At 62.0% G+C, this 57,144-nt stretch carries 52 protein-coding genes, 1 other RNA gene and 1 pseudogene (2 of these 54 cut by a window edge); 36 read left to right on the top strand and 18 right to left on the bottom strand.

The genetic code is table 11. The features are described 5' to 3' along the window. From AC05QJ_RS11170 to AC05QJ_RS11160, 3 genes are all read left to right on the top strand, one after another. Positions 1-264 carry the 3' end of a TlpA family protein disulfide reductase gene (locus AC05QJ_RS11170; protein ID WP_476746914.1) on the top strand. It extends 582 nt beyond the left edge of the window, so only the last 264 of its 846 coding nucleotides appear in the window; the start codon falls outside the window, past its left edge; it ends in the stop codon at positions 262-264. Further along, the gene (gene dsbG, locus AC05QJ_RS11165; RefSeq protein ID WP_476746913.1) at positions 261-1,019 is read left to right on the top strand and encodes a thiol:disulfide interchange protein DsbG; all 759 of its coding nucleotides are present in this window, start codon (positions 261-263) and stop codon (positions 1,017-1,019) included. Before AC05QJ_RS11170 ends, dsbG begins: the two co-directional genes overlap by 4 nt. Before the next feature lie 388 nt (positions 1,020-1,407). Beyond that, a complete protein-coding gene (locus AC05QJ_RS11160) occupies positions 1,408-1,953 on the top strand; it encodes an RNA polymerase factor sigma-70 (RefSeq protein ID WP_476746912.1) in 546 nt (181 codons plus the stop codon). Between the two features lie 27 nt (positions 1,954-1,980). Here the strand turns inward: AC05QJ_RS11160 and AC05QJ_RS11155 are convergent, their stop codons facing one another. Next, positions 1,981-2,784: a substrate-binding periplasmic protein gene (locus AC05QJ_RS11155; RefSeq protein WP_476746911.1), complete on the bottom strand. Its 804-nt coding sequence runs from the start codon at positions 2,782-2,784 to the stop codon at positions 1,981-1,983. 171 nt (positions 2,785-2,955) lie between these two features. Between AC05QJ_RS11155 and AC05QJ_RS11150 the strand changes: the two genes are divergently transcribed. Beyond that, the gene (locus tag AC05QJ_RS11150) at positions 2,956-3,507 is read left to right on the top strand and encodes a 3'-5' exonuclease (RefSeq protein ID WP_476746910.1); all 552 of its coding nucleotides are present in this window, start codon (positions 2,956-2,958) and stop codon (positions 3,505-3,507) included. A 74-nt stretch (positions 3,508-3,581) separates the two neighbouring features. Beyond that, complete coding sequence (gene ppnP, locus AC05QJ_RS11145) at positions 3,582-3,866, top strand: pyrimidine/purine nucleoside phosphorylase (protein WP_075802536.1); 285 nt, start codon at positions 3,582-3,584, stop codon at positions 3,864-3,866. Positions 3,867-4,062: 196 nt separating this feature from the next. On the opposite strand, the gene AC05QJ_RS11140 is transcribed toward ppnP, so the two are convergent. Then, on the bottom strand, positions 4,063-4,752 hold the full coding sequence (locus tag AC05QJ_RS11140; protein ID WP_476746909.1) for an alpha/beta family hydrolase: 690 nt from the start codon (positions 4,750-4,752) through the stop codon (positions 4,063-4,065). 49 nt (positions 4,753-4,801) lie between these two features. Between AC05QJ_RS11140 and ccoN (AC05QJ_RS11135) the strand changes: the two genes are divergently transcribed. From ccoN (AC05QJ_RS11135) to hemN, 14 genes and pseudogenes are all read left to right on the top strand, one after another. Then, positions 4,802-6,226, top strand: a complete 1,425-nt coding sequence (gene ccoN / locus AC05QJ_RS11135) for a cytochrome-c oxidase, cbb3-type subunit I (RefSeq protein WP_476746908.1) — start codon at positions 4,802-4,804, stop codon at positions 6,224-6,226. Between the two features lie 10 nt (positions 6,227-6,236). Next, positions 6,237-6,845 (top strand): cytochrome-c oxidase, cbb3-type subunit II, encoded by a 609-nt coding sequence (ccoO, locus tag AC05QJ_RS11130; protein ID WP_476746907.1) that lies wholly within the window; start codon positions 6,237-6,239, stop codon positions 6,843-6,845. 5 nt (positions 6,846-6,850) lie between these two features. Then, positions 6,851-7,048 (top strand): cbb3-type cytochrome oxidase subunit 3, encoded by a 198-nt coding sequence (locus AC05QJ_RS11125; RefSeq protein WP_476746906.1) that lies wholly within the window; start codon positions 6,851-6,853, stop codon positions 7,046-7,048. Further along, positions 7,045-7,980 carry a cytochrome-c oxidase, cbb3-type subunit III gene (ccoP, locus tag AC05QJ_RS11120; RefSeq protein WP_476746905.1) on the top strand — a complete coding sequence of 312 codons (936 nt, stop codon included), beginning with the start codon at positions 7,045-7,047 and terminating at the stop codon, positions 7,978-7,980. Before AC05QJ_RS11125 ends, ccoP (AC05QJ_RS11120) begins: the two co-directional genes overlap by 4 nt. A 492-nt stretch (positions 7,981-8,472) precedes the next feature. Continuing rightward, positions 8,473-9,915, top strand: a complete 1,443-nt coding sequence (ccoN, locus tag AC05QJ_RS11115) for a cytochrome-c oxidase, cbb3-type subunit I (RefSeq protein ID WP_476746904.1) — start codon at positions 8,473-8,475, stop codon at positions 9,913-9,915. Beyond that, positions 9,915-10,523 (top strand): cytochrome-c oxidase, cbb3-type subunit II, encoded by a 609-nt coding sequence (gene ccoO / locus AC05QJ_RS11110; protein WP_476746903.1) that lies wholly within the window; start codon positions 9,915-9,917, stop codon positions 10,521-10,523. Before ccoN (AC05QJ_RS11115) ends, ccoO (AC05QJ_RS11110) begins: the two co-directional genes overlap by 1 nt. Positions 10,524-10,528: 5 nt before the next feature. Further along, entirely contained in the window at positions 10,529-10,726 is a 198-nt protein-coding gene (locus AC05QJ_RS11105) for a cbb3-type cytochrome oxidase subunit 3 (protein WP_458978250.1), read from the top strand. Then, positions 10,723-11,703 (top strand): cytochrome-c oxidase, cbb3-type subunit III, encoded by a 981-nt coding sequence (gene ccoP / locus AC05QJ_RS11100; protein WP_476746902.1) that lies wholly within the window; start codon positions 10,723-10,725, stop codon positions 11,701-11,703. Before AC05QJ_RS11105 ends, ccoP (AC05QJ_RS11100) begins: the two co-directional genes overlap by 4 nt. Before the next feature lie 368 nt (positions 11,704-12,071). Beyond that, complete coding sequence (gene ccoG, locus AC05QJ_RS11095; protein WP_476746901.1) at positions 12,072-13,490, top strand: cytochrome c oxidase accessory protein CcoG; 1,419 nt, start codon at positions 12,072-12,074, stop codon at positions 13,488-13,490. A gap of 12 nt (positions 13,491-13,502) precedes the next feature. Next, positions 13,503-14,039, top strand: a complete 537-nt coding sequence (locus AC05QJ_RS11090) for a FixH family protein (protein WP_476746900.1) — start codon at positions 13,503-13,505, stop codon at positions 14,037-14,039. Between the two features lie 50 nt (positions 14,040-14,089). Next, positions 14,090-16,574: pseudogene (locus AC05QJ_RS11085) on the top strand (heavy metal translocating P-type ATPase). Then, entirely contained in the window at positions 16,556-16,771 is a 216-nt protein-coding gene (gene ccoS, locus AC05QJ_RS11080; protein ID WP_476746899.1) for a cbb3-type cytochrome oxidase assembly protein CcoS, read from the top strand. Before AC05QJ_RS11085 ends, ccoS begins: the two are co-directional and overlap by 19 nt. After that, complete coding sequence (locus AC05QJ_RS11075; protein WP_476746898.1) at positions 16,764-17,447, top strand: sulfite exporter TauE/SafE family protein; 684 nt, start codon at positions 16,764-16,766, stop codon at positions 17,445-17,447. Before ccoS ends, AC05QJ_RS11075 begins: the two co-directional genes overlap by 8 nt. Before the next feature lie 83 nt (positions 17,448-17,530). Next, positions 17,531-18,913: an oxygen-independent coproporphyrinogen III oxidase gene (gene hemN / locus AC05QJ_RS11070; protein WP_476746897.1), complete on the top strand. Its 1,383-nt coding sequence runs from the start codon at positions 17,531-17,533 to the stop codon at positions 18,911-18,913. On the opposite strand, the gene AC05QJ_RS11065 is transcribed toward hemN, so the two are convergent. Then, the gene (locus AC05QJ_RS11065) at positions 18,910-19,368 is read right to left on the bottom strand and encodes a hypothetical protein (protein ID WP_476746896.1); all 459 of its coding nucleotides are present in this window, start codon (positions 19,366-19,368) and stop codon (positions 18,910-18,912) included. The two genes, hemN and AC05QJ_RS11065, sit on opposite strands and share 4 nt — an antisense overlap. A gap of 157 nt (positions 19,369-19,525) precedes the next feature. On the opposite strand from AC05QJ_RS11065, the gene fnrA reads away from it, so the two are divergent. Beyond that, positions 19,526-20,260 carry a Crp/Fnr family transcriptional regulator FnrA gene (gene fnrA, locus AC05QJ_RS11060; RefSeq protein WP_476746895.1) on the top strand — a complete coding sequence of 245 codons (735 nt, stop codon included), beginning with the start codon at positions 19,526-19,528 and terminating at the stop codon, positions 20,258-20,260. A gap of 54 nt (positions 20,261-20,314) precedes the next feature. Further along, complete coding sequence (locus AC05QJ_RS11055) at positions 20,315-20,863, top strand: adenine phosphoribosyltransferase (protein WP_476746894.1); 549 nt, start codon at positions 20,315-20,317, stop codon at positions 20,861-20,863. Between the two features lie 133 nt (positions 20,864-20,996). Here the strand turns inward: AC05QJ_RS11055 and recR are convergent, their stop codons facing one another. The 4 genes from recR to AC05QJ_RS11035 all read right to left on the bottom strand — a co-directional run bounded on the left by recR (position 20,997) and on the right by AC05QJ_RS11035 (position 25,393). Beyond that, positions 20,997-21,599, bottom strand: coding sequence for a recombination mediator RecR (gene recR, locus AC05QJ_RS11050; RefSeq protein ID WP_476746893.1), 603 nt, complete (start codon positions 21,597-21,599; stop codon positions 20,997-20,999). Between the two features lie 93 nt (positions 21,600-21,692). Then, complete coding sequence (locus AC05QJ_RS11045) at positions 21,693-22,019, bottom strand: YbaB/EbfC family nucleoid-associated protein (RefSeq protein ID WP_075802553.1); 327 nt, start codon at positions 22,017-22,019, stop codon at positions 21,693-21,695. Between the two features lie 65 nt (positions 22,020-22,084). Then, positions 22,085-24,163, bottom strand: coding sequence for a DNA polymerase III subunit gamma/tau (gene dnaX, locus AC05QJ_RS11040; protein ID WP_476746892.1), 2,079 nt, complete (start codon positions 24,161-24,163; stop codon positions 22,085-22,087). 324 nt (positions 24,164-24,487) lie between these two features. Next, entirely contained in the window at positions 24,488-25,393 is a 906-nt protein-coding gene (locus AC05QJ_RS11035) for a tetratricopeptide repeat protein (protein ID WP_476746891.1), read from the bottom strand. 438 nt (positions 25,394-25,831) lie between these two features. On the opposite strand from AC05QJ_RS11035, the gene AC05QJ_RS11030 reads away from it, so the two are divergent. Continuing rightward, a complete protein-coding gene (locus tag AC05QJ_RS11030; protein ID WP_476746890.1) occupies positions 25,832-26,053 on the top strand; it encodes a hypothetical protein in 222 nt (73 codons plus the stop codon). Positions 26,054-26,122: 69 nt separating this feature from the next. Here the strand turns inward: AC05QJ_RS11030 and AC05QJ_RS11025 are convergent, their stop codons facing one another. After that, positions 26,123-27,136 carry a hypothetical protein gene (locus AC05QJ_RS11025; RefSeq protein ID WP_476746889.1) on the bottom strand — a complete coding sequence of 338 codons (1,014 nt, stop codon included), beginning with the start codon at positions 27,134-27,136 and terminating at the stop codon, positions 26,123-26,125. Between the two features lie 475 nt (positions 27,137-27,611). On the opposite strand from AC05QJ_RS11025, the gene AC05QJ_RS11020 reads away from it, so the two are divergent. Continuing rightward, a complete protein-coding gene (locus AC05QJ_RS11020) occupies positions 27,612-28,094 on the top strand; it encodes an Hcp family type VI secretion system effector (RefSeq protein WP_476746888.1) in 483 nt (160 codons plus the stop codon). Continuing rightward, positions 28,091-28,807, top strand: a complete 717-nt coding sequence (locus AC05QJ_RS11015; RefSeq protein WP_476746887.1) for a DUF4225 domain-containing protein — start codon at positions 28,091-28,093, stop codon at positions 28,805-28,807. Before AC05QJ_RS11020 ends, AC05QJ_RS11015 begins: the two co-directional genes overlap by 4 nt. Positions 28,808-28,833: 26 nt before the next feature. Here the strand turns inward: AC05QJ_RS11015 and AC05QJ_RS11010 are convergent, their stop codons facing one another. From AC05QJ_RS11010 to AC05QJ_RS10980, 7 genes are all read right to left on the bottom strand, one after another. Next, positions 28,834-29,055 (bottom strand): hypothetical protein, encoded by a 222-nt coding sequence (locus AC05QJ_RS11010; RefSeq protein ID WP_476746886.1) that lies wholly within the window; start codon positions 29,053-29,055, stop codon positions 28,834-28,836. 707 nt (positions 29,056-29,762) lie between these two features. Further along, positions 29,763-30,572, bottom strand: a complete 810-nt coding sequence (locus AC05QJ_RS11005) for a hypothetical protein (RefSeq protein WP_476746885.1) — start codon at positions 30,570-30,572, stop codon at positions 29,763-29,765. A gap of 455 nt (positions 30,573-31,027) precedes the next feature. Beyond that, positions 31,028-31,124: signal recognition particle sRNA small type (gene ffs / locus AC05QJ_RS11000), an RNA gene on the bottom strand. Between the two features lie 269 nt (positions 31,125-31,393). Next, on the bottom strand, positions 31,394-33,751 hold the full coding sequence (ligA, locus tag AC05QJ_RS10995; protein WP_476746884.1) for an NAD-dependent DNA ligase LigA: 2,358 nt from the start codon (positions 33,749-33,751) through the stop codon (positions 31,394-31,396). Positions 33,752-33,820: 69 nt separating this feature from the next. Then, on the bottom strand, positions 33,821-34,687 hold the full coding sequence (gene zipA, locus AC05QJ_RS10990; RefSeq protein WP_476746883.1) for a cell division protein ZipA: 867 nt from the start codon (positions 34,685-34,687) through the stop codon (positions 33,821-33,823). A gap of 201 nt (positions 34,688-34,888) precedes the next feature. Then, on the bottom strand, positions 34,889-38,377 hold the full coding sequence (smc, locus tag AC05QJ_RS10985; protein WP_476746882.1) for a chromosome segregation protein SMC: 3,489 nt from the start codon (positions 38,375-38,377) through the stop codon (positions 34,889-34,891). Between the two features lie 2 nt (positions 38,378-38,379). Further along, the gene (locus tag AC05QJ_RS10980; protein ID WP_476746881.1) at positions 38,380-39,039 is read right to left on the bottom strand and encodes a GntR family transcriptional regulator; all 660 of its coding nucleotides are present in this window, start codon (positions 39,037-39,039) and stop codon (positions 38,380-38,382) included. A gap of 389 nt (positions 39,040-39,428) precedes the next feature. On the opposite strand from AC05QJ_RS10980, the gene xdhA reads away from it, so the two are divergent. The 4 genes from xdhA (at position 39,429) to guaD (ending at position 45,585) form a co-directional block, all read left to right on the top strand. Then, entirely contained in the window at positions 39,429-40,883 is a 1,455-nt protein-coding gene (gene xdhA / locus AC05QJ_RS10975) for a xanthine dehydrogenase small subunit (protein WP_476746880.1), read from the top strand. After that, positions 40,876-43,272, top strand: a complete 2,397-nt coding sequence (gene xdhB / locus AC05QJ_RS10970) for a xanthine dehydrogenase molybdopterin binding subunit (RefSeq protein WP_476746879.1) — start codon at positions 40,876-40,878, stop codon at positions 43,270-43,272. The genes xdhA and xdhB overlap by 8 nt, the downstream gene beginning before the upstream one ends. Before the next feature lie 152 nt (positions 43,273-43,424). Then, a complete protein-coding gene (xdhC, locus tag AC05QJ_RS10965; RefSeq protein WP_476746878.1) occupies positions 43,425-44,270 on the top strand; it encodes a xanthine dehydrogenase accessory protein XdhC in 846 nt (281 codons plus the stop codon). Positions 44,271-44,280: 10 nt separating this feature from the next. Then, a complete protein-coding gene (gene guaD, locus AC05QJ_RS10960) occupies positions 44,281-45,585 on the top strand; it encodes a guanine deaminase (RefSeq protein WP_476746877.1) in 1,305 nt (434 codons plus the stop codon). A 183-nt stretch (positions 45,586-45,768) separates the two neighbouring features. Here guaD and AC05QJ_RS10955 read toward each other — a convergent pair whose 3' ends face one another. Next, positions 45,769-46,539 (bottom strand): GntR family transcriptional regulator, encoded by a 771-nt coding sequence (locus AC05QJ_RS10955; RefSeq protein ID WP_476746876.1) that lies wholly within the window; start codon positions 46,537-46,539, stop codon positions 45,769-45,771. 473 nt (positions 46,540-47,012) lie between these two features. On the opposite strand from AC05QJ_RS10955, the gene AC05QJ_RS10950 reads away from it, so the two are divergent. Beyond that, on the top strand, positions 47,013-48,248 hold the full coding sequence (locus AC05QJ_RS10950; protein ID WP_476747911.1) for an NCS2 family permease: 1,236 nt from the start codon (positions 47,013-47,015) through the stop codon (positions 48,246-48,248). Between the two features lie 344 nt (positions 48,249-48,592). On the opposite strand, the gene uraH is transcribed toward AC05QJ_RS10950, so the two are convergent. Continuing rightward, positions 48,593-48,946, bottom strand: a complete 354-nt coding sequence (uraH, locus tag AC05QJ_RS10945) for a hydroxyisourate hydrolase (RefSeq protein WP_476746875.1) — start codon at positions 48,944-48,946, stop codon at positions 48,593-48,595. 389 nt (positions 48,947-49,335) lie between these two features. Between uraH and puuE the strand changes: the two genes are divergently transcribed. From puuE to AC05QJ_RS10910, 7 genes are all read left to right on the top strand, one after another. Beyond that, the gene (puuE, locus tag AC05QJ_RS10940) at positions 49,336-50,265 is read left to right on the top strand and encodes an allantoinase PuuE (protein WP_476746874.1); all 930 of its coding nucleotides are present in this window, start codon (positions 49,336-49,338) and stop codon (positions 50,263-50,265) included. Then, complete coding sequence (gene uraD, locus AC05QJ_RS10935) at positions 50,262-50,777, top strand: 2-oxo-4-hydroxy-4-carboxy-5-ureidoimidazoline decarboxylase (RefSeq protein WP_476746873.1); 516 nt, start codon at positions 50,262-50,264, stop codon at positions 50,775-50,777. Before puuE ends, uraD begins: the two co-directional genes overlap by 4 nt. Before the next feature lie 69 nt (positions 50,778-50,846). After that, a complete protein-coding gene (locus tag AC05QJ_RS10930) occupies positions 50,847-51,350 on the top strand; it encodes an ureidoglycolate lyase (protein ID WP_476746872.1) in 504 nt (167 codons plus the stop codon). Positions 51,351-51,397: 47 nt separating this feature from the next. Next, complete coding sequence (locus AC05QJ_RS10925) at positions 51,398-52,765, top strand: urate hydroxylase PuuD (protein WP_476746871.1); 1,368 nt, start codon at positions 51,398-51,400, stop codon at positions 52,763-52,765. A 250-nt stretch (positions 52,766-53,015) separates the two neighbouring features. Continuing rightward, the gene (locus AC05QJ_RS10920) at positions 53,016-54,371 is read left to right on the top strand and encodes a nucleobase:cation symporter-2 family protein (RefSeq protein WP_476746870.1); all 1,356 of its coding nucleotides are present in this window, start codon (positions 53,016-53,018) and stop codon (positions 54,369-54,371) included. 136 nt (positions 54,372-54,507) lie between these two features. Next, complete coding sequence (locus AC05QJ_RS10915; protein WP_476746869.1) at positions 54,508-55,296, top strand: outer membrane protein OmpK; 789 nt, start codon at positions 54,508-54,510, stop codon at positions 55,294-55,296. Positions 55,297-55,645: 349 nt separating this feature from the next. Beyond that, positions 55,646-56,431, top strand: a complete 786-nt coding sequence (locus AC05QJ_RS10910; protein ID WP_476746868.1) for an outer membrane protein OmpK — start codon at positions 55,646-55,648, stop codon at positions 56,429-56,431. A gap of 45 nt (positions 56,432-56,476) precedes the next feature. Here AC05QJ_RS10910 and AC05QJ_RS10905 read toward each other — a convergent pair whose 3' ends face one another. Then, positions 56,477-57,144: the end of an RHS repeat-associated core domain-containing protein gene (locus AC05QJ_RS10905; protein WP_476746867.1), read on the bottom strand. The gene runs 2,188 nt beyond the window's last position; only the last 668 of its 2,856 coding nucleotides appear in the window; its start codon lies off the right edge, out of view; the stop codon is at positions 56,477-56,479.

The following is a 57,144-nucleotide window of genomic DNA, read 5'->3' as shown; positions in this document are numbered from 1 at the left end:
CAGGGCGAGACGCCGCAGATCGTCACCAACTTCCTCGCCACCACAGGCCTGAACCTGTCCCACGTGCTGTTCGATGCCAGCGGCCAACTGGCGACCCAGGTCGGCTCCATGGCACTGCCCACCACACTGTTCTACGACGCCGACGGACGCCTGGTAGGCAGCCATCTGGGCGAACTGTCCCGCGCCAGCCTGCACCATGCCCTGCAATCCTTCGAAGCGCAGGCGCCGCGTACGCCCCTTTCGCAAACAAGGACCACACCATGAAAACCGCCCTGTCCCTGAGCCTGATCCTCGGCTCGCTCGCCAGCCCGTTGCTGCACGCCGAAGCGCTGCCCGAGGCCGTGCGGCAGATCGAAGCCAAGGGGGCGAAAGTCGTTGGCAGCTTCGATGCACCCAACGGCCTGAAGGGCTATGCCGCACAGTTCCAGAACCGTGGCGTGGCCATCTACCTGACGCCGGACGGCAAGCACGCGCTGGTCGGCAGCCTGTTCGACGAGCAAGGCCAAGACCTGAGCGAGAAACCGCTGGAACAACTGGTCTATGCGCCGATGGCCAGGGAAGTCTGGGCGAAGATGGAAACATCCAGCTGGATCGCCGACGGCAAGGCCGATGCGCCACGCATCGTCTACCTGTTCAGCGACCCCAACTGCCCGTACTGCAACCTGTTCTGGGAACAGGCACGGCCCTGGGTCGACTCTGGCAAAGTGCAATTGCGCCACATCATGGTGGGCATCATTCGCGAGGACAGCCCTGCCAAGTCGGCAGCGCTGCTGGCGAGCAAGGATCCGCGACAGGCCCTGCACGACCATGAAAGCGCCGGCAAGGCCAGCACGCTCAAGGCCCTGGAAAAAATCCCGGCGGACGTACAGGCCAGACTGGACGCCAACCTGGCACTGATGGAAGAGCTTGGCCTGTCCGCCACACCGGCCATCTTCTACCTCGACCAGCAACAGCGCCTGCAGCAACAGCAAGGCGCGCCACGTCCGGAAATGCTTGGCAAGATCCTCGGCAAACGCTGACCCCTCCTCCCATCCGGAGTGTTCGAGACGCACTCCGGTGTTCCCCTTGGCCGCCGTCATGGCGGCCTTTTTTTGCCCGCGCTGACGTTGTGAAAGCAAGCACGGTTTCGTCATTTGGCTGTGGGATAAGGGTCAGGGAAACCCACTGCCCGCAGACCGGTAAACCTTGCCCGGATACCTCGAACGCTCTGCTTCAAGGGCTGCCAAGGCGGGGCCGGCGGGAATGCCTTCCACCGCGAAAGTTATCTGTCGACTTAGAACGAAAACATATATCGACTTATTAACTTTCGCAATTGACAATAATTATCATTAATACTAGTTTGTCGCACGTCGCAGCGAACAGCCCCTCCGGAATGTTCGCTATCCACTTAGAGAAAAGGTGATTTCCATGGCGGAACAGCTATCCACAGGTAAGTGCGATTCACCGTTACTCCAAGCGTTCGTCGACAATCGCAGCATCCTGGTCAAGATCGCCGCCCGCATCACGGGTTGCCGCTCGCGGGCCGAGGATGTAGTACAGGACGCTTTTTTCCGGCTCAACTCCGCGCCACAGATCACCTCCTCGTTCAAGGCGCAACTGAGCTACCTGTTCCAGATCGTGCGCAACCTGGCTATCGACCATTACCGCAAGCAGGCAATGGAGATGAAATACTCGGGTACCGAAGAAGAAGGCTTGAACGTCGTGGTGCAAGGTGCGTCGCCGGAGGCCGCGCATATCAATTTCGCCACCCTCGAACACATTGCCGATGCCCTGACCGAGCTACCAGCGCGCACGCGCTACGCCTTCGAGATGTACCGCCTGCATGGTGTGCCGCAAAAGGACATCGCCAAGGAACTGGGCGTCTCCCCGACCCTGGTCAACTTCATGATCCGCGATGCCCTGGTGCATTGCCGCAAGGTCTCCAGTGCGCGGGGCGCCGGCGTGCCTCAATAAATCCGGCAACAGGTGACCGGACTGCGCTCAATGCGCGTGCGGATGAATCACCTGGATGCGGTACGGCTGGAAAATCCTCAGCAGTTCACCATTGTTGCGCAGTAGCTCCAGCAACGCGGCGAACTGCGCGCCATTGATCTTTGCCTGCGGGCGCAGCAGTGCGTAGTGGTGATAGACCTGGTCGACACGCTCGGAAGCGAGCAATTCGTCGGCGCTGTCCGGGTTGCGTACCAGGTAATCGCTCAGGTATGAACGCGTGACCAGGGCGATATCGGCCCGATCACGCTGGACCATCTGCAGGTTGCTGTCGTGGGAGTAGGTGAGCGTGGCGTTGTAGGCGCTGGCCAGGTAGCGCGGGTCGGCGTTGAAACGGGCAAAGGCGTAGTGATAGCCGCTGAACAGAGCCAGGCGCTTGCCTTTCAGGTCATCGAAATAACGCTGGTCACGGTTCTCGACCCGATGAGCGACAAAGATCTCGGCATCCTCCAGGCCCATGTCGACGCTGTCGTGGGCGATGCTCTGCCAGCCCCAGTCGGGGTTCTCGAAGATCGCCATGTCCACGCGCCCCTGCTCGAAATCGCGAAACCGGCGTGGAATCGAAGTAGGCACGAGCACAAAGTGGAAACCCTGCTGCGCCTGGTTCAGTGCCTCGACCAGTTGCGGCAACAGGCCGGTGTCGGCGCCTTGCTCCGGGCGTACGGTGTAAGGCGGGAAGTGCGCGGCGCCGATCCTGATTTCGACAGCGTCGAGCGCGAGGGCCGCGTCAGCCTGCCAGGTCAGGGCCAGACAGGTGAAGAAAGACAATACCCGCGGTATTGGCGCTGGAATCAAGGCGACACACTCTCAAGGTTTCTGACCCGGTGCTGAGTAAGCTAGGCGTTTTCCCGAGGTAGTACAACCCGCCGCATGCGCCATTTTCGAGCACTTGGGCAAATTGCCAGGGGATACCGCCAACCTTCAGGTTTGGCTACGCTTGGCGCACATCTTGTCAGGGAATCAATTATGGGCCATTGGTTGGTGATCGACCTGGAAGCCACCACCGACGACGGTGGCTGGCCGATCACGGATATGGAAGTCATCGAAATCGGCGCCAGCCTGGTCAATCGCGAGGGCCGGGAAGTGGATCATTTCCAGCGCTTCGTCCGGCCGCGTCGACGCCCGCAGCTCACGACCTTTTGCCGGGAGCTGACCCATATCAGCCAGGCCAGTGTCGACAGCGCGGCACCGTTCAATGAGGTCTGGGCACAGTTCGAGCGCTGGCTCGGCCATTACCAGCCGCGCCTGGAGGGCTGGACCAGTTGGGGCGACTACGATCGCAAGCAACTGCTGCAGGAATGGCAGGGCTATGGCATCGACAGCCTGCTGTCGCGCATCCCCCACCTCAACCTCAAGCAGCGCTTCGCCAAGGCCCGTCAGTTGCAGCGCCCGATGGGCCTGAACAGCGCGCTGCAACTGGCCGGGCTGCAGTTTTCCGGCCAACAGCACCGCGCGCTGGAAGACGCCCGCAATACCGCGCGGCTGCTGCCACTGACACTCCCGGTCCAGGGCACCTGAAAGCGGATGACGGGACCAACGGGCTTGGGCATACTGGCCGGCCTTTTTGGTCCCTTTCTTTTCAGGAGTCGCCCATGTTCAAAGTCAACGAGTACTTCGACGGCACGGTCAAATCGATCGCCTTCACCGGCGCCGAAGGTCCGGCCACTGTCGGCGTGATGGCCCCGGGCGAATACGAATTCGGCACTGCCCAGCGTGAAATCATGCACGTGGTCTCCGGCGCCCTGACCGTCAAGCTGCCCGACAGCGACAACTGGGAAACCTTCTCTGCCGGCAGCCAGTTCAACGTACCGGCCAATGCCAAATTCCAGTTGAAGGTGGCGGTGGATACCGCTTACCTGTGCGAGTACCGCGACTGAAAATCAGGTCGTGGCTGGTCAGCTCCCATCGCCTGATACAAGGCATCGTGGGAGCGGCTTTAGCCGCGATTGGGCGCAAAGCGCCCACCCAACCGACATCTCAGGTGTGTCAGGCTGACCCGGAGTCCAGGTTTTACGACGGCGTTGCCGTCGATCGCGGCTGAAGCCGTTCCCACAGAAAATGCAGTTCCTCTGCTCATCTCAGGAAACCAGACACCCGCGCCGCCGCCGTCTCCATGTGATCTTCATGAGTAAACCCTGAAGCCTTCAACGGCTTGAGGTCATGGTCCCCCGCCTCCAGCCAGCACAGTTCGATCGCCGGCGACAGTTCATACCCCTCCACCGCTTCCCGATTGCCCAGCGCATCCCGCTCGCCCTGAACGATCAGCGTCGGCGTCTTCAATCCGGCCAGATGCGCCACCCGCGGTTTCTCCGGTTTGCCCGCGGCATAGAACGGATAGCCCAGGCACACCAGCGCGTCGGCCCCCAGTTCGTCTGCCAGCAGGCTGGCCATGCGCCCGCCCATGGACTTGCCGCCGATGGCCAGCGGCCCAGCGACCAATGGTCGCACCTGCGCATACACCTCACGCCAGCAATCGAGCAGAACCGCCTGGGGATTTGGCGGCCTTTTGCCACCACCACTGCGCCGCTGCGCCATGTAGGGGAACTCGAAACGCAATACGCCGAGCCCATGCCCTGCAAGCCTTTGCGCCATTTCTTCCATGAACCCGCTGTCCATCGGCGCCCCTGCGCCGTGGGCCAGGATCAAGGTGGCGCCAACCCCGCCATCCCTCTGATTTTGCGGGGCATTCCATAGCCACCCCCGCATTTTCAGGCACTGCGCCCATTGATCCCCGTCAATACCGGCGATCTGCCCATTAATCATGCTTGCCTCGCTGTTTAGCCTGCCTATAACCGTGGATGGGAACCCATACATGAACACAACCAGCAGTACCGCCTACAACTACAGGGTGGTCCGCCAATTCGCCATTATGACGGTGGTGTGGGGAATCGTCGGGATGGGGCTCGGCGTTTTCATCGCCGCGCAACTCGTCTGGCCTTCCCTCAACTTCGACCTTCCCTGGACCAGCTTCGGGCGCCTGCGCCCCCTGCATACCAACGCGGTGATCTTCGCCTTCGGTGGTTGCGCGCTGTTCGCCAGCTCCTACTACTCCGTGCAGCGCACCTGCCAGACCCAACTGTTCGCGCCCGCGCTCGCGGCGTTCACCTTCTGGGGCTGGCAACTGGTGATCCTGCTGGCCGCCATCACCCTGCCGCTGGGTTATACCAGCTCCAAGGAATACGCCGAGCTGGAATGGCCGATCGATATCCTGATCACCATCGTCTGGGTCGCGTACGCCGTGGTGTTCTTCGGCACGCTGATCAAGCGCACCACCAAGCACATCTACGTGGGCAACTGGTTCTTCGGTGCGTTCATCATCACCGTGGCCATCCTGCACATCGTCAACAACATGGAACTGCCGGTCAGCCTGACCAAGTCCTACTCGCTGTACAGCGGCGCCACCGACGCCATGGTGCAGTGGTGGTACGGCCACAACGCCGTGGGCTTCTTCCTGACCGCCGGCTTCCTGGGGATGATGTACTACTTCGTGCCGAAGCAGGCTGAACGTCCGGTGTATTCCTATCGCCTGTCGATCGTGCACTTCTGGGCGCTGATCACCCTGTACATCTGGGCAGGTCCGCACCACCTGCACTACACCGCGCTGCCGGACTGGGCGCAATCGCTGGGCATGATCATGTCCCTGGTACTGCTGGCACCCAGCTGGGGCGGCATGATCAACGGCATGATGACCCTCTCGGGCGCCTGGCATAAGCTGCGCAGCGACCCGATCCTGCGCTTCCTGGTGGTTTCGCTGGCGTTCTACGGCATGTCGACCTTCGAAGGTCCGATGATGGCCATCAAGACCGTCAACGCCCTGTCCCACTACACCGACTGGACCATTGGCCACGTACACGCCGGCGCCCTCGGCTGGGTGGCGATGATTTCCATCGGCGCGCTGTACCACATGATCCCGAAAGTCTTCGGCAAGACCCAGATGCACAGCATCGGGCTGATCAACGCGCACTTCTGGCTCGCCACCATCGGCACCGTGCTCTACATCGCCTCGATGTGGGTCAACGGTATCGCCCAGGGCCTGATGTGGCGCGCAGTCAACGCCGACGGCACCCTCACCTACTCCTTCGTCGAAACCCTGGTGGCCAGCCACCCAGGCTTCATCGTGCGGTTCGTCGGTGGTGCGATCTTCCTGACCGGCATGCTGCTGATGGCCTGGAACACCTGGCGCACCGTGCGTGCCCCGGCTCCGGCAACCGCAGACGCTTCCGCGCAGCTGGCCTGAGGACTAGGACATGAAACACGAAGCTATTGAAAAGAACGTCTTCCTGCTGGTGCTGCTGATGGTCTTTGCCGTGAGCATCGGCGGCCTGACCCAGATCGTCCCGCTGTTCTTCCAGGACGTCACCAACAAGCCGGTCGAAGGCATGAAGCCCTACACCGCGCTGCAACTGGAAGGCCGCGACATCTACATCCGCGAAGGCTGCGTCGGCTGCCACTCGCAGATGATCCGTCCGTTCCGCGCCGAGACCGAGCGCTACGGCCACTACTCGGTGGCCGGCGAGAGCGTCTGGGACCACCCGTTCCTGTGGGGTTCCAAGCGTACCGGTCCTGATCTGGCCCGCGTTGGCGGCCGCTACTCCGACGACTGGCACCGTGCGCACCTGTACAACCCGCGCAACGTCGTGCCCGAGTCGAAGATGCCGTCGTACCCATGGCTCGTCGCCCAACAGGTCGATACCAGCCATACCGAGGCCAAGATCAAAGCGATGCGCAGCCTCGGCGTGCCGTACACCGACGACGACATCAGCGGTGCCGTCGCCTCGGTCAAGGGCAAGACCGAAATGGACGCGCTGGTCGCCTACCTGCAGGTGCTCGGCACCGCGATCAAGAACAAGAGGTAAGCGCCATGGACTTCACCCTGGATATCGGCCAGTTGCGCGGCCTCGGCACCCTGGTGGTGGCGATCGCCTTCATCGGCCTGTCGCTCTGGGTTTTCAACCGTCGCCGTGACCGTGAATTCGCCGAAGCGAGCCTGCTGCCCTTCGCCGACGAGCGCCTGCCAGGCGCCGAAAAAGAAAACGCCATGAGGAGTAATCGGCAATGACCACGTTCTGGAGTACGTACATCAGCGTACTGACCATCGGCAGCCTGATCGGCCTGACCTGGTTGCTGCTGTCCACCCGCAAGGGCGAGACACCCGGCAGCACCGACCAGACCATGGGCCACGCCTTCGATGGCATCGAGGAATACGACAATCCGCTGCCGCGCTGGTGGTTCTGGCTGTTCGTCGGCACCCTGGTGTTCGCCGCCGGCTACCTGGTGCTCTACCCGGGCCTGGGCAACTGGAAAGGCATCCTGCCCGGCTATGAAAATGGCTGGACCGGCGCCAACGAATGGCAGAAGGAAATGGAACGGGCCGACGCCAAGTACGGACCGATCTTCGCCAAGTTCGCCGCCATGCCGGTGGAAGAAGTGGCCAAGGATCCGCAGGCACTGAAGATGGGTGGCCGCCTGTTCGCCTCCAACTGCTCGGTGTGCCACGGTTCCGACGCCAAGGGTTCCTACGGCTTCCCCAACCTGACCGACAAGGACTGGCGCTGGGGCGGCGAACCGGAAACCATCAAGACCTCGATCATGCTCGGCCGTCACGGCGTGATGCCGGCCTGGTCGGACGTGATCGGCGAGCAGGGCGTGGCGGATGTCGCCGCGTTCGTCCTGACCAACCTCGACGGTCGCAGCCTGCCGGAAGGCACCAAGGCCGACGTCGCCAATGGCCAGAAGATCTTTGCCGCCAACTGCGTGGCTTGCCACGGTCCGGAAGGCAAGGGCACTCCAGCCATGGGCGCACCGAACCTGACTCACCCGCAGGCCTTCATCTACGGTTCGAGCTTCGCCCAACTGCAGCAGACCATCCGTTACGGCCGCCAGGGCCAGATGCCTGCCCAGCAGGACATTCAAGGCAACGACAAGGTCCACCTGCTCGCCGCTTATGTCTATAGCCTTTCGCAGGAAGGCGACAAGACTTCTGCACAGTAAGACTTCAGTCCATCTGAGCATTGACTGAAACCGCCGCATCCAAACAGATGCGGCGGTGTTTCCCGCCCCTTGCGACAGAGTGTCGCACCCCCTCCCCGCCCTTCCTTGCACCCCCTCCGAACGGGACTAAGCTTGTTGCCACATGTGGCAGGAAGCGATGTCGCACATGCACCGCTGTCGGCTCAACTCATGTCATGGTGCCAGCGCAAAGGCTGGCAGTTGCCCGCTTTCCCCGTGTTTCCAGACGAATCGGGGACGCTGGCTCGCAACGATTCAAAGCCTTGTTGAGCGTGCATTCCACGCCAAAAATGGTGCACATAAATAAAGAATAATTGTGTACAATTTGCGCGGTAGAAGTTTCGGAAAGGCCTTGGAACCGGCCTTGGCGGGGTGTGGGGCGAGTCCCCTTGCGTTGCAATACCCACACTGCCTGTAGATACTTGCGCCGATTTTCTACCTACAAAAACACCTAAAAACCGTGGAACCTTGGAAATGAGCACAGCAATCAGTCCGACTGCTTATAACTATAAGGTCGTCCGCCAGTTCGCCATCATGACGGTGGTCTGGGGGATCCTTGGCATGGGCCTCGGTGTCTTCATCGCCTCGCAACTGGTCTGGCCGCAACTCAACCTTGACCTGCCGTGGACGAGCTTTGGACGCCTGCGCCCCTTGCACACCAACCTGGTGATCTTCGCCTTCGGCGGTTGTGCACTGTTCGCCACCTCCTACTACGTCGTGCAGCGTACCTGCCAGACGCGACTGATCTCCGACAGCCTCGCCGCCTTCACCTTCTGGGGTTGGCAAGCGGTCATCATCGGCGCCCTGATCACCCTGCCCATGGGTTACACCACCACCAAGGAATACGCCGAGCTGGAGTGGCCGATCGCCATTTTGCTGGCCATTGTGTGGGTGACCTACGCCGTGGTGTTCTTCGGCACCATCGTCAAGCGCAAGACCAAGCACATCTACGTCGGCAACTGGTTCTACGGTGCCTTCATCCTGGTCACCGCCATGCTGCACATCGTCAACCACATCTCGCTGCCGGTGAGCCTGTTCAAGTCGTACTCGGCCTATGCCGGCGCCACCGACGCGATGATCCAGTGGTGGTACGGCCACAACGCCGTGGGCTTCTTCCTCACCACCGGCTTCCTCGGGATGATGTACTACTTCGTGCCGAAGCAGGCCGAGCGCCCGATCTACTCCTATCGCCTGTCGATCGTGCACTTCTGGGCACTGATCACCCTGTACATCTGGGCAGGTCCCCACCACCTGCACTACACCGCGCTGCCGGACTGGGCGCAGTCGCTGGGCATGGTCATGTCGATCATCCTGCTGGCACCGAGCTGGGGCGGCATGATCAACGGCATGATGACCCTCTCGGGCGCCTGGCATAAGCTGCGCACCGACCCGATCCTGCGCTTCCTGGTGGTTTCGCTGGCGTTCTACGGCATGTCGACCTTCGAAGGTCCGATGATGGCGATCAAGACCGTCAACTCGCTGTCCCACTACACCGACTGGACCATCGGCCACGTACACGCCGGTGCCCTGGGCTGGGTAGCGATGATCTCCATCGGCGCCGTGTACCACATGATCCCGAAACTCTACGGTCGTGCGCAGATGCACAGCGTCGGCCTGATCAACGCGCACTTCTGGCTCGCCACCATCGGCACCGTGCTCTACATCGCCTCGATGTGGGTCAACGGCATCACCCAGGGCCTGATGTGGCGTGCGATCAACGACGACGGCACCCTCACCTACTCCTTCGTCGAAGCGCTGCAAGCCAGCCACCCCGGCTACATCGTCCGCGCCCTGGGCGGTGCCTTCTTCGCCTCCGGCATGCTGCTGATGGCCTGGAACGTCCTGCGCACCGTTCGCGCCTCGAAACCGGCCGAAGCTGCGGCCGCTGAACAGATCGTCGTCGTGGGGGCTCACTGATGAAGCATGAAGTAGTCGAGAAGAATATTGGCCTGCTGGCCTTCTTCATGGTGATCGCCGTGAGCATCGGCGGCCTGACCCAGATCGTCCCGCTGTTCTTCCAGGACGTCACCAACAAGCCGGTCGAAGGCATGAAGCCACGCACCGCGCTGGAACTGGAAGGCCGTGACGTCTACATCCGCGAAGGCTGCGTGGGCTGCCACTCGCAGATGATCCGTCCGTTCCGTGCCGAAACCGAGCGCTACGGCCACTACTCGGTGGCTGGCGAAAGCGTCTGGGACCACCCGTTCCTCTGGGGCTCCAAGCGTACCGGCCCGGACCTGGCCCGTGTCGGCGGTCGCTACTCCGACGACTGGCACCGCGCGCACCTGTACAACCCGCGCAACGTTGTACCCGAGTCGAAGATGCCGGCCTACCCATGGCTGGTTGAGCACAAGCTCGATGGCAAGGAAACCGCCAAGAAGATGGAAGTCCTGCGCACCCTGGGCACGCCGTACACCGACGAAGACATCGCCGGTGCCCGCGACGCGGTCAAGGGCAAGACTGAAATGGACGCCCTGGTCGCGTACCTCCAGGGCCTCGGCACCATCATCAAAAGCAAACGGTGACTGCGATGGATATCGGGATGATTCGTGGCCTGGGCACCGTCGTGGTGATGGTGGCCTTCGTGGGCCTGGCGTTGTGGGTGTTCAGCGCTCGGCGCAAGTCCGAGTTCGACGAAGCGACCATGCTGCCTTTTGCGGATGATCCCGAAGCCAGCAAGCACGTCGAGCAAGCGCAAGCGAAAGCGTCTAGGAGTAACAACGAATGACTACCTTCTGGAGTCTGTACGTCACCGTTCTGAGTCTGGGCACCATCTTCGCCCTGACCTGGCTGCTGCTGTCCACCCGCAAGGGCCAGCGCAGCGAAACCACCGAAGAAACCGTGGGCCACTCCTTCGATGGCATCGAGGAGTATGACAACCCGCTGCCGAAGTGGTGGTTCATGCTGTTCGTCGGCACCATCATCTTTGCCCTGGGCTACCTGGCGCTGTACCCAGGCCTGGGCAACTGGAAAGGCATCCTGCCCGGCTACCAGTACCTGGATACCGAGAAGGAGACGCCATTCGCCAACGGCCAGGCCGGCTGGACCGGCGTTCACGAGTGGGAAAAGGAGATGCAGCGGGCCGACGCGAAATTCGGGCCGATCTTCGCCAAATTCGCAGCCATGCCCATTGAAGAAGTGGCCAAGGACCCGCAGGCATTGAAAATGGGCGGTCGCCTGTTTGCCTCCAACTGCTCGGTCTGCCACGGCTCCGACGCCAAGGGTTCCTACGGCTTCCCCAACCTGACCGACAAGGACTGGCGCTGGGGCGGCGAGCCGGCCACCATCAAGCAGACCATCATGGCCGGTCGTCACGGCGTGATGCCGGCGTGGGCCGAGGTGATCGGCGAGCAGGGCGTGGCGGATGTTGCCGCGTTCGTCCTGACCAACCTCGACGGTCGCACCCTGCCCGAAGGCACCAAGGCTGATCCGGCCAACGGCCAGAAGATCTTCGCTGCCAACTGCGTGGCCTGCCACGGTCCGGAAGGCAAGGGCACCCCGGCCATGGGCGCGCCGAACCTGACGCACCCGCAGGCGTTCATCTACGGTTCGAGCTTCGCCCAGTTGCAGCAGACCATCCGTTACGGCCGTCAGGGCCAGATGCCTGCGCAAGAGCAGATCCAGGGCAACGACAAGGTCCACCTGCTGGCGGCCTATGTCTGGAGCCTGTCGCAGAAAGATGAAAAGCCGGCCGAGGCGCAGTAAGGCCCGGCGGTAGAAAAGGCCCCGTCAGTGCAGACTGGTGGGGCCTTTTTTCTTGGCTGGGGATGCAGGGGTGTTCTTTCAGGGCCTCATCGCCGGCAACGCCGGCTCCCACAATGTCCGGCGATGTAGTCGATACCTGTGGGAGCCGGCGTTGCCGGCGATAAGGCCCTGAAGAACACCCTCCCATGACCTGGATCAATTGACAGCGCCAATACACCATTGTTGGCTCCAACCCAACGCGACCCAGTGTCGCACCCGCGCCCCAGACTGCCAGTACAGGCGTATCATGCGGGCCAGAGCAGCAACACTTCTGACTGCGGTCGGCATGCACTGGCCGCGGCGTTTTTCCACTGCCGTGGGACTGAATGATGAGCAAGCAGATTCCGGTACAAGACATCACCCCGCCTGCCAAGCACAAGAAAGACGAGAGCGTGGACCTCTACGCCGCCCGGGAAAAGATCTACACCCGCGCCTTCACCGGCCTGTTCCGCAACCTGCGCATGGCTGGCGGCGCCTTCCTCTTCCTCCTGTATTTCGGCACCGTGTGGCTCAACTGGGGCGGTCACCAGGCCGTCTGGTGGAACCTGCCGGAGCGCAAGTTCTACATCTTTGGTGCAACCATCTGGCCGCAGGATTTCATCCTCCTGTCCGGCATCCTTATCGTCGCGGCCTTCGGCCTGTTCTTCATCACCGTATTCGCCGGCCGCGTCTGGTGTGGCTACACCTGCCCGCAGAGCGTGTGGACCTGGATCTTCATGTGGTGCGAAAAAGTCACCGAAGGCGACCGCAACCAGCGCATGAAGCTCGACAAGGCGCCCATGAGCGGCAACAAGTTCCTGCGCAAGGCCGCCAAGCACAGCCTGTGGCTGCTGATCGGGTTTATCACCGGCATGACCTTCGTCGGCTATTTCTCGCCGATCCGTGACCTGATGATCGACTTCTTCACCGGCCAGGCCGATGGCTGGTCCTATTTCTGGGTCGGTTTCTTCACCCTTGCCACCTACGGCAACGCCGGCTGGCTGCGCGAGCAGGTGTGCGTGTACATGTGCCCGTACGCCCGCTTCCAGAGCGTGATGTTCGACAAGGACACCCTGATCGTCTCCTACGACCCGCGTCGCGGCGAGAACCGCGGCCCGCGCAAAAAAGATGTGGACTACAAGGCCAAGGGCCTCGGCGACTGCATCGACTGCACCATGTGCGTCCAGGTCTGCCCCACCGGCATCGACATCCGCGACGGCCTGCAGATCGAATGTATCGGCTGTGCCGCCTGCATCGACGCCTGCGACAGCATCATGGACAAGATGAACTACCCGCGTGGCCTGATCAGCTACACCACCGAACACAACCTGTCCGGACAGAAGACCCACCTGCTGCGGCCACGGCTGATCGGCTACTTCGTGGTCCTGCTGGTGATGATCGGCGCGCTCGCCAGCGCCTTCCTGATGCGCTCGCTGGTAGGCTTCGACGTCAGCAAGGACCGCGTGCTGTACCGCGAGAACGCCCAGGGCTGGATCGAGAACGTATACAGCCTGAAAGTCATGAACAAGGACCAGCGCGACCACGTCTACGTTCTCGAAGCCAAGGGCCTGCCGAATCTGCGCCTGGAAGGCGCCAGGGAGATCCGCGTGGCTGCAGGCGATATCGTCAGCCTGCCGGTGCAGCTGTCGGTCTCGCCGGAGTTGCTGCCGTCCACCACCAACGAAGTCATCTTCATTCTCCGGGACGCCGACGACAGCGCTTCCGAAGTCGAAGCCAAGAGCCGTTTCATCGGCCCGCAAATCCGCTAAGAGAGTATGCCCATGCCTGCAACGAACACCGTTCACAGTGTCTGGTACAAGAACCTCTGGCCATGGATCATCATCGGCATCCTCGCCACCTCGGTGACCTTGAGCCTGACCATGGTCAGCATCGCGGTGAACAACCCGGACAACCTGGTCAACGACAACTACTACGAGGCAGGCAAGGGCATCAACCGCTCGCTGGACCGCGAGATGCTGGGCCAGACCCTCAAGCTCAAAGCCAGCGTGCACCTGGACGAAATCACCGGTGAGGTGGAGTTGCGCCTGAGCGGCGACAGCCAGCCGCAGACTCTGGAACTGAACTTGATCTCGCCGACCCAGCCGGAGAAGGATCGCAAGATCGCCCTCACCCTCACTGGCGAAGGCCGCTATGTCGGCCAGTTGCCGGATCGCGTGGAAGGCCGGCGCTTCGTCGAGCTGCTGGGCACCGAGCAAGGCCAGACCTGGCGCCTGTTCGAGGAGGAAGAGGTGGCCCACGACGTGACCTTGCTGCTCGGGGATGAAGCACTGAAAGGCGCCGAGCACCTGGACAAGTAACGGGGTGCCGTTGCCAATGGCCCCACCGAAAGACCTGCGATAAGACAGTCATGACCAGCCCCACGCCTTGCTACCACTGCGCCCTGCCCGTCCCTGCCGGCAGCTCGTTCACCGCTGTCGTCCTGGGCGAGCCGCGGTCATTCTGCTGCCCGGGCTGCCAGGCGGTGGCCGAGGCCATCGTCGCCGGCAAGCTTGAGCACTACTACCAGCACCGCAGCGAAGCCAGCGCCAACCCCGACGCCCTGCCCCGCCAACTGGTGGACGAGCTGGCCCTGTACGACCGCGACGACGTCCAGCAATCCTTCGTCCGCCATGCGGGCGAGCTGGCCGAGACCACCCTGCTGATCGAAGGCATCAGTTGCGCCGCCTGCGGCTGGCTGATCGAAAAACACCTGCGTGCCCTGCCCGGTGTCGCCGAGGCCCGCCTCAACCTGTCCAACCATCGCCTGCTGGTGAGCTGGGCCGACAGCCAGTTACCCCTGTCACACCTGCTGGCCGAACTGCGCCAGATCGGTTACGCCGCCCACCCCTACCAGGCCGACCGCGCCGCCGAGCAACTGGCCAGCGAAAACCGCACCGCCCTGCGTCAACTGGGCGTCGCCGGACTGTTGTGGTTCCAGGCGATGATGGCGACCATGGCCACCTGGCCCGAATTCAATATCGACCTCAGCCCGGAGATGCACACCATCCTGCGCTGGGTGGCGATGTTTCTCACCACGCCGATCGTGTTCTACAGTTGCGCCCCCTTCTTCCGCGGTGCCGCCCGCGACCTGCGTACCCGCCACCTGACCATGGACGTCTCGGTGTCGCTGGCCATCGGCCTGGCCTATGCCGCCGGAATCTGGACCGCGATCACCGGCAGCGGAGAACTGTATTTCGACGCCGTGGGCATGTTCGCCCTGTTCCTGCTCGCCGGCCGCTACCTCGAACGCCGCGCCCGCGAGCGCACCGCAGCCGCCACCGCACAACTGGTCAACCTGCTGCCGGCTTCGTGCCTGCGCCTGGATGAGGCCGGCAACAGCGAGCGCATCCTGCTGCGGGAACTGGCGATCGGCGACCGCATCCAGGTCCAGCCCGGCGCCGTGCTGCCTGCGGACGGGTGCATCGTCGATGGCCAGTCGAGCATCGACGAGTCGCTGCTCACCGGAGAATACCTGCCCCACCCGCGCCAGACCGGCGACCGGGTAACCGCCGGCACGCTGAACGTGGAAAGTACGTTGGTGGTTCAGGTCCAGGCCCTCGGCCAGGACACCCGCCTCTCGGCCATCGTCCGCCTGCTGGAGCGGGCCCAGTCGGAAAAACCGCGTCTGGCGGAAATTGCCGACCGCGCCTCGCAGTGGTTCCTGCTGTTCAGCCTGGTCGCCGCCCTGGCCATCGGCCTGCTGTGGTGGCAGATCGACGCCGACCGGGCGTTCTGGATCGTTCTCGCCATGCTGGTCGCCACCTGCCCCTGCGCCCTGTCGCTGGCCACGCCGACCGCCCTGACCGCCGCCACAGGCACCCTGCACGGCCTCGGCCTGCTGCTCACCCGCGGTCATGTGCTGGAAGGCCTGAACCAGATCGACACGGTGATCTTCGACAAGACCGGCACCCTCACCGAAGGTCGCCTGACGTTGCGCGCCATTCGCCCGCTGGCGACGCTGGACGCCGACCATTGCCTGCGCCTGGCCGCCGCCCTGGAAAACCGCTCCGAACACCCCATCGCCCGCGCCTTCGGCCGCACCGTGGCAGTGGCCGATGCCGTGCAGAGCACGCCGGGCCTGGGGCTGGAGGGGCAAGTGGAATCCCGCCGGCTGCGCATCGGCCAGGCGGCGTTCGTGTGTGAAATGAGCGGCGCGGCCGTTCCGCCCATGCCCGACGAAGCCGGCCAGTGGCTGCTGCTGGGTGACGAACAGGGGCCGCTGGCCTGGTTCGTCCTCGACGACCGTCTGCGTCACGACGCTGCCGACCTGCTGGACGCCTGCCGTGCCCGCGGCTGGAAAACCCTGCTGCTGTCCGGCGACAGCTCGCCGATGGTGGCCAGCGTCGCCGCCGAACTGAAGATCGACCAGGCCGTCGGCGGCCTGCGCCCGGACGACAAGCTGCAACGGCTCAAGGCCCTGCAGGCCGAGGGCCGCAAGGTGCTGATGCTGGGCGACGGGGTCAACGACGTACCGGTGCTGGCCGCCGCCGATATCAGCATCGCCATGGGCTCGGCCACCGACCTGGCCAAGACCAGCGCCGACGCGGTGCTGCTGTCCAACCGCCTCGATACCCTTGTGCAGGCTTTCGGCCTGGCCCGGCGCACGCGGCGGATCATCATCGAGAACCTGTTCTGGGCCGCGCTGTACAATGGCCTCATGTTGCCGTTCGCGGCCCTCGGCTGGATCACACCGGTGTGGGCGGCGGTCGGCATGTCGGTCAGCTCGCTGATCGTGGTCCTCAACGCCCTGCGCCTGACCCGCGTGCGCGGCGCCACGACCGCGCAGCGTGCGGCCAGCGCCCACCAGCCCGCGACGGCCTGACCAGGAGATCCCATGCCCGCCCTCTACGTGATGATTCCCGCTGCACTGGTCCTGGTCGGCATCGCTATCTACATCTTCTTCTGGGCGGTGGACAGCGGCCAGTACGAAGACCTCGACGGCCCGGCCCACAGCATCCTCTTCGACGACCAGGACCCGAAGCACCAGGCCGCCGTGAAAGGCCAGGACAGCAGCGAAGACGACCAGCCAGAGCCGCCGGCCCGTGGTTGAACTGCTGCCCCTGCTGAGCTCGGCACTGATCCTCGGCCTGCTCGGCGGCGGCCACTGCCTGGGGATGTGCGGCGGCCTGATGGGCGCCCTGACCCTGGCCATTCCCCCGGAGCAACGCGGGCGACGCCTGCGCCTGCTGCTGGCCTACAACCTCGGCCGCGTCCTCAGCTACGCCAGTGCCGGCCTGCTGCTGGGCCTCGCCGGCTGGGCCCTGGCCGGCAGCCCGCTGGCCACCGGCATGCGCGTGGTGGCGGCACTGCTGCTGATCTGCATGGGGCTGTACCTGGCCGGCTGGTGGAGCGGCCTGACCCGCATCGAACGCCTTGGCCGCGGCCTGTGGCGGCACATCCAGCCCGTCGCCACGCGACTGCTGCCCGTCTCCAGCGTGCCGCGGGCCCTGTTGCTGGGTGCGCTGTGGGGCTGGCTGCCGTGCGGACTGGTCTACAGCACGTTGCTGTGGGCGGCGAGCCAGGGCAGCGCATTGAACAGCGCCCTGCTGATGCTGGCCTTCGGTGTCGGCACCTGGCCGGTCCTGCTGGCCACGGGCCTCGCCGCCGAACGCAGCAATGCCCTGCTGCGACGCAAGGGCGTGCGGGTCGCCGGTGGGCTGCTGGTGATCCTGTTCGGCCTCTGGACCCTGCCCGGCCCGCACCAGCACTGGCTGATGGGCCACTGAAGGCGCCCTTGATGCAAATCAACACTGATGTACGTGTGGCTCCCTAGACTCCGGACACTGCCGCAATTCCTGGGACTGCCACCATGCACGACGCCCTCCAATGGGACTCTGACCTGATTCGCCGTTACGATCTGGCCGGCCCGCGCTACACCTCCTATCCGACCGCCGTGCAACTGCACAGCGAAGTCGGTTCCTTCGACCTCCTGCACGCCCTGCGCGACAGCCGCCGCGCGGCGCGTCCGCTGTCCCTCTACGTCCACGTGCCGTTTTGCGCCAACATCTGCTACTACTGCGCCTGCAACAAGGTCATCACCAAGGACCGCGCCCGCGCGCAGCCCTACCTGCAACGGCTGGAGCAGGAAATCCAGTTGATCGCCTGCCACCTCGACCCCGGCCAGACCGTGGAACAACTGCACCTGGGCGGCGGCACCCCGACCTTTCTCAGCCACGTCGAGCTGCGCCAGCTGATGGCCCACCTGCGCAAGCACTTCAACCTGCTGGATGATGATTCCGGCGACTACGGCATCGAGATCGACCCCCGCGAAGCGGACTGGTCGACCATGGGCCTGCTGCGGGAACTGGGCTTCAACCGGGTCAGCCTCGGCGTCCAGGACCTGGACCCGGCGGTGCAGCGAGCGATCAACCGCCTGCAGACCCTGGAGCAGACCCGCACCATCATCGAGGCGGCGCGCACCCTGCAATTCCGCTCGATCAACCTCGACCTGATCTATGGCCTGCCCAAGCAGACGCCGGACGCCTTCGCCCGTACCGTGGAAGAAGTGATCAAGCTGCAACCCGACCGCCTTTCGGTGTTCAACTACGCCCACCTGCCAGAGCGCTTCATGCCGCAGCGGCGCATCGACAGCAACGACCTGCCGGCCCCGGCGCAGAAACTGGAAATGCTGCACAACACCATCGAACAACTGACCCGGGCCGGCTACCGCTACATCGGCATGGACCACTTCGCCCTGCCCGACGACGAATTGGCCATCGCCCAGGAAGAATCCACCCTGCAGCGCAACTTCCAGGGCTACACCACCCACGGCCATTGCGACCTGATCGGCCTGGGCGTCTCGGCCATCAGCCAGATCGGCGATCTCTATTGCCAGAACAGCAGCGACCTCAACGAATACCAGACCGCCCTGGACGGCGCGCAACTGGCCACCCGTCGCGGACTCATCTGCAACCAGGACGACCGTCTGCGTCGCGCCGTTATCCAGGACCTGATCTGTCATTTCGAGCTGGAGTTCGAGCGGATCGAACAGGCCTTCACCATCGATTTCCGCGGCTACTTCAAGGACCTGTGGCCCGCACTGGAAGGCATGGCCAGGGACGGCCTGATCGAACTGCGCAATGACGGCATCAGCATGCTGCCGGCGGGTCGCCTGCTGGTGCGCTCGGTGTGCATGGTCTTCGATGCGTACCTGGACCTGAACAACCGCCAGCGGTTTTCCCGGGTGATTTAAGCGGCGAGAAGTTTCATCGCCTTGCCGACCTGGTCCGGACTCAGGTTGGCCTGGCTCATGGCCTTGATCAGGCCGAAGTTGACGGTGTTCAACGCGGCGGACAAGGCACTGACCCGGGCCTGCAGGGCAGCAGTCTTTTTCTGCATCTGCACCGGATCGAGGGAGCGATCACGCATTAGCGCCTGAAGCTGACGGTTGGCCTCGGCAAGCTCCTTTTGCAGCTTGCGGATCATCTTGAGCAACTGACGAATGGACTCCGGCAAGCCGCTCTCGTCGATATCGCTGTCGCCCTGCTGCCTGGCGGCGACTTCGAGGCCCTTGAGCGACAGGTGCACCCTGACCCCTTCGGACGCCACCGGAGTGGTCTGCGCGGCCTCTTCGGGCTGATCGGCACGGGCACTGGAGGCACTGGCAAGAACGGCCTGGCGAGCATTATTGATATCGACGGTCAACATGGCCTGGCCTTCCCGGAAAAAGGATTCATGGCAGTACATCGGCGGCAAAGCCGCGAACTTGAGCGAAAGGCGCACCAAAAAAGAGCAAGCTGGCCTCAGGTAGCCCGGCTGAGTTACCCTTGTGTTCTATGTGTGCTTTCCCACAAGGATTGATGAAATGTCCGAGCCAGTTAAACTGCGCCCTCATAACCAGGCCCATTGCAAGGACTGCAGCCTGGCGCCCCTGTGCCTGCCTCTGTCGCTGAATCTTGAAGACATGGATGCACTGGATGAAATCGTCAAGCGGGGTCGTCCGCTGAAAAAAGGCGAGTTTCTGTTTCGGCAGGGTGACAACTTCGGTTCGGTCTACGCAGTACGCTCCGGCGCCCTGAAAACCTTCAGCCTGAGCGACGGTGGCGAGGAGCAGATCACCGGCTTCCACTTGCCGAGCGAGCTGGTCGGACTCTCCGGCATGGACACCGAAACCTACCCGGTCTCGGCCCAGGCGCAGGAAACCACCTCGGTGTGTGAGATCCCCTTCGAACGGCTTGATGAACTGTCGGTGCAACTGCCGCAACTGCGTCGTCAGTTGATGCGGGTGATGAGCCGGGAAATCCGCGACGACCAGCAAATGATGCTGCTGCTGTCGAAAAAGACCGCCGACGAGCGGATCGCCACCTTCCTGGTCAACCTCTCCGCGCGCTTCCGCGCCCGAGGTTACTCGGCCAACCAGTTCCGCCTGAGCATGTCGCGCAACGAAATCGGTAACTATTTGGGCCTCGCGGTAGAAACCGTGTCGCGGGTGTTCACCCGCTTCCAGCAGAACGGCCTGATCGAAGCCGAAGGCAAGGAAGTGCGGATCCTCGATCCGATCCAGCTCTGTGCGCTGGCCGGTGGTGCACTGGAAGCCTGACCCGGGTTAAACGGGTATACTGAGCGGCGTTTTGCCTTTCAGGATACCCGCTCCATGCCAAGCGAAAGCTTCGACCTCAAATCCCTGATCCGCCCGGTAGTGGACTTCCCCAAGCCCGGCGTGATCTTCCGTGACATCACCCCGCTGTTCCAGTCGCCGCGTGGCCTGCGCTATGTCGCCGACCAGTTCATCGAGCGCTACGTCGAGGCCGAGTTCAGCCATATCGGCGCCATGGATGCCCGCGGCTTTCTGATCGGCTCGATCATCGCCCACCAGTTGAACAAGCCACTGATCCTGTTCCGCAAGCAGGGCAAGCTGCCCGCCGACGTGATCGCCGAGGGCTACCAGACCGAGTACGGCCAGGCCTTCCTGGAAGTGCACGCCGACAGCCTGTGCGAAGGCGACCAGGTACTGATTTTCGATGACCTCATCGCCACCGGCGGCACCCTGCTGGCAGCAGCCAACCTGGTGCGGCGCATGGGCGCGGCGGTGTTCGAGGCGGCGGCGATCATCGACCTGCCGGAACTGGGCGGCTCGCAGAAACTGCAGGACGCCGGGATTCCAACCTTCTGCCTGACCGAGTTTTCGCTCAGCGAATACTGATCGGCTTTCAGGCCTCATCGCCGGCCACGCCGGCTCCCACAGGTTTCGCGTCGGACCTGGATCTTGTGATCGATGCAAAACCTTGTGGGAGCCGGCGTTGCCGGCGATAGGGCCCTCGGCAACACCACAAGACTCAAAGCGAAATCGGCTTGCGCCCCGCAAACGAGTGAGCCAGCGTCCCGCCGTCCACCAGCTCCAGCTCCCCGCCCAGCGGCACCCCATGGGCAATCCGCGATGCCACCAGCCCCTTGTCCGCCAGCAACTGCGCGATGTAATGCGCGGTCGCCTCGCCTTCCACCGTCGGGTTGGTTGCCAGAATCACCTCGGTGAAACTGCCCTGCTCCTCGATCCGCGCCATCAGTTGCGGAATCCCGATCGCCTCCGGCCCCAGGCCATCGAGCGGCGACAAATGCCCCTTGAGCACGAAGTAACGCCCGCGATAACCGGTCTGCTCCACCGCATACACGTCCATCGGCCCCTCCACCACGCACAACAGCGTGTCGTCACGTCGCGGGTCAGCGCATTGCGGGCAGAGTTCCTGCTCGGTGAGGGTGCGGCACTGGCGGCAATGCCCGACGCCTTCCATGGCCTGGCTCAAGGCCTGGGCCAGACGCACACCACCGCTGCGGTCGCGTTCGAGCAACTGCAAGGCCATGCGCTGGGCGGTTTTCTGACCCACGCCCGGCAGGGTGCGCAGGGCATCGATCAACTGGCGAATCAGGGGGCTGAAGCTCATGGTAAGAGGCCTGGCAGATCACGAATGGGGAGAAACGACGATGGGAGCGACAGCCTCACGGCCGTGCTCCCACCGGGTAGAACGAATGCCCGCTTAGAACGGCATTTTGAAACCAGGCGGCAACTGCATGCCGGCGGTCATGCCGCCCATTTTTTCCTGGCTGCTCTGCTCGACCTTGCGCACGGCATCATTGACGGCGGCGGCGATCAGGTCTTCCAGCACTTCCTTGTCTTCCTGCATCAGGCTGTCGTCCAGGCTGATGCGCTTGACGTCATGACGGCCGGTCATGACCACGCTGACCAGACCGGCGCCGGATTGACCGGTCACTTCGGCGTTGGCCAGTTCTTCCTGCATCTTGGCCATCTTTTCCTGCATCTGCTGTGCCTGCTTCATCAGGCCGGCCATGCCACCTTTCATCATGGGAATCACCTCGGTATCAAGTTACTTGGCACGTCGCCCACGGGGCGCGACGCTGGGGTATCCGGTTATTCGCCCTGGCTGACCAGGACGTCGACAGGTTCAATAGTATCGTGGCGCACGGTAGCACCGAACTTCTGGATCATCTGCTGGATGAACGGATCGTTCTCGATCGACTCCTCCGCCTCGCGCTGGCGGTCGGCCCGCTTGCGCGCCGCCGCCTGGGCCGGGGTTTCCTGCTCGGGCCGGATCAGCTCGATGGTCAGCGTCAGGGTGCGGCCCAGGTGCTGGTTGAGGGCATCGTTCAGCCGGCGTTGCTGGGTGGCGTTGAACAGCGCGCTGTGGCCCGGATCCAGGTGCAGCAGCCAATGGTCACCCTCGGCAGCGATCAACGTACAGTTGGCGGCAATGTTAGCGGTCATGCCGGAGATCGGCAGGCTCGGGAACATTTCCAGCCATTGCAGGGCCAACCCGGTGGCCGGAGCGGCGGCAGGCTCGGGCTCGGCTTCGGCCTTGGGCGTCAGCTCGGCAGCGTGCTCGGTAGCCAGCTCGTCCAGATAGCTGAAGCCGGCAGGATCGACCTCGCCGTCGTAGTAATCATCATCCGGCGGCGGTTCGTCATCGCGGTCCATGCCCGCCGGGGCGAAGGCGTGTTCGTCCAGCGGAGGCGGTTCGTCGCGCCGGTCGCTGGACGCGGCCACGACCGGAGCAGGCTCGGGCTCAGGCACGGCCTCAGGTTCCGGTGTCGGTTGCGACGCAGGCTCGACTGGCGGCGGCAAGTCTTCCCATGGCGGGTTGATGGCCTCCACCACAGGTTTCGGTTCAGGTTGAGCTTCGACCACGGGCTCTGCCTCAGGTACAGCCTCAGGCTCGGCGACGGGAGCCGGAGCCGGAGCCGGAGCCGGAGCCGGAGCCGGAGCCGGAGCCGGAGCCGGAGCCGCGACAGGCTCGGGCGCGGGTGCGGCGAGCGCAACCGGGGCCTGGGCCACCGGTGCCGGGGAATCAGTCGTGGCCTGGCTGATCCCCACTGGCTTTAGCGTCGTACCCGGTGCATCGCCGCTGTCGGCCGGACGGAACGCCAGCATGCGCAACAGCACCATCTCGAAGCCACCGCGCGGATCCGGCGCCAGCGGCAAGTCGCGGCGACCGATCAGGCCCATCTGGTAGTAGAACTGCACGTCTTCGGCCGGCAGTGCCTGGGCCAGCGCCAGCACCTTCTCGCGATCGCCCTGGCCGTTGTCCACCGCCTCCGGCAGGGCCTGGGCAATGGCGACACGGTGCAGCACGTTGAGCATTTCCGACAGCACGCCGTTCCAGTCCGGCCCCTGCTCGGCCAGATGCCGCACCGCTTCGAGCAGCGCCCGGGCATCGCCTTCGAGCAGCGCCTGCAACACCCCGTAGACCTGACCATGATCCAGCGTACCGAGCATCGCCCGCACATCGGCGGCGAGCACCTTGCCTTCACCGAAGGCAATGGCCTGGTCGGTCAGGCTCATGGCGTCGCGCATCGAGCCATCGGCGGCACGACCCAGCAGCCACAGCGCATCGTCCTCGAACGGCACGTTCTCGACGCCCAGCACATGGCTCAGGTGCTCGACCACACGCTCGGGGGTCATGTTCTTCAGGGAAAACTGCAGGCAGCGCGACAGGATGGTCGCAGGAAGCTTCTGCGGATCGGTGGTGGCGAGGATGAACTTGACGTAGGGCGGCGGCTCTTCCAGCGTCTTGAGCAAGGCGTTGAAGGAGTGGCTGGACAGCATGTGCACTTCGTCGATCAGGTAGACCTTGAAGCGCCCGCGGCTTGGCGCGTACTGCACGTTGTCGAGCAGTTCGCGGGTGTCCTCGACCTTGGTCCGGCTCGCGGCGTCGATCTCGATCAGGTCGACGAACCGGCCCTCGTCGATCTCCCGGCACACCGAACAGGTGCCGCAGGGCGTCGAGGTAATGCCGGTTTCACAGTTGACGCACTTGGCGATGATCCGCGCGATAGTGGTCTTGCCGACACCGCGTGTCCCGGTGAACAGGTAGGCGTGGTGCAGACGCTGATTGTCCAGCGCGTTGATCAGGGCCTTGAGCACATGGGTCTGGCCGACCATTTCGCGGAACGAGCGCGGACGCCATTTACGTGCAAGAACCTGATAACTCATGAAAAACCATCGTAACCTGAACGGGCGGAGAGACCGCTAATCCTAGCGGAGCGGGGGCAAAATTGCATCCTGCCATTCGGGCTGCGCAGGTGCCGCCGCAAACCCGCGAGAGCAACTGTCTTGTGCTGCCTGCATTCGACTTCGGCGTCACGGCCAGCGCGGCTGGCCCGGAACCTTGTGGGAGCTGGCTTGCCAGCGATGGCGATAGCGAATGCACCGCCCCGCCGAGGTGAATGCGATTACCGCAAGAAGTTCGTGGCGTGCGGCGGCAGGATCGAGAAGGTAGAGCAATAGAGTGCTGGGCAGGCATTCCTGCGCGCACCCTCAACTGCAGGGTTTTCTTCCGCATAGCCCGAACATGTACCGGGTGTCCTGAGGCGAGAACACAAGCGGCGCTCGAACCTCCCGCTCACCCGCCTCATCGGGCAGTGGCGCTGAGTCCTGCATCGTGATCCGCGCCGCAGCCTTCATGATCCAGCTATCGATAGTGGCATCCCCCGAGCGCTCGACCATGGTGACTTGAGGCACGCCACTGTCTGCCGTGAAGCGATAGGACAGCGTCACCTTCCAGGTTTTGCCGGTGGCATTGACCGCCTCGAACACTTCCCGAACAGCCATGCGCCTTTGTTGCTGCTTCACGAAACCGGTCACCCAGAGTTGCCGATACCGCTGCGCCTGCGCTTCATCAAGCGCTTGCCCCTGCTTATGCAAACGGTTCATCGCCTTCCAGGCATCGTCACCAAAGTGCTCGACCGACTCCAGATAAAGCGCCAGGGCACCCGGTAAATCCTGCGGGCCGCCCTTCCCTTCTTCCATCAGTCGCCCTAGGGGCAATGCCGCATTCTTGCCCGAGAGGCGATAGAACGCGCGCGCTTTGGCGTAATCCACCGGCTCACCCTCGCCACGCTCGGCCATCTGTCCGAGCAGAAGGTTGTTGGCCGGACTCAGCTGGGCAGCCTCGACGAACAGCGCCCGGGCCTTGCTGAAATCCTGATCGACGCCGTATCCGCCTTCTTGATACATCTTGCCCAGCATTGCCTTGCACGTGGCATTGCCGTAACTGGCGTAGCTCTGGATGTAAAGCAGATTGCTGCGCTCGAAGGGCTTCTTGCCGGCAAGTGCCATGCATCGCCAACCAACGATCGGACTGTCGAAATCACCAGGCCGGGTCAGGGTCTGACAGCCCGTGACTGCGGTCAGAATCAACAATAAAGACAGCGCTTTGAACATGGCTTCCCTGCATCCATTCAAGAAAAGGGCGCCATCATACCTGCGACGCCAATTGCAGGGCCAAGGAAAGGTGCTGTACGAGGCCATTCTTGCTGACTTGGATAAGTGAAGTCAGTAGCCACAAGATGTTGCATTTAGCCGGAATACTTCACCGAACTCCGACTTTCTTGTAGGCAATTTCCCAAGCATACTCCCGAGCCCCGCTTGGTGGTTGCGTCCCTTGGAAACGGTGCCTAGTCTGCCTCGGTCGTCGCCAAATCGACGACCGGATTAGCAGTCCGAAATATGGACGTAACAGCACGCCTGTCATGGCGGCTGTGCGCGTGGGCACCTTCGGGTGCGCCGGTTTCCATATTTCCGGTCTGCTAACCCGCGTACAGTCGCCACCCTTCGTTTAGCAGCGACCCGTGACGACTTCATCAAATATGGAGATTCGCCATGAAAAAGCTCGTCCCCGATCCGCCCACCGCGTTCTACGTCAGCCCCGACCTTTCCCGCGAAGACGCCATTAACCGGGCAACGGAATATCTCAACAAAGCCATCCTCCAGACCACCTATCTCCCCGACCCGCCCGAAGTGCGGCATCAGCAAATGCTCAGCAATGCGTTGTTCAACCTGAGGATTACCAAAGCGCTGCTGGGACTTGCGGCAACCGCTTAGTTAATGATCACGCCGGCACGAACGAAAGCCACGGAGTTCTACTCAGTGGCTTTCTTGTAAAGCAGGCAGTCAGAAATGTTTCTGAGGCGCGCATTTTCGGTCGCCGGACTGCACGGCATTGCATGCATTTTCGGCGGCGGTGTAGGCGTCCATGTACCGCTTGCGTTCATCGATCCGCTGTTGAGGGGTGCCGCCAGGACATCCTCCATCGATCATATCGATGGCCGTCCTGGTCATGAACATTACCGTCTCGTTGCTGCTGGTGACGGAGGCGTTATCGGGGATCTTGGTGTTGATTACGATTTGCTTGCGGGTCTCGCAGTCGCCGGAGGCGAACGTCAAACCCGATTTGTTGCCGCCAGTGATTTCGGCCGTTTCTTTGTCAGGGTTACCGGTGGCCTTGAGCACACTCAGCTTATAGTCCTTGGCGCACGCCATGAGTATTTGGTACTCGGCATCACCATTGCCGTACGGGGCAGTGGTGTAACACTCCTCGTCTGCGGCGCACTCCTTGAGCTTATCTATGTCGTGCTGGATAAGGCCAAGGCGTTTTTCGTAGGAGACCAAAGACCACGTATTATTGTCTTTCGCTCCACCGAGAGCGGTTTCTATGTATTGACCGCAGAACCGGGGATAGGTGGTACAGCTTTGTGCGTTTGTCAGGGCAGCAATCTCTTCCTGACAGTGAGCCGCGACCTGCTCCTGGTCTGGACTTACGGTGTAGGTGGTTGCCGATTGCTGCGCCGCTGTGGCGACGCTTTCCGTGCCTTCGTCATCCTGGGTGTTGCCCAAAGTGGCGACATCCATGAGAAGCATGAAAGGCAGGGTAACGCTCATGATCCCGACACCAAGAACGTCGCCGTCCTTGGCGGAATCAGCGATCATCTGACCCGTCTGGCCGGTATGGGTAGAGCAGCCGGCAAGCGCCAGCAGCGCCATGGCAGTGACACGTTTCCGCATGTTTGATTCCGGCAGGGACGGGACGCCCGTTTCTTGGCCAATGGCTGCGCCCTCAGGGTCGTCCAGACACTTCGGCACCAATGTGACCTGCGTCCGAGCCTCATCCTCAATCAATCGTTTCATGATTGTCCCTGCCACGATCACGACAATCAGAAGATTAGACAATCGCTTGTGTTTTCACACAGCCCGGGCCGATTGCTGCCATTGACCCGCCCCTCAAGCAGCACCCCAAAGGCCCTATCATTCGGGTATCAGATACCGACGCACCAGGTGCGATTCCAGAGCTCGAAAACGCAATCTTCACTGCAGCGACCCTGCTCGCCCTGCACAACGGTAATCACCAAGGCATGCTCAATGACGCATTGGTGGAGATGCGAATGTCCAGGGCACTTTTGATGGTTGCCGTGACGGCTCCGCCGGAGAGCGGGCCGGTATGAAGAAAGGCCACGGAGCTCCAGCTCCGCGGCCTTTTCGCTGTGGTTTTCTCTGAGCAACTGTCAGCTTGCGGAATTTCCGCAGGTTCCTTGGGAAACGTCCCACAGACATCGCCATTTCTCTTCCCTAGCCTGCGAACTCCTACCTACAAGGCGTTCGAACGATGGCCAACCACAGCTACATGACTATCAACGGCAAGAAGATGGGCCTGATCTCGGCCGGGTGTTCCACCCAAGACTCGATTGGCAACAAATGCCAGATCGGACATACCGACCAGATCCTCGTGCTGGCTCTGAATCATGCGATGAGTACTGTCAGCAATGTCTCCAGCGCGGTGCACAATCCTCTGGTTATCCACAAGCACTTGGACAAATCCTCCCCCTTGCTGGCGCAGGCCATGGCCGACCGGGAAGAACTGTCGTGCGAGATCGATCTGTATCGGACCGCCAATGGCGGCCAGCAGAAGTACTACACCCTGAGGCTGATAGCGGCACGAATCGTAGGACTGACCCTCGATGTGCCCAACGTATTGATGTTCACCGATGCTCCGCCGACCGAACAAGTCGTGCTGCGCTACGAGCAGATCACCTGGACTCACCATGTCGCCAGTACTGATGGCTATGCCTTCTGGGGGATGGACGAATGAATAAACGACCTTCGTCTTCGCCAGAGTGGTTCCCGGAAGAGTCCTGGGAGTTGCATCAAAGCGCCGCGAACCTGACGCAATATGCCTGCATTGTCAGTTCGCGGCATATCAAGGATGGGGTGCTGCGAGGGCGCTTCAACCGGACGATGGCGTACTACGTGCGGCAGATTCTGGAGGATGTGAGGAGTGGGAGGATCAGGACGGAAGAAGGACTACGCCGGATCAGTATCGAACACAAACAACTCCAGAAAAGTGCATTGGATGTTATCAACCAGGTAGGAGGAGCCTTTGCCGGGGGAGTGACAGCGTTAACTGGAGCTGGAATTTGCTATGTATCTGCTATGACCGCTTGTGCTATTGCAGGAGTGCCAATGATCGCCCATGGCAGTAATAATTTTTATGAAAACACTGCGAACCTTTTGACAGGACGATCCGATACTGTCGGTCCTTTGAAAAGCTTGTATCAAAAGGCTGCCGTTAGCGCAGGCGGCACCAAAAGCCAAGGCACCGTCGTTTACGGTTTGGTTGACATTGGACTGGCTGGTTACGGGCTATTTAGACCTGTTCTAAGACCAGGAGCCTGGAGACTTTTTGCATGGACAGGAAGTGATTATGTACCTGCTTACACTCTGATGGGAAAGGGAGGACTATTTTTTGAGGCTTACATGGGATGGGTGACAGCTACTGGAGTACGGAAGGAATTCGAAGAGTGATCACAACAGCGTATATATTATGCTCTTCATTTATTCTCGGCATTGCCTATATGCTTAGAAATAAATTCTCCGGAAAAAACTTCAAAAAACAGTATTTTATAATTTGTGCGATAGGCAATTTTCCATTTGGAGTTTTCCACCTCGAGATCGTAAAAAATCGCTGCGTTATGTTCATTGGTTGCTTTCCAGAGATTCACTTTGACTACCCAGTCTTGAGCTGGGCGGCTCTTGCATTTGTTGTCCTCCACTGCCTTGCCTTTCCAGTGGAGTGGAAACCAAGATACTGGACTCGAAAATCAAAAAACAACGTTTTAAAGTAGAGAGCCTTTCAGACTCACGAACCGAAAACCACATCTACTGAAATTAAATATGCGATTTCTTCATAGCCACAATATTTGACTGAATAAACAATCAGAACCATAAAGAGACAATAATGACCACCTACATATTCCTGCCCTGCGCAATAGTTGGTGTGATTTTCTGCTACTACCTTAAATATAGATTTTCTGGAAAAAACTACAAAACCCCGGCAGCCGTCACAATCATGTTCACCAACGCCGTCTTGACATTTTCTTATATAGAGCTTACTCAGAACGAATGCATACTATTTTTTGAGTGCTTTCCGGGACTAGTCAAGAATCACCCTGTCGTAGAATGGGTTGCAGTCGCTTGCATTTTTCTTCACTGCTTTGCTATTCCAACGCAGTGGGAGCCTTGGAGACTTTTTCGGCTCAGGCGGAAATTATGAACCCCACCCTGTAAATCCTGGCAACAAAGGGGGCAGGAAAAGAGTTAAATTTATTTTCGAACTACTGCACCAATCCAAAAATAAATCCGTCTCCTTTCGCGTCTCTTTTTCGGAGAATAGACAAATTAAAAAGTTGAAAAGGGACAAGCTGAGAAGGGGACGATTTATTTTTCTGCGCCCGCCTAGGGCAAGTGCCCCTTTTCGACTCTAACCAAAAGCCACATGCAGGATCTCTTGAGCTCTCCGATACAGTTTCATAGCCTTCGCATCTCTAGTGAGAAGGCCATCAAAGTAAGTTGCATAGGTAACGAAATGAGAGTCAACCATGTCATTTCGTATCTTGTGATCTGTAGCATCCTTGGCACCACCACTAGCAGCCCATTCGAGGGCAAGCAGGTAGCAGCATAGAGCATTGCGAAAGATGAAAGTATTGTGCAGCTCTTTATATATTGGAACCCGCGGTGCCCTTGGATGAGTTCTGAACAGTATCATCGAAATCTGCATGACTGCCCTTATCAAAGCATCCACCATTTTTGAAGTATAAGGCTCACCGCTTCGTATCTTTCGGCGGTCTTCCTTGTCGAAGTCCACTGCAAGATTGTCAAAATTCTGTGCCAATTTAGAAGCGTCATCCAGCATTCTAACTAATTGCTGGTTCTCGTCTAGCGCCATTCTCCTGATCTCTGCCATGACTGATTGATCGCCACGCTCTGCTGCATTGAGCTTGTGGATATATTCAGGAAACCCAGCGGTCTGCCCCTTGTGAATCATGCGTTTCTGCAATCCTGCAGCCCTACCACTTAATTGACAGATCACTTGCGTATTCCTGAGGACAATCACCTGCTCAGAGTACGCACCAATTATCCTCATAGCATTGCAAATACTCTTGACCGCATCACCTTGAAGAGCTTCCATGGCGACATAGTCCGTCAGCACTACGCGATTAGCACTGGATGCCTCGAGAAACGCTCTCAACCGAGGACTTTGAAGTTGATTGCTATCCACTACCATATGCATGCTTGCTTCCTGCCATAGCAAAACTATTCCAACGGCAACAAAAGAAGACCAAGAGAATAAAGAAAAAGGCAGATTTATTTTTTCAGCTACCTCACCAAAAAATTAAATCCGCAGCGTCCGCCCGCTTTTCCAGTCCCTTTTCCATATCTAGGCTCTGTACGAAATGTATTCGAGCGAAGGCCAGGCAAGGCGAAAACAGGCGAGGAAGCGGAGTTTACTGGCTGTAAATGAGCATTCCGAGCCTGTTTTCAACGCAGCATGGGCGAGTTCGGATGCATTTCGTACAGAGCCTAGCTCCTCGCATAGAAGCCCTATCGTAGTGGCACCGTCCCACCGATGCCAATTGCAAATCACAGGCAAGCGAAAGCCCCGGACAGACGGGTGCAAAAAAAGAGGACGAAAGCTAGGAGACACGGGGCCTGAAGCGAATTTCCAAACCCCAGAAATGGAGGCGGCCCCACCAGCCACACCCCGGCACTCGATGTTCCCGCTATGGCTGCTCCCTTCCGGGCCTGACCAGGTTGACGGGTAATCAATGCGGGGGGACCGATGGGGCCACCATTACGCAGCTCGTCAGGTGACGAGCCGCGCCATTGTACCGGTCTGCGGCAGAGTTACAACCTTTGGGTGAGAAAAAAATCATCATTTCTCAAGGACTTGTCCGAGAGGGACAGGTTGCTGCAGACCTTCTGGCGAAGCTGTCGAAAGCCTGAGTGCCGGTTGTGCCAGGGATACCGGGGTCACTGGGGTTGTGGGCGCTTTGCGCCCAATCGCGGATGAATCCGCTCCTACAAGGGGCAACCCGGGCGCGTCGCGGCACCTCAGAGGGCGATGCCCTGACCGGCCAGAAACTCGACGAAGGCGTCTTCGTCAAGCACCTTGACACCAAGCTCGTTGGCCTTGGCCAGCTTGGAACCGGCACCCGGCCCCGCTACCACGCAGTGGGTCTTGCCCGAGACGGAGCCGGCTACTTTCGCACCCAGGCTTTCCAGTTTGTCCTTGGCGATGTCGCGGCTCATGCGCTCCAGGGTGCCGGTCAGTACCCAGGTCTGGCCAGCCAGCGGCAAGCCTTCGGCGGTTTTCTTCTCGCTGGCCCAGTGCATGCCGAACTCCAGCAACTGCGCCTCGATGGCACGGGCCAGTTCGCGGTTGGCGTCGACCAGGAAGAACTCGCGTACCGCCTCGGCCTGCTTGGCCGCCAGGGCCTGGCGCAGGTCGATGCCGTCGGCTTCGATGATCTTGTCCAGGCTGCCCAGTTTGGCGACGAGCTTTTCGGCACCCGTCGGACCGACCGAAGAAATGTCGAGCTTGGCAATCATCCCGGCCAGGGTGGTGCTGGCAGCGAATTCGGCACTCAGTTCACCTTCGTCCTGCAGTTGCAGGCCGCAGTCCAGCAGTTGCTGGATGACGCTGCGGTTGTGCTCGTCTTCGAAGAAGTTGTGGATCTCATAGGCCACTTCAAGGCCGATGTCCGGCAAGTAGGTCAGCACTTGCGGCAAGGCCTTCATCACGCGCTGCAACGAACCCAGGGAGCGGGCCAGGACCTTGGCGGTCTCTTCGCCCACGTCGGGAATGCCGAGAGCGTAGATGAAACGCGCCAGCCCCGGGCGCTTGCTGTCTTCGATGGCGGCCAGCAGCTTGTTGCTGGAGACTTCGGCGAAGCCTTCCAGCTCGACCACTTGCTCGTAGGTCAGGCGGTAGAGGTCTGCCGGCGAGGTGATCAGGCCCTCGTCCACCAGTTGCTCGACGCTTTTCTCGCCCAGGCCTTCGATATCCATGGCGCGGCGCGAGACGTAGTGAATGATCGCCTGCTTGAGCTGGGCGGCACAGGCCAGGCGACCGACGCAGCGGTACACCGCGCCCTCGCTGACGGTTTCCTTGCCCTTGCTGCGCTTGACCAGTTGGGTACGCTCGACCTGCGAGCCGCACACCGGGCATTCGGTAGGGATCTGCACCGGGCGTACGGCGTTCGGGTCGCGGCGCTCAATCACCACTTGCATGACTTGCGGAATCACGTCGCCGGCACGGCGGATGATGACGGTGTCGCCAATCATCACGCCCAGGCGCGCCACTTCATCCATGTTGTGCAAGGTGGCGTTGGCCACGGTGACGCCCGCGACCTTGACCGGCTTGAGGCGCGCCACCGGGGTGACGGCGCCGGTACGGCCCACCTGGAATTCCACGTCGAGGACTTCGGTCAGCTCTTCCATGGCCGGGAATTTGTGGGCGATGGCCCAGCGTGGCTCACGGGCGCGGAAGCCCAGTTCGCGCTGCGAGGCCAGGCTGTTGACCTTGAACACCACGCCGTCGATTTCGTACGGCAGGTCGTTACGCCGGGCGCCGATGTCGTGGTAGTAGGCCAGGCATTCCTCGATCCCGGCGGCGTGCTTCAGCTCGCGGCTGATGGGCATGCCCCACGCCTTGAGCTGTTCGAGAATGCCGATATGGGTATCGCCCACCGGCGCCGACACCTGGCCGATACCGTAGCAGCAGAATTCCAGCGGGCGGCTGGCGGTGATCTTCGAATCCAGTTGGCGCAGGCTGCCGGCGGCGGCGTTGCGCGGGTTGGCGAACGTCTTGCCGCCGATCTCGGCTTGCGCCGCGTTGAGGCGCTCGAAGCCGGCCTTGCTCATGAACACTTCGCCGCGTACCTCCAGCACCTCCGGCCAGCCATCACCCTGAAGCTTGAGCGGGACGTTGCGAATGGTACGAACGTTGACGCTGATGTCTTCGCCCGTAGTGCCGTCACCACGGGTAGCGCCTTGCACCAGTTGGCCGTTGCGGTACAGCAGGCTCACCGCCAGGCCGTCCAGCTTCGGCTCGCAACTGTAGTCCACCGGCGCACCACCACCGAACAGGTCGCCGGCCGGCAGGTCGAGGCCTTCTACCACGCGGCGATCGAATTCCCGCAGGTCGGTTTCCTCGAAGGCGTTGCCCAGGCTGAGCATGGGGACCTCATGGCGGACCTGGCTGAAGGCCGAGAGCGCCGCACCTCCGACGCGCTGGGTCGGCGAGTCCTCGGTGACCAGTTCCGGGTGCTCGGCTTCCAGGGCCTGCAGTTCGCGGAACAGGCGGTCGTACTCGGCGTCCGGCACGCTGGGCTCGTCGAGCACGTAGTAGCGGTAGTTGTGCTGGTCGAGCTCGGCGCGCAGTTCGAGGATTCGGGTTTGGGCTTTCATGGGCGTGGTCTCTTGCAAAGCAAAAGAGCAGCCGGAGCTGCTCTTGCGTTTCTTCTATGAAGCGATGTTTCAGCGTTTCTGGGTCAGCGCACGGCGCTCGAACTCGACGATACGCTGACGGTAATGCTCGATGGTCTGGGCAGTCATCACGCTGCGCTGGTCATCCTTCAATTCGCCATTGAGCTCGTGGGCCAGTTTGCGAGCAGCGGCGACCATCACGTCGAACGCCTGCTTCGGATGCCGCGGCCCCGGAAGACCAAGGAAGAAGCTGACCGCACGGGTGCTGAAATGGTCGATGTCGTCCAGGTCGAACACCCCCGGCTTGACCGCGTTGGCCATGGAGAACAGGACTTCGCCGTTGCCGGCCATGCTTTCGTGGCGGTGGAAAATGTCCATCTCACCGAAACGCAAGCCGCTTTCGAGGATGTTCTGCAGCAGCGCCGGGCCCTTGAAGCCGCCCTCGTCACGGGAGATCACGCTGATCACCAGCACTTCCTCGACCTGCGGCAGTTCCTTGCCTTCACTGGCGGCACCGTAGCCGGTGGTCTTGGGGTTCTCGGCCGGGAAGTCGTCTTCCACGTCGCCAAACAGGTCAGGCTCGCGCGGCTCGGCGCTCAGGTTCAGGTCGCCCTGCTGCGGCTCGTTGCCGCGCTTGGCACGCTTGTTCGCCTTGCCGGCCTTGGGCTCGCGCACCGGTGCACTCATCGACGGCAGATCGTCTTCGTCGAGTTGCGGCTCCTTGTGGGTATCGAGCACACGCGAAGGGCCCAGCACCTCGGCGCTGCTGTCTTCGTCGGGAAGGTTGGACAGATTGCGGTCCAGACGGAATTTCAACTTGCCCTTGCCGCCGCGCATGCGGCGCCAGCCGTCAAAAAGAATACCGGCAATGACTATGATGCCGATGACGATCAGCCATTCGCGCAGACCGATTTCCATGTAATCCCGTGCCTCTGTGAAAAATGCTGAAAAATAAAAGGGTTAAAACCCTTTAAAACGTGGCGCCAACTCTATGTTCTGAATGACGTTTTACCCACGCACGAAAAATTGACATTAAGCTAGCACGACCAAAGATAACTTTACACCGTCTGTCGCGACTGACCGGTTCATTTGCCTCTGTTTCGTGCTTTCTGTCCCGTATCAGGCGTCGACCATGGCCATCGCCTCCTCCACATCCACCGCCACCAGCCGCGAGCAGCCAGGTTCGTGCATGGTCACACCCATCAGTTGATCGGCCATTTCCATGGCGATCTTGTTGTGGGTGATATAGATGAACTGCACCGTCTGGCTCATCTCTTTCACCAGCCGCGCATATCGACCGACGTTGGCATCGTCCAGCGGCGCATCGACTTCATCGAGCATGCAGAACGGTGCCGGGTTCAATTTGAAAATGGCAAATACCAGCGCCAGGGCCGTCAGCGCTTTTTCACCGCCGGAGAGCAAATGAATAGTGCTGTTCTTCTTTCCTGGCGGGCGCGCCATGATCGTCACCCCTGTATCGAGTAAATCTTCGCCCGTCAGTTCCAGATACGCACTGCCACCACCGAAAACTTTTGGGAAAAGTGCCTGCAAACCGGCATTTATCTGATCGAAGGTATCCTTGAAGCGATTGCGGGTTTCCTTGTCGATCTTGCGAATGACGTTTTCGAGGGTATCGAGGGCTTCCACCAGGTCGGCGTCCTGGGCATCGAGGTAACGCTTGCGCTCGGACTGCTGCTGGTACTCCTCGATCGCCGCCAGGTTGATCGCGCCCAGGCGCTGGATGCGCCCATCGAGACGTTCCAGTTCGGCCTCAGCTTCCTGTTCGCTGGCTTCGTCGGTGAGGGTCGCCAGCACGCCATCGAGGTCGTAGCCGTCGGCATGCAATTGCTCGTGAAGGGTCTTGCGCCGCACGCTGAGGCCCTGCCACTCCATGCGGTGCTGTTCCAGCTGGCCGCGCAACAGCTGCGACTGCTGCTCGGCCTGGCTGCGGCGTTTCTCGGCGTCACGCAGTTCGCGGTCGGCGTCATCCATGTGCAGGCGCGCCTGACGCATTTCCTCGTCGACGCTCATGCGTTTTTCCAGCAGTTCCTCCAGCTTCAGGCGCAGCTCTTCCAGCGGCGCCTCGCCCTCTTCCAGGTTCAGGCTCAACTGCTCGCGTTTTTCGTTCAGGCGCTCGGATTGCTGCTCAAGACGCTCCAGCGCCTGGCGCGTGGAGTCGTGCTGGGCGCGCAGCGAGCCCAGGCGCACGGCGAGCTGGTGGGCATGGTCCTTGTGCTGGCGGGCTTCCTGGCGCACCCGGTCGAGGCTTTCGCGCAGGCCGTCACGTTGGGCCAGCAGCAGTTCGCGTTGTTCGGTGTCCTGGGCCATCAGCTCCAGGGATTCCTGCAGCACCAGCCGCGATTCGCCGAGCTGTTCGTGCTCGACGGCTCGCTGCTCGGCGGCCTCGGTCAATTCGTCTTCAAGACGCTGGCGACGCAGGTTGAGCTGTTCGGCGCGGGCCTTGCCGGCCGAGAGCCTGGCCTTGAGCTCGCCCTGCTGGCGGGCTTCATCCTGGGCGCGGCGGCGCAGTTGCTCACGGCTGTCTTCAAGCTGGCGCTGCTGCTCGCGCAGGTCGCCGAGTTGTTCATCCAACTGGGCCAGGCGGGCTTCCTGTTCCCCCTGCTCCAGGCCCAGACGCTCCAGCTCTTGACCACGGGCGAGCACGCCGCCCTGGGCATCACTGGCGCGGCTGACCCGCAGGAAATGCCGGCCCACCCAGTAACCGTCGCGGCTGACCAGGCTTTCGCCTTCGCCCAGTTGCCCGCGCCGGGACAGGGCTTCATCGAGGTTTTCCACAGGCTTGACCCGGCCCAGCCAGGGCGTCAGGTCCACCGCGCCCTCGACTTTGTCCAGCAGGCTGCCCGGCAGACGGGCAGCGCCGGCCTTGGCCTCCAGCAGACGCAGTTCGCCCTGGTCGAAGCCGTCGAAGGACAAGCCGTCGAAGCCATCCACCAGCACTGCCTGCAAATCGGCACCGAGCACGGTTTCTACCGCCAGCTCCCAACCCGGCTCGACCCGCAGCCCCTCGGCCAGCCGTGGACGCTGTTCCAGGCCCTGCTCGCGCAGCCACTCGGCCGCGCCCTTGCCGGGTTCCAGCGCCGCTTGCTGCAAGGCCTCCAGTGATGCCAGGCGCCCGCCAAGGCGCTGCAATTCGCCCAGGGCCTGCTGTTGAGCCTGGGTCGCTTGTTGCAACTGCTCACGCAGGCTGTCGAGACGTTCAGAGGCCTGCTGCTCTTCGATCTGCAGGTCTTCCAGCACCAGCTCGCTGCTGGCGACCTGTTCTGCCAGCTCGAGGATGGCCGCGTCTTCCGGGTCGGCGCTCAACTGATCGCGTTCTTCGCCCAGCTTGCGCTGGCGCTCGGCCAGGCGCTCCAGGCTGTGCTCCAGTTGCTGAATGCGCGACTGCTGCACCTCGGCCTGACGGCGCGGCTCGGCTGAGCGGGCGTTGAAGCTGTCCCATTGCTCCTGCCAGCCATGCATGGTGGTTTCGGCTTCTTCCAGGGTCGCCGCGGCTTCCTCGGCAGCGGCCAGGGTCATTTCCTGTTCCGGCTCGAGCATTTCCAGCTCTTCGCCGAGGGTCGCCAGCAAGGTGCGGTCGTGACCCAAATGGGATTCGGTCTCCAGGCGCGAGCGCTCGGCTTCCTTGAGGTCGTCCTGCAACTGGCGCAGGCGCTGCTGGCCGTGCTGGATGCTCTGCTCCACCCGGGCGATGTCGCCGCCCACCGAGTAGAAGCGGCCCTGGACCAGGTTGAAACGCTCAGACAGCTCGTGATGGCCGTCCCGCAGGCGCTCGATGCTGGCATCGGCGTTGCGCTGATCGGCCACGAGTGCCTCGAAGGACACCTCCTGATCGCCGATCACGCTTTCGCGCTGGCGTACCTGGCTGTCCAGCGCGCGCCAGCGCAGGGCCGAGAGTTGCGCCTTGAGCTGGCGCTCCTCGGCCTTGTATTCCTTGTATTTCTCGGCGGCCTGGGCCTGACGGTGCAAGCGTTCGAGCTGGCGCTCCAGCTCTTCGCGCAGGTCGGTCAGGCGTTCGAGGTTTTCCTGGGTGCGGCGGATGCGGTTCTCGGTCTCGCGGCGACGCTCCTTGTACTTGGAGATGCCAGCGGCTTCCTCGATGAAGTTGCGCAACTCTTCGGGCTTGGCCTCGATCAGCTTGGAGATCATGCCCTGCTCGATGATCGAGTAGCTGCGCGGCCCGAGACCGGTACCGAGGAAGATATCGGTGATGTCACGGCGCCGGCACTTGGTGCCGTTGAGGAAGTAGGTGTTCTGCCCGTCGCGGGTGACCTTGCGGCGGATCGAGATCTCGGCGTAGGCGGCGTATTCGCCCACCAGGGTGTTGTCGCTGTTGTCGAACACCAGTTCGATGCTGGCCTGGCTGACCGGCTTGCGGCTGGTGGAGCCGTTGAAAATGACGTCGGTCATCGACTCGCCGCGCAGGTTCTTCGCCGAGCTTTCGCCCATGACCCAGCGCACCGCGTCGATGATGTTGGACTTGCCGCAGCCATTGGGCCCGACCACGGCCGCCATGTTGCTCGGGAAGTTGACGGTGGTCGGGTCGACGAAGGACTTGAACCCCGCCAGGCGAATGCACTTGAGGCGCATGCTCAGTCAGTCACCAGGGCCGAGAGCACCAGCTCGCAACTGCGCTGGCAGTACGTGGTCAGGACCAGGCGGATGCGCGGCAGGTCTCGGGCGACGACGGCGTGCAGCAGGTCGGCGAACAGCGCCAGGAACTCGCTCATTTCGGCCTTGCGCTGGTCCAGCGCCAGGTAATAGGCACGGCTCATGGCCGGCTGCAGGTTCTCGACGGTTTCCTGCAGGTAAGGGTTGTTGGCGAAGGGATAGGCGGCGCGCATCACGGCGAAGCTTTCTTCGACGAAGGCGCGGATGTCCTTCTGCGCGCAGGCTTCTTCCAGGCGTTTCTGGATGGCCAGGAACGGCGCCAGCTCGGCATCGCTCTGGAACTGGGTGGCCACGGCGTTGCCGAGCAGGATGTACAGCTCGCTCATCAGCGTGCACAGGCTGCGCAGGTGCAGCTCGTTGAGCACGGTCACATGGGCGCCGCGGCGCGGCAGGATGGTCACCAGATGACGGCGTTCGAGGATCAACAGGGCTTCGCGCACCGAGCCGCGGCTGACATTCAGCGCCTGCGTGACCTTCTGCTCCTGGATACGTTCGGCAGGCTTGAGTTCGCCCCGGATGATCCGCTCGGCCAGGTAGTGGGCAATTTGCTCGGAGAGGCTGTCCGGCGCCTTGAACGTCATGGTTTTCCTTCGAAATCGTTGAACGGCTAAAAACGCGGAAGTGTACCGCAAATGCCCTCTTCCAACATGACGAAGCCGTCAACTTCGCGCGACTTGTGGCTAAGCCCGCTGCTACGGCCTCCGACCGCGTACGCCTGATTCCCCGCGAAAGACTTCCCCAAGGCTAGCTGAGACTTGCTCCGGCTGCCTGCGCGACGTCACTCATCACTTGAAGCCTTTTCCTATAGCATCCGTGCTTAACTGAAACACAGGTGCCAGGGCGTTGGGCGACCTGTCGCGGAAAATTTCCTGACCTTTAAGTCAGAAAATCATTGACCAGAAAGTCAAGGCTTAATACATTCCGCCTCAGTCCGCTCAACAACAATAATTCGCTCTTGTGAGGCCCTTCCGTGATCCAGTTTCTCTTGAACCAGGAATTGCGCAGTGAGCATGCCCTGGACCCCAACCTGACCGTGCTCGAATACTTGCGCGAGCACCTGGGAAAAACCGGTACCAAGGAGGGCTGCGCCAGTGGTGACTGCGGCGCGTGCTCCGTGGTGGTCGCCGAACTCGTCAACGACGAAAGCGGCCAGGACAGCCTGCGCTACCGCAGCCTGAACTCCTGCCTGACGTTCGTCTCGTCGCTGCATGGCAAGCAATTGATCAGCGTCGAAGGCCTCAAGCATCAGGGCAAGCTGCACAGCGTGCAACAGGCGCTGGCCGACTGCCATGGTTCGCAGTGCGGTTTCTGCACCCCGGGCTTCGTGATGTCGCTGTTCGCCCTGCAGAAAAACAGCGATGCGCCCGACCTGCACAAGGCCCACGAGGCCTTGGCCGGCAACCTCTGCCGCTGCACCGGTTATCGGCCGATCCTGGCCGCCGCCGAGCAGTCGTGCTGCCAGGCGCAGCCGGATCAGTTCGATGCAGCCCAGGCCCAGACCATCGCCCGCCTCAAGGCCATCGCGCCCAAGGAAACCGGCGAACTCAACAGCGGCGACAAACGCTGCCTGGTGCCGCTGACCGTCGCCGACCTGGCCGACCTCTACGGCTCGCACCCGGAAGCCCGCCTGCTGGCCGGCGGCACCGACCTGGCGCTGGAAGTCACCCAGTTCCACAAGACCCTGCCGGTGATGATCTACGTCGGCAACGTCGCTGAACTCAAGCGCATCGAACACTTCGACGACCGCATCGAGATCGGCGCCGCCACCCCGCTCACCGACTGTTACGAAGCCCTGAACGCCGAATACCCGGACTTCGGTGAGCTGCTGCACCGCTTCGCCTCCCTGCAGATCCGCAACCAGGGCACCCTCGGTGGCAACATCGGCAACGCCTCGCCCATTGGTGACTCGCCGCCCCTGCTGATCGCCCTCGGCGCGCAGATCGTTCTGCGCAAGGGCGAGAGCACCCGCACCCTGAAGCTGGAAGACTATTTCATCGACTACCGCATCACGGCCCGCCAGGAAAGCGAGTTCATCGAACGCATCATCGTGCCGAAGGCCAAGGCCAACTGGGCGTTCCGCGCCTACAAGGTGTCCAAGCGCCTGGACGACGACATTTCCGCGGTCTGCGCGGCGTTCAACCTGCGCATCGACAACGGTGTGATCGAACAGGCACGCGTCGCCTTCGGCGGCATGGCGGCGATTCCGAAACGCGCCCGCGCCTGCGAAGCTGCGCTGATCGACAAACCGTTCAACCAGGCCACCCTGGAAAAAGCCTGCCAGGCCCTGGGCGAGGACTTCACCCCGCTCTCGGACTTCCGCGCCAGCAAGGAATACCGCCTGCTGGGCGCGCAGAACCTGCTGCGCAAGTACTTCATCGAACTGCAAACACCGCACATCGAGACCCGGGTGACCGATTATGTCTAACCACCACGCGCCCAAGAGCCAGGCGGAAATGGCCGAACTGTTCGCCCAGGGCCTGACCACCGGCGTCGGCCGCAGCGTCAAGCACGACAGCGCCGACAAGCAGGTATCCGGCGAGGCGGTGTACATCGATGACCGCCTGGAGTTTCCCAACCAGCTGCATGTGTATGCCCGCACCTCCGACCGTGCCCACGCACGCATCCTGAAAGTCGACACCACGCCCTGCTATGCCTTCGAAGGCGTACGCATCGTCATCACCCACGAAGACATTCCCGGCCTCAAGGACATCGGCCCGGTAGTGGCCGGCGATCCGCTGCTGGCCATCGACAAGGTGGAGTTCTTCGGCCAGCCGGTGCTCGCCGTGGCCGCCCGCGACCTGGACACCGCCCGCCGCGCAGCGATGGCGGCGATCATCGAGTACGAAGACCTGGAGCCGGTGCTGGATGTGGTCGAGGCGTTTCGCAAGAAGCACTTCGTGCTCGACAGCCACACCCACCAGCGCGGTGACTCGGCCAGCGCCCTGGCCAGCGCCCCGCACCGCCTGCAAGGCACCTTGCACATCGGCGGCCAGGAGCATTTCTACCTTGAGACCCAGATCTCCTCGGTGATGCCCACCGAAGACGGCGGCATGATCGTGTACTGCTCGACGCAGAACCCCACCGAAGTGCAGAAGCTGGTCGCCGAAGTCCTCGACGTGCCGATGAACAAGATCGTTCTCGACATGCGCCGCATGGGCGGCGGTTTCGGCGGCAAGGAAACCCAGGCGGCCAGCCCGGCGTGCCTGTGTGCAGTGGTCGCCCGCCTGACCGGCCAGCCGACCAAGATGCGCCTGCCGCGCGTCGAAGACATGATGATGACCGGCAAGCGCCACCCGTTCTACGTCGAGTACGACGTCGGCTTCGACGACAACGGTCGTCTGCACGGCATCAACTTCGACCTGGCCGGCAACTGCGGCTACTCGCCGGACCTCTCGGGTTCGATCGTCGACCGCGCCATGTTCCACTCCGACAACGCCTACTACCTGGGCGATGCCACGGTGCACGGCCATCGCTGCAAGACCAACACTGCCTCCAACACCGCCTACCGCGGCTTCGGCGGCCCGCAGGGCATGGTTGCCATCGAAGAGGTGATGGACCATATCGCCCGCCATCTGGGCCGCGACCCGCTGGCCGTGCGCAAGGCCAACTACTACGGCAAGACCGAGCGCAACGTCACCCATTACTACCAGACCGTCGAACACAACCTGATCGAGGAAATGACCGCCGACCTCGAAGCGAGCAGCGACTACGCCGAACGCCGCGAGTCGATCCGTCGCTTCAACGCCAACAGCCCGATCCTGAAGAAGGGCCTGGCGCTGACCCCGGTGAAGTTCGGTATCTCCTTCACCGCCACCTTCCTCAACCAGGCCGGTGCGCTGATCCACATCTACACCGACGGCAGCATCCACCTGAACCACGGCGGCACCGAGATGGGCCAGGGCCTGAATACCAAGGTCGCCCAGGTGGTGGCCGAAGTGTTCCAGGTGGACTTCGACCGCATCCAGATCACCGCAACCAACACCGACAAGGTGCCCAACACCTCGCCGACCGCCGCCTCCAGTGGCGCCGACCTGAACGGCAAAGCCGCGCAGAACGCAGCGGAGATCCTCAAGAAACGCCTCGTCGAGTTTGCCGCCAGGCAGTGGAAGGTCACCGAGGAAGACGTCGAGTTCCGCAACGGCCATGTGCGCGTGCGCGATGAAATCATGTCGTTCGAGTCGCTGGTGCAGCAGGCGTACTTCGCCCAGGTGTCGCTGTCCAGCACCGGCTTCTACCGCACGCCGAAGATCTTCTACGACCGCAGCCAGGCCCGCGGCCGGCCGTTCTACTACTTCGCCTTTGGCGCCGCTTGCGTCGAGGTGATCGTCGACACCCTGACCGGCGAGTACAAGATGCTCCGCGCCGACATCCTCCACGACGTCGGCGACTCGCTGAACCCGGCCATCGACATCGGCCAGGTGGAAGGCGGTTTCGTCCAGGGCATGGGCTGGCTGACCACCGAGGAACTGGTGTGGAACGCCAAGGGCAAACTGGTGACCAATGGCCCGGCCGGCTACAAGATCCCGGCGGTGGCGGACATGCCGATCGACATGCGGGTCAAGCTGGTGGAAAACCGCAAGAACCCGGAAGACACCGTGTTCCACTCCAAGGCCGTGGGCGAACCGCCGTTCATGCTCGGCATCGCCGCCTGGTGCGCGATCAAGGACGCCGTGGCGAGCATCGCCGACTACCGCGAGCATCCGCTGATCGACGCGCCATCGACGCCGGAGCGGGTGTTGTGGGGTTGCGAGCAGATGCGCAAGGCGGTGGCGGCGCGGCAGGCCTCACTCGAGGTTGAGGCTGTGACCGAGTAACGGGCTGGCCTGTTTGTGAAGGCTGCTGGTCCTATCGTCGGCAACGCCGGCTCCCACAGTGCTTGGCGGTGTACACGGTCCTTGTGGGAGCCGGCGTTGCCGGCGATGAGGCCAGCACTAGCAACACAAGATTCCTGGAGAGGACATAAATCATGCACCAATGGATCAACGCCCTCGCCGAATTGCAGGAACAGGGCGAGCCCTGTGTCCTGGTGACCATCATCGAGGAGCGCGGCTCGACCCCACGCAACGCCGGCTCGAAGATGGTGGTCAGCGCCAGCCGTCTGTTCGACACCATCGGCGGCGGTCACCTGGAATTCAAGGCGATGCACATTGCCCGGCAGATGCTTGCCGAGGGCCGTGAGTCGCCGCACCTGGAGCGCTTCAGCCTCGGCGCCAGCCTCGGCCAGTGCTGCGGTGGCGCCACGGTGCTGCTGTTCGAGCCGATGGGCGCGGTACAGGCGCAGATCGCCGTGTTCGGCGCGGGCCATGTCGGCCGCGCTCTGGTACCCTTGCTCGCCGCGCTGCCCTGCCGGGTGCGCTGGATCGATTCCCGCGAGCAGGAATTCCCCGAACAGATCCCCAGCGGGGTGTGGAAAGTCGTCGCCGACGAACCGGTGGACGAAGTCGATGAACTGCCCCCCGGCAGCTACTGCATCGTCATGACCCACAACCACCAGCTGGACCTTGAACTCACCGCCGCCATCCTCAAGCGCAACGACTTCCGCTGGTTCGGCCTGATCGGCTCGAAGACCAAGCGCGCCAAGTTCGAACACCGTCTGCGCGACCGCGGCTTCGACGCCGAACGCATGCAGCGCATGCGTTGCCCGATGGGCCTGGCGGAGGTCAAGGGCAAGCTGCCAATCGAGATCGCCGTGTCCATCGCCGCCGAAATCATTGCCACCTACAACGCCAGTTTCGGCCAGCACAACCCGGCCGTGAACGCCGAACCCATTGCCCAACTGCTGCCGCCTTCGCGGCGCAGCCACGCCATTTGACGAGACCGTTATGAGCGCAACCCGCAAAGCCTACCGTTCCGCCATCCTGCACAGCGTCGCCGACCCGGCCGAGGTCGGTATCGAAGCCTCCTACGAGTACTACGAAGACGGCCTGCTGGTGGTCGACAACGGCAAGATCAGCCGCCTGGGCCACGCCAGCCAACTGCTGCCGACCCTGCCCGCCGACATCGACGTGGTGCACTACCAGGACAGCCTGATCACCCCGGGCTTCATCGACACCCACATCCACTTCCCGCAGACCGGCATGATCGGCTCCTATGGCGAGCAACTGCTGGACTGGCTGAACACCTACACCTTCCCGTGCGAGCGCCAGTTCGCCGACAAGGATCACGCCGACAAGGTGGCGAAGCTGTTCATCCAGGAACTGCTGCGCAACGGCACCACCACCGCGCTGGTGTTTGGCAGCGTGCATCCGGAGTCGGTGAATGCCTTCTTCGAGGAAGCCGAACGCCTGGACCTGCGGATGATCGCCGGCAAGGTGATGATGGACCGCAACGCCCCGGATTACCTGACCGACACCGCCGAATCCGGCTACGCCGAGAGCAAGGCGCTGATCGAGCGCTGGCATGGCAAGGGCCGCCTGCACTACGCAGTGACGCCGCGCTTCGCCCCCACCAGCACCCCGGAACAACTGCAACTGGCCGGGCAACTGCTTGGTGAGTACCCGGACCTGTACATGCACACCCACCTGAGCGAGAACCTCAAGGAAATCGATTGGGTGAAATCGCTGTTCCCCGAGCGCAGTGGCTACCTCGACGTGTACGACCACTTCAAGCTGCTGGGCGAGCGCTCGGTGTTCGCCCATGGCGTGCACCTGTGTGACGCCGAATGCCAGCGCCTGGCGGAAACCGGTTCGGCGGTTGCCTTCTGCCCGACCTCCAACCTGTTCCTGGGCAGCGGCCTGTTCAACCTGACCCAGGCCGAGCAGCACAAGGTCAAGGTCGGCCTGGGCACCGACGTCGGCGCCGGCACCAGCTTCTCGCTGCTCAACACGCTGAACGAGGCGTACAAGGTCATGCAGTTGCAGGGCATTCGCCTGCACCCGTTCAAGTCGCTGTACCTGGCCACCCTCGGCGGCGCCCGGGCGCTGAGCCTGGACGACCGCATCGGCAGCCTGCGCGCCGGCAACGATGCCGACTTCGTGGTGCTCGACTACCAGGCCACGCCACTGCTGGACTACCGCCTGCAGCAGTCGAACAGCATCGAGGAAACCCTGTTCGTGCTGACCACCCTGGGCGATGACCGCACTATCCGCCAGACCTTCGCGGCCGGTACCTGCGTGCACCAGCGCTGATGGTAGGCGCGGGGTCGCTTCGCGGCCCTTCGCGAGCAAGCTCGCGCCCCCGCAAAGCAGTTCCCGGCTGCCATGTGGGAGCGAGCTTGCTCGCGAAGGACCGTGAGACGGTCCCGAAGATGACACAAACAAAACGGGGCCCGTGCTTTGCAACACGGGCCCCGCTTTTTACGTCCTCGGCAATCAGCTCTTGGCCTGGACCGGGCCGCTGCGCTTCTTGCTCTGCAGCAGGTGCGAGAACACCGCGTGCAGATCGTCCGAAGCGCTTTCTTCGTCGAGGTTGAGCTTGCTGTCGATGTGATCCATGTGATGCATCATCAGGTTCACCGCGAGGGTCGCGTCGCGGGCCTCGATGGCGTCGATCAGTTGCATGTGCTCGTCGTAGGAACAGTGCGAGCGGTTGCCACTTTCGTACTGGGCGATGATCAGCGAGGTCTGCGACACCAGGCTGCGCTGGAAACTCACCAGCGGCGCATTGCCGGCGGCTTCGGCCAGCTTGAGGTGGAATTCGCCGGAAAGACGGATACCGGCGCCGCGATCACCGCGGGAGAAACTGTCGCGCTCTTCGCGAACCATGACCCGCAGTTCGTTCAATTGCTCGGCAGTGGCATGCTGCACGGCCAGCTCGGTGATCGCCCGCTCCACCATGCGCCGGGAGAAGAACACCTGGCGCGCTTCCTCGACGGTCGGGCTGGCGACCACCGCGCCGCGGTTGGGCCGCAACAGCACCACGCTTTCGTGGGCCAGGCGCGACAGCGCGCGGCGAATGATGGTGCGGCTGACGCCGAAGATCTCGCCCAGGGCTTCCTCACTCAACTTGGTACCCGGTGCCAGCCGCTGTTCGAGAATGGCCTCGAAGATATGCGCGTAGACAATGTCATCCTGGGTGCCGCTGCGACCACCGGTCTTGCCGGCGCGCGGGGTCTTCTTGAGGGGTTGTAGCTGTTCGTTCATGGGCACTCGCGCACGAAGATTCGCCTATCGGACCTCGACTGTAATACCAGCCAGTGGGGCGATGGCAAGTCCTGGGTAGAAAAAATAACGGCTTTGGTATTGCCGCATTGTACACAGCAAACGGCATTTCTGCAGGCGAGCTTGTTCTTTATAGCGTTCGCAGCAACTAAAGTGCGCACATCCAATAAAACAGTATTTGCATTCTTTGTATACAAACGCATAATCCACGTGCAGCTTCCTGACTCGGAAGTCAACTATCCGCACCAGGACGCCTTGCCAATTCCCTTACCTCGCAGAGCCCCCAGTGAACGTGCAGGACCAGCTCTGAAAAACAAGAAAAGACTTGAGGAGTACACGCTGTGGAAAGCCGCAAATCCGACGCACCTACGCTGGATCTTGCCCCACCGCTCGAAACGAGCTGGCTGGAGCGGATTTTCAAACTCAAGCTACATGGCACCACCGTAAAGACCGAAATGATCGCCGGCCTGACGACCTTCATCACCATGGCCTACATCATTTTCGTCAACCCCAACATCATGGCTGATGCCGGCATCGATCACGGGGCGGCATTCGTCGCCACCTGTATCGCCGCCGCCCTCGGCTGCCTGCTCATGGGGCTCTACGCCAACTGGCCAGTCGGGCTGGCACCCGGCATGGGCCTGAACGCCTTCTTCACCTACACCGTGGTCGGGACCATGGGCTACACCTGGGAAGCCGCGCTGGGCGCGGTGTTCGTGTCCGGTGTGCTGTTCATGTTCCTTACCCTTTCCCGCGTGCGCGAATGGCTGCTCAACAGCATCCCGGTCAGCCTTCGTCATGCCATGGGCGCCGGCGTCGGATTGTTTCTCGGACTGATCGGCCTTAAAACCGCGGGCATCGTCGTCGACAGCCCGGCCACCCTGATCAAGCTCGGCCACCTCAACGAACCCGGCCCGCTGCTGGCAGCCGTGTGCTTCCTGATGATCGCCGTACTCAGCTACCACCGGGTGTTCGGCGCGATCCTCATCAGCATCATCACCGTGACCCTCGCCGGCTGGGGCCTGGGCCTGGTGGAATACGGCGGCGTGTTCTCGCTGCCACCGAGCCTGGCACCGACCTGGATGGCCATGGACGTGGCCGGTGTGTTCAACGTCAGCATGATCGCCGTAGTACTGGCTTTCCTCTTCGTGCACATGTTCGACACCGCCGGCACCCTGATGGGCGTCGCCCAGCGCGCCAACCTGGTCAACGCCGACGGCCGTATCGAGAACCTGTCCCGGGCACTGAAGGCCGACAGCGCGTCGAGCGTGTTCGGCGCTGTGGTCGGCGTACCGCCAGTGACCAGCTACGTGGAGAGCGCTGCGGGTGTCGCCGCCGGTGGCCGCACCGGCCTGACGGCAGTAGTGGTCGGCCTGCTGTTCGTCGCCGCGATGTTCTTCGCACCGCTGGCGGGCATGATCCCGGCGTACGCCACCGCGGGTGCGCTGATCTACGTGGCCATGCTGATGATGGGCAGCATGGCGCACATCGAGTGGGACGAAGCCACCGACAGCATCCCGGCGATCGTCACGGTCATCATGATGCCGCTGACCTTCTCGGTCGCCGACGGTATCGCCCTGGGCTTCATCACCTACGTCGTACTCAAGGCCTTCACCGGCAAGCACAAGGAAATCTCCGCCAGCCTGTGGGTGCTGTGCGCGATCTTCATTGCCAAGTTCATCTTCCTGTAAGGGAAAGAGGGCGGGAAAGGAGCCTCACCTTCGGGTGGGGCTTTTTTTTTGAGCTGCAAGTTGCAAGCGGCAAGAGGAACGGTGGCGACGCGGACTGCTCTTTCTTGCCGCTTCGCCCGCGCAGGGTTCTTTGAGCTGCAAGCCATAAGCTGCAAGCTACAAGAGGAACCGCAGCGACGCGGACCGCTCTTTCTTGAAGCTTGCAGCTTGAAGCTTGAAGCTTGAAGCTTGCAGCTTGCAGCTTGCAGCTTGCAGCTTGCAGCTTACAGCTGCTTTCCAGCAGACGAAAAAAAGCCCGCCAGTGTGAGCGGGCAAGGACCTACGAAGATTCTTCTAGCGACCAACTAGCTTCCGCGATAGGTCGAGTAACTGTAAGGCGAGATCAGCAGCGGCACATGGTAGTGATCCTGCTTGTCGTTGATGCCAAAGCGCAGTACCACCACGTCGAGGAACGCCGGCTCCGGCAGTTGCACGCCACGGGCGCGGTAGTAGTCACCGGCACTGAACTGCAATTGGTACACGCCACTGCGATAATCATCGCCCTGCAGCAGTGGCACGTCGACGCGGCCATCGCTGTTGGTCAGTGCCGTGTTCACCAGTTCCAGCTGCTGGCCTTCGACCCGATAGAGCTCGACCTTGATCGAGCTGCCAGGGCAGCCATGTGCGGCATCCAGTACATGCGTGGTCAAACGTCCCATTGCTTGCTCGCCTCATTGTTCAATCTGTGGGCAAAAAATACCCGCACGGCACCGACAATGAACACGGCTGCGTGCGGCTGCTGGAGCATTAAGACATTTTATTGAAAAATTGTACACAATTTTTCGAGCGCATTTCCGATTCAGCTCCTCGCTGGCCTGTAAATACGCCATCAGTCGCAAAGCCAGAGCCTTCGCAGACGCCGGCGTCATTTGCTGACCAATCAGGCAGGTTTCTTGCAAAGCACTCCAGGGCCTGACGGAGAAAGAAATGCAAAAAAACAGGCTTACAAATCGTCGATAAAGTTGTATACAATCATTCCATCGGCGTGGCCCAACGCGACCCGCGACCGCCACCCTCTCCGTTTTCACGTACAAGAAGGAAGACTGCAGTGAGCGCTGATTATCCTCGCGACCTGATCGGTTACGGCAATACCCCTCCCCATCCGCGCTGGCCGGGGAATGCCCGCATCGCGTTGTCTTTCGTGCTCAATTATGAAGAAGGCGGCGAACGCAACATCCTTCATGGAGACAAGGAGTCCGAAGCGTTCCTCTCCGAGATGGTCGCCGCCCAGCCGCTGCAGGGCGCGCGCAACATGAGCATGGAGTCGCTCTACGAATACGGCAGCCGCGCGGGTGTCTGGCGCCTGCTCAAGCTGTTCAAGGACAGCGGCGTGCCGCTGACCATCTTCGCCGTCGCCATGGCCGCCCAGCGCCATCCGGACGTGATCCGCGCCATGGTCCAAGCCGGCCACGAGATCTGCAGCCACGGCTACCGCTGGATCGACTACCAGAACATGGACGAGGCCCAGGAACGCGAGCACCTGCTCGAAGCCATCCGCGTCCTCACCGAACTCACCGGCGAGCGCCCGCTGGGCTGGTACACCGGTCGCACCGGCCCGAACACCCGGCGCCTGGTGATGGAGGAAGGCGGCTTCCTCTACGACAGCGACACCTACGATGACGACCTGCCCTACTGGGAGCCGAACAACCCCACCGGCAAGCCGCACCTGGTGATCCCGTACACCCTGGACACCAACGACATGCGCTTCACCCAGGTCCAGGGCTTCAACTGCGGCGAGCAGTTCTTCCAGTACCTCAAGGACGCCTTCGACGTGCTCTACGAAGAAGGCGCCGAAGCACCGAAGATGCTGTCCATCGGCCTGCACTGCCGTCTGGTCGGCCGTCCGGCGCGCCTGGCGTCGCTCAAGCGCTTCATCGACTACGCCAAGAGCCATGACCAGGTCTGGTTTGCCCGTCGCGTGGATATCGCCCGCCACTGGCACACCCACCACCCTTACACCGCCGAGATTTCGAAATGACCGCTTTCAAGACCCTGACCCCTTCGACCCTGGACCGCGCCGCGTTCGTCGAGGCGTTCGCCGACATCTACGAGCACTCGCCCTGGGTTGCCGAGAAGGCCTGGGACCTGGGCCAGCGCGATGAGCTGGACCAGATCGAAAACCTGCACGAACGCATGAGCGACATCCTCCTGAGCGCCGACCACGCCGCCCAGCTGGCGCTGATCAATGCTCACCCGGATCTCGCCGGCAAGGCCGCGATCCAGGGTGAACTGACCGAATCGAGCACCAACGAGCAGGCCGGCGCCGGTATCCACCAGTGCACCGCCGAAGAGTTCGCCCGCTTCACCGAGCTCAACGATGCCTACAAGGCCAAGTTCCAGTTCCCGTTCATCATGGCGGTCAAAGGCAGCAATCGGCACCAGATCCTTGCTTCCTTCGAAACCCGCATCCACAACGATGCCGATGCCGAGTTCAAGGAAGCCCTGGCGCAGATCAACCTGATCGCCCTGTTCCGCCTGCTGCAGCTGTAACACCGTGCGCGCCGGCAAGGCCGGCGCCGACAGCCTGATAACAACACACAGAATTCAGAGACATACCGCATGCGCACTTTAGTGATTGAGCCCCTGAGCAAAGAAGCCTTCGCCCCTTTCGGTGACGTGATCGAAACCGACGGCAGCGACCACTTCATGATCAACAACGGCTCGACCATGCGCTTCCACAAGCTGGCGACGGTCGAAACCGCACAGCCGGAAGACAAGGCGATCATCAGCATCTTCCGCGCCGACGCGCTGGACATGCCGCTGACCGTGCGCATGCTGGAACGCCATCCGCTGGGCAGCCAGGCCTTCATCCCGCTGCTCGGCAACCCCTTTCTGATCGTGGTCGCGCCCGTTGGCGATGCACCTGTATCAGGCCTCGTCCGCGCCTTCATCAGCAATGGAAGGCAGGGCGTCAATTACCATCGCGGCGTCTGGCACCACCCGGTGCTGACGATCGAAAAGCGGGATGACTTCCTGGTGGTTGATCGCAGTGGTTCAGGCAACAACTGCGACGAGCATTTCTTCACCGAGGATGAGCAATTGGTCCTCAATCCCCACCAATAAGAGAAGGCCGGCCATCGTTCTCGGTGACCGGCAAGAGGTACAAGACTGTGGAAGCACATCTGTTGGAATGGCTGAACCTGAGCGTGCGCTGGGTTCACATGATTACCGGCGTGGCCTGGATCGGCGCGTCGTTCTACTTCGTCTGGCTGGAAAACAACCTGAACCGCGCCAACCCGCGTGACGGGCTGTCCGGTGATCTCTGGGCGATCCACGGTGGTGGTATCTACCACCTGGAGAAGTACAAGCTGGCCCCGCCGAAAATGCCGGAGAACCTGCACTGGTTCAAATGGGAAGCCTACTTCACCTGGATGTCCGGTATCGCCCTGCTGTGCCTGGTGTTCTACTGGCAGCCGACCCTTTACCTGCTGGCCCCCGGCAGCACCCTGACCGGCTTCGAAGGCGTTGCCATCGGTGTCGGCTCGCTGATCGCCGCCTGGTTCATCTACGACTTCCTCTGCGACTCGCCACTGGGCAAGCAACCTGCCCTGCTCGGCCTGGTGCTGTTCGTGCTGATCATCGCCGCGTGCTTCGGCTTCAGCCAGGTGTTCAGCGGTCGTGGTGCATACCTGCACACCGGCGCCATCATCGGCACCATCATGGTCGGCAACGTGTTCCGCATCATCATGCCGGCCCAGCGTCAGCTGGTAGCCGCCATCGAAGCCAACACCACTCCTGATCCGGTCCTGCCGGCCAAGGGCCTGCTGCGCTCGCGCCACAACAACTACTTCACCCTGCCGGTGCTGTTCATCATGATCAGCAACCACTTCCCGAGCACCTACGGCAGCAAGTACAACTGGCTGATCCTGGCCGGTATCGCCATCGCGGCCGTGTTGATCCGTCACTACTTCAACACCCGCCACGACAGCAACAAGTACGCCTGGGCCCTGCCCGTCGGCGCCCTGGCGATGATCTGCCTGGCCTACGTCACCGGTCCAAAGCCGCTGCCGACCGCGCCTGAGCAGGCTGCTGCGAAGATCGAATACCAGCCGCTGCCGGAAACCGCACTGGGTGGCAAGACGGCCGCCGAGAAAGCCGAGGAACAGCAAGCTGCCGCCTGGCAGGCCGCCCAGGCCAAGCCTGAAGCGCCGGCCGAAGCGGCCGCACCGGCTGCGCCTGCCGCAGCTCCCGCCCAGGCAACAGCCGCGGCGACCGGTGGTGACTTCGACAAGATCCACAGCGTGATCCAGGAACGCTGCGCGGTGTGCCACTCGGCCAAGCCGACCAGCCCGCTGTTCAGTGCCGCGCCTGCTGGCGTGATGCTCGACACGCCGCAACAGATCCAGGCCATGGCTCCGCGTATCCAGGCCCAGGCCGTCGCCAGCCAGATCATGCCGCTGGGCAACATCACCCAGATGACTGCCGAGGAACGCAAGCTGGTCGGTGACTGGATCGCCAAGGGCGCGCCGGTGAATTGAGCGGCAGCCGTAAGCGGCAAGCGGCAAGCTGATCGGCTTCGTCTGACAGCTTGTCGCTTGAAGCCGCACCTGTAGTAACACGCAAAAACTGCAAGCCAAGGCCGCCTGCTTTTTCTTGAAGCTTGCAGCTTGAAGCTTGCAGCTCGACAAAAAAGCAACAAGTGCAAGCCTGTCGACGGCGCGCCTCTCGTTGAAGCCCGCCGCCAGACGCTTGCAGCTAAAAACAAGAACAAAACCGTTGAGGTGCTGCATGTCCGAGTCTCGCAAGGCGTACATCCCCGTTGCGCCGCCACGACAGCCCCTGCCCCTGTTGCAACTGATCCTCGTCGGTCTGCAACACGTGCTGCTGATGTACGGAGGCGCCATCGCGGTGCCGCTGATCATCGGACAGGCTGCCGGACTCTCCCGTGAAGAAGTTGCTTTCCTGATCAATGCCGATCTGCTGGTCGCCGGTGTCGCCACCATCGTCCAGTCGTTCGGCATTGGTGCTGTAGGGATCCGCATGCCGGTGATGATGGGCGCCAGCTTCGCCGCCGTCGGCAGCATGGTCGCCATGGCCGGCATGCCCGGTGTCGGCCTGCAGGGGATCTTCGGCGCCACCATCGCCGCCGGGTTCTTCGGCATGCTGATCGCGCCGTTCATGTCCAAGGTGGTGCGTTTCTTCCCGCCATTGGTGACCGGTACGGTCATCACCTCGATCGGTCTGTCGCTGTTCCCGGTTGCCGTCAACTGGGCCGGTGGCGGTGCCGCCGCCAGCAGCTTCGGCTCGCCGATCTACCTGATCGTCGCCGGGCTGGTCCTGGCCACCATTTTGCTGGTCAACCGCTTCATGCGCGGTTTCTGGGTCAACGTTTCGGTGCTGATCGGCATGGGCCTGGGCTACATCCTGGCCGGCTCCATCGGCATGGTCGACCTGTCGGGCCTCGACGAGGCGCCATGGGTGCAAGTGGTGACCCCGCTGCACTTCGGCATGCCCACGTTCAGCCTCGCGCCCATTCTTTCCATGTGCCTGGTGGTGGTGATCATCTTCGTCGAGTCCACCGGCATGTTCCTCGCCCTGGGTAAGGTCACTGACCGTGAAGTGACCCCGGGAATGCTTCGTCGCGGTTTGATGTGCGACGCCGGCGCTTCCTTTGTCGCCGGTTTTTTCAACACCTTCACCCACTCCTCCTTCGCCCAGAACATCGGTCTGGTGCAGATGACCGGCGTGCGCTGCCGCTACGTGACCGTGGTGGCCGGTGGGTTCCTGATCCTGCTCAGCCTGCTGCCCAAGGCGGCCTTCCTGATCGCTTCGATTCCGCCGGCAGTGCTGGGCGGCGCCTCGATCGCGATGTTCGGCATGGTCGCTGCTACAGGGATCAAGATCCTCCAGGAAGCGGACATCGCTGACCGGCGCAACCAGTTGCTGGTGGCCGTCAGCGTCGGCATGGGCCTGATCCCGGTGGTGCGTCCCGAGTTCTTCTCGCAGATGCCCCAGTGGATGGAGCCGATCACCCATAGCGGCATCGCCATGGCAACGGTCAGCGCCCTGGTGCTGAACCTCTTGTTCAACATCCTTGGCGGCGCCGAGCGCGCCTCGCACAACGAAGCCGCCGCCCACCATTGAGCCCCGAGGCGGCGCCGTGGCCGCCGGGCACAACCCGAGCAATACGCAGGACCGTCGACCCGGGGGAGCGGGTCGGCCGGGGCGCTTCGCGCCGAAAAACCGCAACCAAAAACAATAATTAGCCGGGAATCACAACATGAAACGCATCACCTCTTCCCTCCTCCTGGGCAGCAGCTTGCTGGCGACTCTTCCAGCGGTAGCGGGGGACTTCCTGCTGTGGCACACCAACAGCATCAGCTACTTGTACGGCAAGGACTTCCAGGTGAACCCTGCGATCCAGCAGACCATCACCTTCGAACACGCGAACAAGTGGAAATACGGCGACACCTTCCTGTTCGTCGACAAGATCTTCTACAACGGCCAGGCCGACCGCGGCAAAGGCTACCGGACCTACTACGGCGAATTCACCGAGCGCTTCTCGTTCGGCAAGATCTTCGACAAGAAACTCGAATTCGGCCCGATCAAGGACGTGCTGCTGGCGGTGAGCTACGAGTCCGGCGAGGGTGACAACGAGGCCTACCTGATCGGCCCCGGCTTCGACCTGAACATCCCCGGCTTCAACTATTTCACCCTGAACATCTACAACCGCCACACCGAGGGCAGCCGTCCGGGTGACAACGTCTGGCAGATCACCCCGACCTTCTCCTACACCATTCCCGTGGGCAAGTCCGACATCCTGATCGACGGCTACATGGACTGGGTGGTGGACAACGACGAAACCAAAAAGCGCGGCACCTACCACGCCAACCTGCAGTTCAACCCGCAGGTCAAGTACGACCTGGGCAAGGCACTGAACCTGGGCGCCAAGCAGCTCTACGTGGGTATCGAATACAGCTACTGGAAAGACAAATACGGTATCGAGAACAGCGGTCGCCTCGATACCAACCAGAGCGTGACCAGTGCGTTGATCAAAGTGCACTTCTAAAAACCTGATCTGCGTCAGGTGCTTCCAGGACCGAAGCACTTGAGGCCGGGCGCGCAAGTCCGTATTCTGCGCGCCCCCTCGATCGGGGCGGAAGGATTCCGCCCACGTTTACTGACCGCTTAGTCAATGAATTCGGGCGGTTGGCAGGCGTAAAAGCAAACCGTTGCAACCGTTTCATCTGTTCAGAAAGACGTCGAGCAGGATTGCTGCATCCATCCGGGAAGGTTGGCTGGGCTCTTGCCCGTTTGCTGTGGCCAGTCGAAAAAAATTGACCCGGAAGACAACAAGACAAACCCGACGGCGCCATCAGAGAGCGCCGACAACAGAATCAAATCAAGGGAGCAACCCGATGCGCTTTACCAACAGCCTGATCCTCGCCAGCGGCCTGCTGGCCGCCAGCAGCGCCATGGCCGGCGACCTCGTGCAGTGGCAGAACAACAGCCTGACCTACCTGTATGGCAAGGATTTCGCCGTCAACCCGGAAATCCAGCAGACCTTCACCTTCGAGCACGCCGATGCCTGGAAGTACGGTGACAACTTCCTGTTCATCGACAAGATCTTCTACAACGGCAAGAAAGACGGCAGCAACGGCCCAAATACCTACTACGGTGAGTTCAGCCCGCGCCTGTCGTTCGGCAAGATCTTCGGCCAGGACCTGTCGTTCGGCCCGGTCAAGGACGTGCTGCTGGCGATGACCTACGAGTTCGGCGAAGGCGACACCGAGTCCTACCTGATCGGTCCCGGTTTCGACCTGGACATTCCGGGCTTCGACTACTTCCAGTTGAACTTCTACCAGCGTCAGACCGAGGGCAAGCGCGCCGGTGACAATGTCTGGCAGATCACCCCGGTCTGGTCCTACACCATTCCCGTGGGCAAGTCCGACATACTCATCGACGGCTTCATGGACTGGGTCGTCGACAACGACGCCACCCGCAACAACGGCACCTACCACGCCAACCTGCACTTCAACCCGCAGATCAAGTACGACCTGGGCAAGGCGCTGAGCCTGGGCGAGAAGCAGTTGTATGTCGGTATCGAATACGACTACTGGAAAGACAAGTACGGCATCGAAGACACCAAGTTCTTCGACACCAACCAGAACACCGCCAGCCTGCTGGTCAAGGTTCACTTCTGACAGAAGACCTGTAACCCACCCGCTCCATAGCCTGGAGCGGGTTTTTCACGCCAGCGAAGAACGACGTCCCGGACGCATTGTTGCCCACGAGCCCTGTGCATCGATACCGCGAAGCGCACCCCTGGCGAACAGCTGATCGACACTGCGCTCCCTCACCCCACCGTCGTGCGGGGATTTGACGAATGAAACGAAGGCGTCAATGGGGATCACACCCGCGTCACGGGCTATCCGGTCGGCGCCCAGCACGCCACTGATCATCGAAGGCCCACTCATGCCCATGGTCAGCCTCATGCGTGAGGTCAGCCCCTCCTTGCCCGAACGGCTGCGCTTGGTCGTCCATGCCACCTCCGGAATCAACTGGTTGATCTGAGCATTGGGAGAATATTCCTCCACCAGTTGATCGAGCAGTCGTTTTCCCGTTGCCGAACCCGGCACCGAGGCAATGACCCCGTTGCTGACCGCCGGTGCCTTGGTGTGAATGAAGAAGTCCCCCTCGCCAGGGTCCAGTTCCACGGCCCCCGTGACCGCCACATCCCCGTCCATGTAAAGCCCGCCGTAGGCCACCATGGCGCCGAGCCTGAATGCATCGCTCGCCGCCGCGGGGTTCGCGTAGGCGCCGGAGCGCTCCCGCTCGAAAATGCCCTGGACCTGATGGGCAGACGGATAAATCCGGGAAAGCGCAGCGAACATCTCGTCCGGGGCGCGCCGGGCAA

The organism is Pseudomonas sp. TUM25319 (assembly GCF_056388475.1).
The sequence above is the reverse complement of the archived record's forward strand: the minus strand, read 5'-3'. Positions and strand labels throughout refer to the sequence as shown.

Bases quoted from the DNA above. Each gene is read 5' to 3' on its own strand.
- ccoG (WP_476746901.1), top strand. From the start codon at position 12,072: ATGAGCAAGCAGATTCCGGTACAAGACATCACCCCGCCTGCCAAGCAC.
- AC05QJ_RS10915 (WP_476746869.1), top strand. From the start codon at position 54,508: ATGAAACGCATCACCTCTTCCCTCCTCCTGGGCAGCAGCTTGCTGGCG.
- AC05QJ_RS11160 (WP_476746912.1), top strand. From the start codon at position 1,408: ATGGCGGAACAGCTATCCACAGGTAAGTGCGATTCACCGTTACTCCAA.
- AC05QJ_RS10980 (WP_476746881.1), bottom strand. From the start codon at position 39,039: ATGACGTTCAAGGCGCCGGACAGCCTCTCCGAGCAAATTGCCCACTAC.
- AC05QJ_RS11035 (WP_476746891.1), bottom strand. From the start codon at position 25,393: ATGTTCAAAGCGCTGTCTTTATTGTTGATTCTGACCGCAGTCACGGGC.
- AC05QJ_RS11030 (WP_476746890.1), top strand. From the start codon at position 25,832: ATGAAAAAGCTCGTCCCCGATCCGCCCACCGCGTTCTACGTCAGCCCC.
- AC05QJ_RS11090 (WP_476746900.1), top strand. From the start codon at position 13,503: ATGCCTGCAACGAACACCGTTCACAGTGTCTGGTACAAGAACCTCTGG.
- guaD (WP_476746877.1), top strand. From the start codon at position 44,281: ATGAGCGCAACCCGCAAAGCCTACCGTTCCGCCATCCTGCACAGCGTC.
- uraH (WP_476746875.1), bottom strand. From the start codon at position 48,946: ATGGGACGTTTGACCACGCATGTACTGGATGCCGCACATGGCTGCCCT.
- dsbG (WP_476746913.1), top strand. From the start codon at position 261: ATGAAAACCGCCCTGTCCCTGAGCCTGATCCTCGGCTCGCTCGCCAGC.
- AC05QJ_RS11055 (WP_476746894.1), top strand. From the start codon at position 20,315: ATGCCAAGCGAAAGCTTCGACCTCAAATCCCTGATCCGCCCGGTAGTG.
- AC05QJ_RS10930 (WP_476746872.1), top strand. From the start codon at position 50,847: ATGCGCACTTTAGTGATTGAGCCCCTGAGCAAAGAAGCCTTCGCCCCT.
- AC05QJ_RS11065 (WP_476746896.1), bottom strand. From the start codon at position 19,368: ATGTTGACCGTCGATATCAATAATGCTCGCCAGGCCGTTCTTGCCAGT.
- hemN (WP_476746897.1), top strand. From the start codon at position 17,531: ATGCACGACGCCCTCCAATGGGACTCTGACCTGATTCGCCGTTACGAT.
- fnrA (WP_476746895.1), top strand. From the start codon at position 19,526: ATGTCCGAGCCAGTTAAACTGCGCCCTCATAACCAGGCCCATTGCAAG.
- ccoP (WP_476746902.1), top strand. From the start codon at position 10,723: ATGACTACCTTCTGGAGTCTGTACGTCACCGTTCTGAGTCTGGGCACC.
- AC05QJ_RS11025 (WP_476746889.1), bottom strand. From the start codon at position 27,136: ATGAAACGATTGATTGAGGATGAGGCTCGGACGCAGGTCACATTGGTG.
- AC05QJ_RS11105 (WP_458978250.1), top strand. From the start codon at position 10,529: ATGGATATCGGGATGATTCGTGGCCTGGGCACCGTCGTGGTGATGGTG.
- AC05QJ_RS11150 (WP_476746910.1), top strand. From the start codon at position 2,956: ATGGGCCATTGGTTGGTGATCGACCTGGAAGCCACCACCGACGACGGT.
- AC05QJ_RS10920 (WP_476746870.1), top strand. From the start codon at position 53,016: ATGTCCGAGTCTCGCAAGGCGTACATCCCCGTTGCGCCGCCACGACAG.
- ccoN (WP_476746904.1), top strand. From the start codon at position 8,473: ATGAGCACAGCAATCAGTCCGACTGCTTATAACTATAAGGTCGTCCGC.
- AC05QJ_RS10950 (WP_476747911.1), top strand. From the start codon at position 47,013: ATGATCGCCGGCCTGACGACCTTCATCACCATGGCCTACATCATTTTC.
- ccoP (WP_476746905.1), top strand. From the start codon at position 7,045: ATGACCACGTTCTGGAGTACGTACATCAGCGTACTGACCATCGGCAGC.
- xdhB (WP_476746879.1), top strand. From the start codon at position 40,876: ATGTCTAACCACCACGCGCCCAAGAGCCAGGCGGAAATGGCCGAACTG.
- ligA (WP_476746884.1), bottom strand. From the start codon at position 33,751: ATGAAAGCCCAAACCCGAATCCTCGAACTGCGCGCCGAGCTCGACCAG.
- uraD (WP_476746873.1), top strand. From the start codon at position 50,262: ATGACCGCTTTCAAGACCCTGACCCCTTCGACCCTGGACCGCGCCGCG.
- AC05QJ_RS11125 (WP_476746906.1), top strand. From the start codon at position 6,851: ATGGACTTCACCCTGGATATCGGCCAGTTGCGCGGCCTCGGCACCCTG.
- ccoO (WP_476746903.1), top strand. From the start codon at position 9,915: ATGAAGCATGAAGTAGTCGAGAAGAATATTGGCCTGCTGGCCTTCTTC.
- dnaX (WP_476746892.1), bottom strand. From the start codon at position 24,163: ATGAGTTATCAGGTTCTTGCACGTAAATGGCGTCCGCGCTCGTTCCGC.
- AC05QJ_RS11015 (WP_476746887.1), top strand. From the start codon at position 28,091: ATGAATAAACGACCTTCGTCTTCGCCAGAGTGGTTCCCGGAAGAGTCC.
- xdhC (WP_476746878.1), top strand. From the start codon at position 43,425: ATGCACCAATGGATCAACGCCCTCGCCGAATTGCAGGAACAGGGCGAG.
- zipA (WP_476746883.1), bottom strand. From the start codon at position 34,687: ATGGAAATCGGTCTGCGCGAATGGCTGATCGTCATCGGCATCATAGTC.
- AC05QJ_RS10910 (WP_476746868.1), top strand. From the start codon at position 55,646: ATGCGCTTTACCAACAGCCTGATCCTCGCCAGCGGCCTGCTGGCCGCC.
- AC05QJ_RS10955 (WP_476746876.1), bottom strand. From the start codon at position 46,539: ATGAACGAACAGCTACAACCCCTCAAGAAGACCCCGCGCGCCGGCAAG.
- AC05QJ_RS11140 (WP_476746909.1), bottom strand. From the start codon at position 4,752: ATGATTAATGGGCAGATCGCCGGTATTGACGGGGATCAATGGGCGCAG.
- smc (WP_476746882.1), bottom strand. From the start codon at position 38,377: ATGCGCCTCAAGTGCATTCGCCTGGCGGGGTTCAAGTCCTTCGTCGAC.
- ppnP (WP_075802536.1), top strand. From the start codon at position 3,582: ATGTTCAAAGTCAACGAGTACTTCGACGGCACGGTCAAATCGATCGCC.
- ccoN (WP_476746908.1), top strand. From the start codon at position 4,802: ATGAACACAACCAGCAGTACCGCCTACAACTACAGGGTGGTCCGCCAA.
- AC05QJ_RS11020 (WP_476746888.1), top strand. From the start codon at position 27,612: ATGGCCAACCACAGCTACATGACTATCAACGGCAAGAAGATGGGCCTG.
- recR (WP_476746893.1), bottom strand. From the start codon at position 21,599: ATGAGCTTCAGCCCCCTGATTCGCCAGTTGATCGATGCCCTGCGCACC.
- AC05QJ_RS11005 (WP_476746885.1), bottom strand. From the start codon at position 30,572: ATGCATATGGTAGTGGATAGCAATCAACTTCAAAGTCCTCGGTTGAGA.
- AC05QJ_RS11045 (WP_075802553.1), bottom strand. From the start codon at position 22,019: ATGATGAAAGGTGGCATGGCCGGCCTGATGAAGCAGGCACAGCAGATG.
- ccoS (WP_476746899.1), top strand. From the start codon at position 16,556: ATGCCCGCCCTCTACGTGATGATTCCCGCTGCACTGGTCCTGGTCGGC.
- ccoO (WP_476746907.1), top strand. From the start codon at position 6,237: ATGAAACACGAAGCTATTGAAAAGAACGTCTTCCTGCTGGTGCTGCTG.